Source organism: Komarekiella delphini-convector SJRDD-AB1 (genome assembly GCF_014831675.1).
Lineage (GTDB): Bacteria > Cyanobacteriota > Cyanobacteriia > Cyanobacteriales > Nostocaceae > Komarekiella.
The window spans coordinates 1-57,671 of sequence record NZ_VJXY01000039.1; the positions used below are offsets into that span (position 1 = coordinate 1).

The following is a 57,671-nucleotide window of genomic DNA, read 5'->3' on the forward strand; positions in this document are numbered from 1 at the left end:
TCCGGCTTTACCAACATGCTGTTGTCCCTTTTGTCTTTCGACTCCAGGTAAGTTGGTTGACTTAAAGACATTCTTCTTAGTCTTTTCCAACTTAGTTGGGGATACCGCGTTAACTGTCACGGCGCACACATTTTGCAATGTCGGCATCCAACACATATTTAGACCCTTGCTTAATTGCGTTGAATATTGCTCCTATTGCATCGTGACATGAGCGTCCTGGTCTAAAGCCGTAACTGTTTGGCTCAAAATGCGCTTCCCATTCTGGCTCTAGTGCAGATTTTACTAATGCTTGTACAGCACGGTCTGTGATTACAGGTATTCCCAAGGGTCGCTTTTCTTTCCCATGAGGTTTAGGAATCCATACCCTTCTGGTTGGTTTTGCTTTCTGGGATAGTTTCAGGTTTTGAACAAGTTTTGACCTTTGTTTTGGGTTTAATGATTTAACACCGTCTACTCCGGCTGTTTTCTTGCCTGAATTTTCCTGTGTCACTCGCCGAACTGCAATACATTTTGCACCCCAGGATTTCATCAATAGTCGTTGGAGTTTGTGGACTGTTTTGACATCACCACGACTTGAGGCTTGGTAAATCCGTTTTTGCAACTTAAACAATTTCCTTTCTAACTTTCGCCAGGGGATTTTGTTCCATTCATGCGTAGTCTTTAACTCGCTCATAGCTTTTGCATTGCTACTTATAGCTTTACCTTCCAAATCATCGTGCCTACGTTTGCTTATCCTTTGGCTTTCCCAAAGGCTTTTGCTTTTTAGGCAATCCTTCCCGTTCCGTAGCATCCACTTAGTAGTTGCTTGTAGCATCGACCATTTCTACAAGAGCATACGTTCGGGTTACTTCGTTCCTGGTTTTCCGTTTGATGCTGATTTTAGAGTCCCTCTTTCCACCGGGTTTATTATGGGTGCTTACTAGGTCAATCCCAAAGTTGCCTCGCCATTTTGACAAAAATTTGTCAATTATCCTTTCCCTTTTTGGGCAAGCCAATAATCCACGTAGGCTTGTTAACTATTACGATGGTTCTATCAAGGGTTCGTTTTCTACTCATTACCAGCTATGCTCGACGGGGTTCTCAATTGGATTTTAAGTTACCGCCTTTTATCCCTGCTTTACGGATTGATGACTAGTCGCTACCGTAAGGGATATGCTGTCACTACTGCACCTGTAGGATGGGAATTTCACCCATACAGAAATCCAAGTTGTCTAAGTTAATTCACCTAGCTAACCTTAAGAGAGTATTTCTACTCATTTGGGTTAAACGAATCGCACTAGAAATTTAATTATGCGACTAGAACCACTTTATCAACAAGACAAAGAACAAGCAAAACTTGAAGGACAACTAGAAGGAATCAAGCAAGGGGAACGCCTTGTTGTTGAAAACTTACTACAAGTTCGTTTTGGTTCATTAGACAACGAGCTTCAAGCAATTATTGAACCATTATTAGCTTTACCACCAGTAGAATTTACCCCATTACTCATGCAGTTATCACGGGAAGAATTAATTACTAGATTTGGCTGAATTTCTTAATACAGTAAACAGGGAACAGTAAACAGTAAACAGTGATTAGAAAAAAAGTGATAACTGTTAAATGATTTTCTGTCCTATTAGCTTTGCCGACTAGGTGAGAAATTGAGTAGATTTTGAGCTTTGAGAGCATTCAAGACTAATTCAGGTGCTTTAGATCCCTGCCGATAAAATACAGCAGGTTGTCCGAGTGGAGCGGGTACATTTTGCTGTGTACCTGTTGTCAAGCTGCCGTAGGTTTTACCACTCCACAAATGAACCCACTCGCCAGCTGGAAAATATACGTTTGTGCTGTTTTTATCTGGCTTCAGCACTGGTGCTACTAAAAAGTCACTACCCAGCAAAAACTGATCTTCTAGTTTGTAAACATTAGAATCATTAGGGTAATGAAGAACAAGATGCCGAACAAGAGGATATCCTTTCGTAGCTGCTTCTACCATCAACTGCTGGCGATACACAGCTAGTGCTGCATAGACTTTCGCCCAATAACTGAAAGTTACCAAGGTATCTTTGTCTGTATAAAATTGAACATTTTTATCTGGCTGATTACCTTCGTGTGTGCGGAATACTGGAGTAAAAGCATTCATTTCCATCCAACGATAGAGTAGTTCCCGCGATCGCCTAAATCCGATACCTAGAGCTTCCAGAATTGGGTTAGCAATACTTGTATACCCACCAATGTCACTATGGTTGATACTGAACCCAGAGATACCACCACTAATTGCCCCTTTGAGAGCACTCGCTATACCATCATTTAGACCCCAAGAAGTATTCTGATCTCCTAACCACATACCTGTGCTCTGAGATGGAGTTTGCAAAAATCCAGCTCGGTTGAAGAACCAGGCGTCACCTTCACGACCCGCTTCTTGAATAGCTTCCCGGTTAACTGTTACCCAATCAACAGGGTATTGGTTGTGATAGAGTAGCCCAGCTTCATGAGCATACACTCCATCAAAGGGCGCTGCTTCCCCAAAGTCAGTCATCCAGAATTTAGCGCCTTTGCCCATCACTTCGTCTTTAAGAATAGTTTTGAACCATTTACGAGCATCTGGGTTAGTCAAATCTAGCAAGGCCGCAGAGAAGTCAGTACTTTTAATGAGATATGGTTGCTCGGCTTGTTTGACTACAAAACCTTGTTGTATGGCTTCTCTATAGAGATTACGCTGTGCTTGATTTGGCAGGTGCGGGCGCTCAACTAGGAAGGGGTTGACATATACCCCAACTGAAATTTCTGCTTCTGCTAGGTCACTCACCAACTGCTGCCAATCTGGATAAGTGCTTTCATCAAGTTGCCAATTCCACCACAACTGTTTTCCCGCTATTGTGCGGCGTTGACCGACCCAATCCTGAAGCCAAAAACCAGCAATGGGAGTGTCGAGGTCGCGCAACTGCGACCACACTTGTCGGACTAACTTTGCACCTCCTTGCATACCCACGATCGCCCCACTATTTAGCCAATCGGGAAGTGCTGGCATCCGTCCCACATAGTTGGTATAAAGTTCAATAATATCTAGAGGTGTCTCGCCGCAAAGCATTCGCCCCTGCATACAACTCGATGAAACCCGTATAGTTGCAATATATGGATCGCGTAAATTGAAAATTGAGGGTTCAGTATTAGTCAGAAATATTGATCGCCCCTTGTTAGTTAAAAAGTAGGGCATGGGGGCATAACTTGAAAATCTATTACCAGATACACCTAGTAGGTTGAGAGTTTTCGGGCCGCGATCGCCACGCCCAATCCCTCCCTCCTCACAGACAATCGGTATCCATTGTCCTTTACAGTCGATGTGGGAAAATTGCTCTCCAAAACCATAAAAGTGTTCGTCTGGAGAAGTTGTAAATTGCAACTGTGTCTGATTGACATTCCCATCGACAATTTGCACTTGAAAATCAAGTTCTTTTGACCCTACAGTTTGCAATATCAAGACATATTTGGGTTCTTTACTGGCAGTTTTGCGACTTTGAAGACGACCAGAAATTACAAGAGTATCGTCCTCTTGCTTGATGCTGTCAACAGTTTGATGGGTAAAATCTGCATGTTTGTGTTCGTCAATTTCTATAGAACCTCGTTCTTCAATGATATTTAGGCGAACATCACCTCCACTGACAAAGCTAGAACCAGGAGATGTCTGCCATATTGTTTTTGCTTCATTACTTTGATGACTAATCCGCAGACTTGGCTGTTTTGTATTGCTACCTTGCCAATCAATTATAAATTCTCCCAATTTAAAGCTTTGACTGGGTACAGAAGTTGAAATATTACCAAGCGGAATCAACTTCCAACGGCTCAGCTTTTTAAGTGGTTCAGTTAGGAGTCTCAAAAACCGTTTCAGCACCCAACCGCTACAAGCAACGGTGTACTGCGGGTACGTCACCGAGTACGAAGATTGCCAAGGAGTTTTCATTAATTTTGGAAAATAAAACTAAATTTTATTTGATATTACCAACCTGTGCCAACAGTTGTAGGATTTACGCAATAACTCTCTAAAACTCTTATTCCTTCTCTACGAGACGCTCAGCGTAGCTTGCTGCTTTGCAGGAGTATGCGACCTCAGCGGTTAATTTTTTCATAATTTTGCGTAAGTTCTGAGTTGAATGCAGATTTAGCTGGGCTGTCAAAATTACTAAATAACTTTGAAAGACTCGAAGCAAAAAACAGCGATCGCTTCAGTAATTTATCCCCATGCCCCATACCCCAATAGCGACATGATTCCTGACAATCCTGAATGTGTCAAAAATGCTAAAACTTCTCTGTTTGCCATCTCTTTGGATGGATTTTGTCTGAAACAATCCTGAATATCATGAATGGAAGCTTTTAGATCCTTAAGATAATCTCATTTGGGAAGATGCATATCCAGAAACTTGAAAGCTAGAAACAAAAAGCATTTTGATAGCTAATGCGACTCATCGCATCTGCGCGATCGTGGCTCTAAAAATTCCTTAGCATACAAAAAACCTTTTTTGGCATGGTGAACCCTTTTATGCCTAAATATTGTCGCGACCAAGCCAGAGATGAACTTTGGTTAATGATGGGAGGTGGAGCAACAGCAGGATTTATTGGTGGGGTTCCTGCGATCGGCGTCTTAACCTTTCATACTAGTTTAGCTGGTGTACAGGCAGCTGTAGTAACTCGAATTGCTCAAGTCTATGATCTGAATTCAATACCTGCTGGTGGTGCAGGAGCAATAGCCGCAGCAATCACGGCAATGGGCGGAGGACAATTACTTTTCAGGATAGGTGGTACGATAGCAGGATTTTTTCCTGGCATTGGCCAAGTTGTTCAACCTGCAATTGGAGCTGTTGCAGTTAAGGCATTAGGCGAAGTTGCTATTGCTTACTTTGAAAATATGTATCCTAACAAAATTTACAATCAAGGCTAGAATTGACCATACTTCAGTGCTAAAGCCCTAGTAGTTCACCAACCCAATTTTGCCGTGTAGGCAAAGCAGGGGGAGAGGTGCAGCAGGGGGAGCAGGGGGAGAAAGAATTCTTTTTCAATAATGCTTTTTCTCCCCCAGCCTCTCCAGCTTCCTCAGCCTATCACCATGCAAAGTTTCCTTGGCAGACTACTAGTCACATAGGTTAGGGGAGTATTGAATGCAAAACAGCAATGAGTAACTAGCACAAGCGCGAGAAATTGGAGCAAAGCACAAAGTCCGAACTGTACCCATACGGAGAAGCAAGCTAGCAAGAGCGTCTCGTAGAGAAGAGAAGGCTTTACGCTGCGCTATCCTTTGGTGTTGGCCTTGGCGTAGCCTCTGTCTACGACACGTGGGCTAAACCATAGCTATCCGCGCTTCAGCATTCCTCACTCAACACTTATGTACTTGGTACATGCCCAGTCTTAAACTTCTCATAAAAGCTGAAAACAGAAGGGTCAAAAACGTCAACATATTTGTTGCAAAAGGATCTTAGCAGTCTTAAGTCTTATTATGAGTAAAGTCTAGCTTAACTGTAAAGAAGTTACAGTTAGTCATTATTATTTATTAACTGCTTTAAATATTTTAATTATTTGCTTAAGTGTCTTAACTGTCTTAACTATTTATCTAATTATTTGCTTAAGTGTCTTAAGTGTCTTAACTGTCCACTTGATTATTTACTTAAATGTCTTAAATGTCTTAAATGTCCACTTGATTATTTACTTATATTGTCTTACCTGCTATTGCATTTTCTTGATAAAGCTGAGATTATTTGAAAGCTTAGATTAATCATGTTACTTTAAAAAAGTAAGTTTATTTAATCGAAATAGTTCATTTTTTAGTTTGACGGAGCCATTTTTCATTATAATCTGCTATGAAGTTATCTTCAATAAATTCATGGAATAATAAGTGAGTATTTCTTATTTGATTAATATTGAACGTAAAAATTCAAATTAAATTTGAGATTGAGTTGATAATTGATTTTTTGCGATAAATTAAATAAATTTGTACATTTGAAAATTGTTAGGTACTTAATAAACTTAAGCTCTCAAATTAATATATTAACTAATGATAATTGTCATAACAAAAGTTTTATTATAACAAGAGTAAAGGGTTTGTCTGGCTGCTAAAATTTGATTTAAAATTATAATCAAAGATTTAATTTAATCAAGGGAAAATTACCATAGTGTTAAAATTACAGTAATTTATTATGATTTGCCAACCTTTCTTCTCAATAAATTAAAAGTAGGATAAATAAGTTAGTCTACTATAAAAATTTCTCAGAAATATTTAAAGTTGTTAATTATAAATTACAAATTATCTTAATTTGGAGAATAGAATGTTGTGACAAAGGTATATAGCCAATCAGTTTTGACATTTGATGGTCAGGATGATTACATAGATTTTGGCAAGAATGATTTTGGTGGTGTTTTTGCAGAGGGGAGTTCAGCTTTTACGATTTCAGGATGGATTAACCCTCATGAACTAACAAATAAAGCCAGTACTTATGGGACGCGCAATGTTTTTTTTGCCCGTTCTTCAGATAGATACAGTGATAATTTTGAGTTTGGCATCAGTGAAGAAGGGAACTTAGATATATACATTGATGAGAAAGTTAACAAGATTATCAAAACCTTTGGCAATAGAGAATTAACTGTCGGGCAATGGCACTTCTTTGCGATTGTTTTTAATCGAGGTCAACTGACTATATATCTTGACGAGCATGAGTATACTGGCTCTTTTACAGGTGACTCCTTAAACAAAGCAACTAGTCCTGTAACTCTTGGCGCAACTTTACACAACAACATATATTTCACAGGACAATTAGCCAATATTAGCGTCTGGAATTACCCTTGTCCCCAGGCGGAAATTCAAACGCATCGCGCTCAGCCTCTAGTCGGGAATGAACAAGGATTAATAGCTTACTGGACATTAAACGAAGGACAAGGAGCAATTATCCAAGACCAGACTATCCAAGCCCATAATGGAACCTTGCATGGCAATCCCAGTTGGGATTTAGCACAACTTCCATTTACTACGATACGCGAAGCGTCAAGCCTCCAGCTTATTGCCCAATCATCCAGTGAGGGCGACAAACAAGACCAGATAATAAGCAGTTCCGAAGAGGGAAACCCTCCACAAGAGACTGCGGTTCTGGCGGAGGATTCCCCAACCCAGGCGACCACTGTTTTAACGTTAGTGACAGAGGAGCGTCAGCCAAAAGGAAAAAAAGGCACAAGGATAAACAGCGAAAAATCTACTAACATCCAAACCTCTCAGCCAACCCAGGCAGGGAAAGCCAAAATAGCCCAAACTAAGCAACGCGAAGTTCCAGACAATAGCCAACAGCAACAACAATCAGAATTAATTCAGGAGCGATCAAAAAAAACTATGAATACCACAGCCAATCCCAAATATAAAATACTTTCCATTGATGGAGGCGGTATTCGGGGCATTATCCCGGCACTGATACTAGCAGAAATTGAAAAGCGCACACTAAAGCCGATTTCGAGTTTGTTCGATTTAATTGCTGGTACCTCAACCGGAGGAATTCTTGCACTTGGACTAACTAAACCCCATTTAGATTTAAATGTATCTGATGGCTCACCGATTGCTGAGTACACTGCTGAGGAACTCGCCCAGCTATATGTTGAGTATGGGGCTGAGATCTTTTACGAGCCATTCTTAGAACACATGCTTGGCCCTCTAGAAGATATGTTTGCTCAGCCAAAATATGCTTCTGACGGAAGAGAGGAAATTATCAGAAAATATTTTGGTAATGCCCCTCTTGAAAAGAATCTCAAAGAAGTTTTCGTGACTAGCTACGATATAGAGCAGAGAATTCCCATATTCTTTACAAACAAAATTGAAAAACAGCAGACAGAATCTAAAAAGTTTCGCAAGTTAAGCGTAGGCTTTACGCTCACAGATGCGGCAATGGCAACTAGTGCGACTCCGACTTATTTCCCTCCCTATCGCGTTGCTACTTCTCATAACCCCAACGGCTTCTATACTTTAGTCGATGGAGGGTTGATAGCTAATAATCCAGCTAATTTGGCGATTATGGAAGCGAAAATTAGTAAACAAGAAAAAAGACCAGTCCTACATACAGATGATATATTGGTCGTTTCCTTGGGTACGGGTTCCCTTACGAGTGTCTACACTTATAACGAAGTCAAAAATTGGGGACTGTTGCAATGGGGAAGACCGCTTTTAAATATTGTGATGGACGGCGGTAGTGAAGTCGTAGCCGGAGAGTTAGAACGATTATTTGAGCCTGGTGACAAAGAAATTAAAGGTTCTTATTATCGGTTTCAAACATTCTTAACGGGTGATTTGGAAGCAATAGATAATGTCAAGTCGGAAAATATCCGTCATTTAAAAGCTTTAGCTCATCGACTGATTACAGAAAGAAGTCAACAAATCGATGAGTTGTGTAGTATTTTGTCCAACTAAGTTTTACAACAGGACGCAGTGTTGATCGAACTGGCCAAAACTATTTGGCCTGTCCAAGAACAGTGATTATCTCAGCTGCAAAATGAAAAATTAGTCACCATCTCGATTAAGCACTAAGCTATCAAATAAGGGTGAATAGATACTAGTACCCTTAATAAAGATTTAACCAAGAATATGAGGATTGTAGGTAATTACCATGGATGAAGTCGTTAAAAAAATCGCTGCTCTGGGTCTTCCTGGCATACTTCTTGTGATTGCAATCTCTGTATCAGGGGTGGCGGGTGGTTACGGCGTTGTAGCTGCTCTGGCGGGGTTAGGAGGCCCCTTTGGCATCATCGGAGGTCTTGGCGTGCTTGGTCTAACAACGCTTGTAGGGGAAGCTTTAGCGGGATATGGAATTGAAGCTGTTCTCAAGAATATCTATACAGAACGCCGTAAAACCGAATCGGTGAGATATCTACTCAAAGAAATTAAAGATTTACCCATCACAGAGGATCTAAAACTCAAACTAAAAAATGAACTTAACCCAACAATCACTAATAATTTTGAAGAAGTTCAGCCCCCAAAAACAATTGAAATCACCGAAGAATAATTTCATTGTTAAATTCTTGAAAATTCCAATTTGAAGGGCATCAAGTTCAGCGATTCCTTATCCTGTGGAAAGCATGTAACTTGCTTCCTTGGAAGGATACGCTAGCGCTCCAAATTGCGATAAACAAGAAAATGGCCTCTGAGTCCGATTTTACGGATTAAACCCTCAAAGGCCATTATAAAAAGGCGTCGGTAAAACCCATTCCTTCTAAGGATGGTATGAAAGACGCTCCAACGCTGTTGACGGAACAGTTAACAGTTAACTGTCAACGTGAAATCCCATCACCTTTTAGGCGTGGGATGAGCTTATTCAAATATTATGTCTGCTTAAAACTGGCAGGATACTCTTCAGGTTGTGCTGTTGCTTTGAAAATGGTTTTCCAACTCGAATAGCAAGGTGAAATAGTGATACTGCTATCTTGAATGCAGCACTGGTTTCTGAGCCTGAGCATTTTATTGATGGAGCAGAACTTGAGCGGATTTGGCAATTGATTGAACAGGCTAAAGCTTTCAAAAGAGTTTCTCTAGTACTGGAATACGATCGCTTGGTTACTAAAAGCGATAATCAAGCTAATTAGAATACTTTAGTTAACAAAAATATTCAGTTTATTTCTAGAATATGCCAACCCAAGTTTCTTTCATTCAACCTTTAATGAATGCTTTTTCAGATTTTAATCAATTTTGGGAGAATGTCAAAGCGATCGCAGGGCCTTACTGGTATCCAACAGAGCCAGGAGAAAGAGCATTTTCAGATGTGATTCGCGCCTGGGGGATGCTTGTTCTCCTAATCTTATTAATAATCGCGCTTGTGGGCGTAACTGCTTTCAATACTTTCGTTAGTAACCATTTGGTCAATGTCATCATTGAAGAGAAAGATTATACTAAGTTTCTTGAAACTTTATCGCTTTATAGTGTTGGCTTAATCAGCGTAACGTTCTTAGTAGGATTTTCTAAATTTGTTAGAAAAAAAATCGCTCTTGATTGGTACAAATGGCTAAATAGTCGCATCTTATCAAAATACTTGAACAATCGTGCCTATTATAGAATCAACTTTAAATCCGATATTGATAATCCAGATCAACGTCTATCCCAAGAAATTGAACCCGTTACCAGTAATGCTCTTTCGTTTTCAGCTACTTTTTTAGAAAAAGTACTGGAAATGACGACCTTTTTAATAATTGTCTGGTCAATTTCCCAACAGATCGCTGTTGTTATGCTTGTTTATACAATTATAGGCAATTTGATTGCTGTTTACTTAACTCAAGAATTGAATAAAATTAATCAGGAGGAACTTGACCTTAAAGCCGAGTATAATTATTCTCTAACTCATGTTCGGAATCACGCTGAATCTATAGCTTTTTTTCAAGGAGAAGACCAAGAATCAAATATAATTCAGCGAAGATTTAGTAATGTCCTGAAAAGTGCTGAACGCAAGATTAATTGGGAGAGAGGTAAGGAAATTTTTAACAGAGGATATCAGGCTGTTATTCAAGTATTTCCATTTTTAGTACTTGGCCCTTTATATATTAAAGGTGAAATTGATTTTGGACAGGTTGGTCAAGCCAGTTTAGCTACCGGCTTTTTTGCTAATGCTATGGCTGATTTAATCAATGAATTTGGAACTTCAGGGCGATTTTCCAGTTACGTTGAGCGTTTAGCTGAGCTTTCAGATGCCTTAGAAGCTGTTACCAAATCCGAAAATGTTAGTACGATTAAAACTATAGAAGAAAACCGTCTCGCTTTTGAGGATGTCACCTTACAAACACCCAACTATGAGCAAGTAATCGTTGAAGATTTGTCAGTGTCAGTTAAACCGGGAGAAGGTTTATTAATTGTTGGGCCGAGTGGTCGAGGTAAAAGTTCTTTGTTGCGAGCGATCGCTGGTTTGTGGAATGCGGGTACTGGTCGTCTGGTGCGACCTCCTCTAGAAGAAGTCTTGTTTTTACCTCAACGTCCTTACATAATTTTAGGAACTTTACGCGAACAATTACTCTATCCTCAGACAAATCGTCAAATGAGCAATGCAGAACTTGAAGAAGTTTTGCGACAAGTTAACCTGCAAAATTTGCTGAGTCGAGTCGATGGCTTTGATACAGAAGTTCCTTGGGAAAATATATTATCGTTAGGAGAACAACAACGCCTTGCTTTTGCAAGACAGTTAGTGACTCGTCCAAGCTTTACTATCTTAGATGAAGCAACGAGTGCTTTAGATTTAAAAAATGAAGGCAATTTATATCAACAATTGCAAGAAACGAAAACAACCTTTCTCAGTGTTGGACATCGGGAGAGTCTATTTAATTATCATCAATGGGTTTTAGAACTTTCACAAGATTCTAGTTGGCAACTTGTAAGTGTCCAGGATTATCGTCTGCAAAAAGCAAAAGAAATTATTACTAATACTTCTGAAAATTCTCAAATCACAATCGATGTTTTACCCAATAATAAACTTCAAACTCAACCAGAAATAAACACAATTTCATGTCTTTCACATAAAGAAATGCAGACGTTAACAGACTCTCCTATTAATACTATTAGAAGTAAGGCAAGCCAAGGCAAGTTCATCACTGCTAACGATGGCTTTACTTACCGCTACGATAAAGACCCCAAGGTGTTGAAATGGGTGAGAGTTTAGCGGCTACTCATACTTTTGAGAACCAGTGTCATGCTAACTAAACAGCAAAGACAACTCATTACTTACAAAAAAATTAGGATTTATGAAAAAATCTATAAATTACCTATTTTAAAAAATAATCGATTAAAAAATGTTCAAAAGAAAATTAAAGAACGTAGAAAATTAATAAAAGAAGGTGTTCGATATTATCATCATTTTAGAGGAATAATTAAGCGTAAACAAGAAATTAGTCAAGGAGAAATTTTTAAAGAAATTCAATTATTAATCAAGGATTACATTCATCTTGTTAATTTCCTAGAAAATTATAAAGATAGTTATCAATCTTTCTTGTTGAAGCTTACGGATGACTTAAAAAAGCTGTTTATCCAAAAATACATTGAAATAAATACTTTGGATGAAGAGGGAAATAAACTAGAGATAAAAAATCAAAATAATCAGAAAGTTCTTGATGAGTTAAAACGTGAAAAACAAAAAAATCTTCAAGCAGTTTTGCTTTTGAGCAATGCCTCATTTTTGATGTTAGAAAAAATAAAATTGCTTAGTGAAGGGCTTAAATCACTTACAGAAGATACTAAAGCTCAAAAAGAAATTGTCCAACAAGTGGTCAAAGAGTTACAAATTCATCAGGAAATTTACGAATATCAAAGAAAAGCCTATAGAATTCGTCAGGAAATAGCAGAAATAGCCCAGACTGCAATCAATTTTGAAAATTATTTACAAGATTACTTTAGTCCCTTTCAATCTTTAATAGATGAAGTAGTAAAAGTAGATGAGGATTTTTACGCAACTGTTGGAGACATTAAAAATTTAGCAGATAATATTTTGAATTCTCAGTCGAATTTATTAATTCCTAAAGAAACTGAAGCAATTTCTAAAACTTTTCTCAATTTTATGGTAGCGACTTATGAGAAAAAAGAAAGATTAAAAGATGCTTTTATTAAATCTCAATTATTAGATTGGCAAATCGGAAATTTTGATTTGACAGATAATTATGTATCTTTAGACAAAGATATTATCTCAATATCCAATTATATATCCAAACAACTCACTGCTCAAAGAAAAGAATTAGAGATAGCAAAAGCAAATTTGGTATCTCTAAAGCCCACCTCTTCTGTTGAAGAGACTGGATTGATGAGTTTAACTAATGACAATGCTAAGTTCACAAAAGAATTTCAGACCAAGAAAAATATTAGTTATACCCAACTGCGAAATCTCCTCGCACAGTACAACTGGAAAGAGGCTGACATTGAAACCACAAAATTAATGCTAAAAATTATGGGTAAAAATTATTGGAATGAAGTTTATAAGGAAGATATTAATAACTTTTCATGTGAATGTTTCCACATTATTGATCAACTTTGGAGAGAATATAGTCATGGCTATTTCGGCTTTAGTGTACAACAAAGTATCTGGAATGAACTGGGTAATCAAGTAGACTATGAAACAGAAAAGAGACTTGGCGATCGCCTTGGTTGGCGAAAAGAGGGAAACTGGTTAGACTACGATCAACTAAATTTTGAATTATCCCCCACTACACCGATGGGACACCTACCGGTTCAATGGTTGCACTATGATCAAGATACCTATGACTTATGCCCATTATCTGCGGAACACCTTTCAATGGGAGCGTGGCGAGTAGGGTCTTGGTTAGTTTGGCAGATGCACTTATTCTTCTCTCGTACCAAAATTTGTAAAGAAACTTTCTCAGACCTTAATAGCACATTTGTTAATAATAGGGAAAATTAGAAATAAAGCTAATTTAAGGATAGACATGGATAATAGTAAGCATTCTGATATAGAAATAGAAATTTTACTTTTGGGAAAATGGCGTTTTGATAAGCCGGGAGAAAAAAGCACTATTCAATTTAAAGATGATATGACTTATGAACAAACCACTATTCAAACATTTATTTTCTCGAAACCTAAAGAACTTCTAATAGGTAATAAATTTATGGGAGTATGGTATGTAAATCAAAAAATATTGTATTTGAATGTAAAAAGGATTCCAAAATCAGTTTTTAATTTGGAGATTTCGCTAGTTTTTAAAGCTCCGATCGCAGATATGGTAGCTAGTTTAGGTTCTATGTTTATGCCAGAAAAATATGAAGTTATGAGAATTAATAATTCTAAATTTCTCCTAATGGATAAAGATGAATCAATTATTGGGACAAAAATAAAATAATCATAGGCAAGCATTGATTATGCAACGCCAAAGTTAAGATATTGAAGGAACTGTATCATTCTTGCTAGAAACTAGATCAGCAGCGATACCTGCGGTGGGCGTAGCCAAAGCAACTTCATCAATCACATCAGGCAATTCATCTTCCACAAGTCGTAAACGGGGAAAGAAGTAGGCAATACAGGTTGCAAAAATCGTAAAGATTCCCACGATCGCAAGTAGAAGCCCCATACCACGACCTGTACCAACACCAATAATTTGTCCGATATTACCTGCCAACAAACCATCAGTAGCCATTAAGGGTTCAAAAACCTTTTCTGCCAAGGGCCCGATCGCAATATAACCTAGGGGTAAACCTGCGGCTTCGATCGCTCCTTTTATCGAAAAGACTCTACCCTGCACTAATGGTTCTACTTTAGACTGAAAAATAGCTTGCGTTGAACTAGCAATTATTGGTCGGATCAAGAAGAATAAAAAGACGCCAACAATAAAGACAACAACAGAAGGTTGCAAACCGGCGAGAAGAAGAGACACACCCGTGAGGAGCATACAGCCGTATATCATGTTCATATTACGCTGTAGACCTCCCCAGATACCAATCAGCAAGCCCCCTGCCAAAACAGCAACGCCAAAGAGCGAAAGAATAGTCCCCAAAACTGTTACGGGAGCGAAAGATAATACTAAAGGTATGGTGATCACCTGAACACCTCCTACAAGGAAAATGCTAAAAGCTGAGATGATTAATACTCCTAGCAGTCCTGGTCGAGCAACTAAATAGGTCAATCCATAAGTTGTTTCTTTTAGAAAAGAACTTTCCTCTGCAACAACAGGAGTGCTGGATTTAGGGAAGCGAAGCAGGAAGAGGATAGCAATACCTAAAAATACGGTGGTTAAGTGAAGCACGATAATTCCTTGCAGAGAAATGAGGCCTAGCAGGACACCTCCTAAAGGTGGTGCTACGAGCCGCGCAGTGCCGTTCATGAAACTCAGCATTCCATTAGCCCGGCCAAGGTGCTGTTTTGGTACTAGTAGGCTTATGGAAGCGATAAAAGCGGGTATCTGAAAAGCCACGAAGATAGCGCTGAAAGTATTGGCTAAGTAAATGTGCCACACTTCCAACCGACCGGTGATAAATAAAGCGCCGATCGCCACTGTTGCTAAAGTTGCAAATAAATCACTGAGAATCATTGTCCATCTCCGATCCCACCGATCCACTAATAAACCAGCTATGGGTGCAAGTAAGATGAGCGGTAAAGTATTGGAAAGGGTAATAAAAGCAAATTGGGTAACAGAACCAGTGTGTTCGTAAACCCAAACATCTAAAGCAAATGCGGTGATGCTGCTACCAATAGATGCAATGAGCTGTCCCACCCAAACAATAATAAACAGTTTCATCTCACGGACAATAGTCAGTGGCGTTTTTTCTATACTTGTCAACATGATTAACTCCTATTAATTACGAATTACGAATTACGAATTATTTGGTCATCATTGCGTGATACTCATGCAACAGCTTTTGGGCCTGATAATCCCAAGCAAACTTTTCAACTGCGCGTTGCTGTCCAGCTTCTCCCATTGCAATTCTGAGATTGTCATCTTCAAGAAGCCGCAGAATTGCTTCGGCTAAAGCATCTACATCCCCGCGTTCAACTAATAGCCCTGTTTTCTCATCCTCCACCAGTTCTGGAAAAGCACCCCCACGCGTAGCAATAACAGGTAATCCCATTGACATTGCTTCGACAATCGGCATCCCAAATGCCTCATTCCACACAGATGGAAAAATAAATATATCTGCTTGCTGATAGTATTCAAATAGCTCGAAATGGGGAACTTTTCCTAGAAAAAAAACTGAACTGGCTGCGGTAGAAGTAAGTCGATTTTGTAATTGCGATCGATAGCTACCTTGATAATAAGGAAGAAGATTCTGAATTTGAGGGTCTTCTCTATCTAATGTGTACCACGGCACTAGGGCGTTTTCTGAACCGACAAGTTTCAGTTGTACTTGGGGGTAATGAGACACTACTTTGTTAAAAGCATCAATTAAAACGTGTACGCCCTTCTCTGGTGAAATTCTCCCTACAAAAAGGATTTGTTTAATGTCTGTTTTCTTAGCTTTTTTATTATGGTTATGAGCAGTAAAGTGATGAATATCTACGCCGTTGTAAATGGTTTGACTTTTAATGTGAGGCAAATATTTGCGAACCTGATTTGTTAAGTAATTGCTGCATCCAATTACCAAATCGACTGATTTAAGGCACTGTTCAACCATTACTGGATCGAACAACGGCAGAAAATCACTGTGGATATGTAAGACTATTTTGGCTTGAGGATTATAGGCACGCATCAGCGGAACGTATTGAAAAACAATGTTCATGTGGATCACATCACATTGCTGCGCTTGAATATCTTGGGCGACTTGGCGGTAAAATTCGCAGAAAAATAATTTGGATGCATAGAAAGGTCGTTGAGGATGAGAGAGGTTCCAGCTATCAAGAAAGTTTAAGGGTTCTAGTAATTTGTCGAACCATGAGTCGGGAATGCGGCGATAAATGATGCTTTCTTCGTAGTATTCCAATTCTTGATAATGGCCTTTTGAGCCATAGAATAAAACTTTGTGGCCAGCACGAGCTAAACGCAGCGCCAATGCATAAGATACTAAGCGTATTCCTCCAGTTTTGGGTGGTTCGGCTAGGGTAACGGGGTAATCGAAGAAGGCAATTTTCATAATTTGCGATTCAGACTGGTTCTTTGTGAAAAAAGCTATACATAATGCTGATAAGATAGTGTGGTTTTAATTTTTGAATTTGCATAATCAGCGCGGCAAGACGGCTCACTGACAAAGTTTTCTTGATAACTAAATATTAAAAATGAACCGCCAAGGACGCCGAGAGCGCCAAGTAAGAGAGGTAATGATTTAGTGCAAGTTTATAGAGAATTGGTATGGAAAACATTTGCTTACCATCTGGTCAATTGATGCCAGTGTTGGGAATGGGGACTGCGGGACTGGGTGAAGCGATCGCTCAACATGAAAATGAAATTGCTGCTTTGCGTCGCGGAATCGATTTGGGGATGACGTTGATTGATACGGCAGAAATTTACGGTGATGGTGGGGCTGAAAGGTTAATTGGCAAAGCGATCGCTAATTGTCGTTCTTCAGTTTTTCTTGTCAGTAAGGTTGCTCCTCGCAATGCAACTGGGCAAGGGGCGATCGCTGCTTGTGAGAATAGTTTGCGACGGTTGCAGACGGATTACCTCGACCTTTATTTACTGCATTGGCGGGGGCCTGTACCGTTATCGGAAACGTTAGCAGCATTTGAAACGCTGAAAAAATCTGGCAAAATTCGAGATTATGGCGTTGGCAATTTTGATGTCGAGGACATGGAGGAGGCTAGTGCTTTACCTGGAGGTGCAGCGATTGCGACAAATCAAGTCCCCTACAATTTGCAGCATCGTAACAGTGAATGGAAGTTATTATCCTGGTGTCGGCAAAGAGGAATACCCATAATGGCGCATTCGCCTTTGCTACAAGGTGAACTACTCAAACATCCCAAATTGGAGTCAATTGCCCAACAGCGCGGGCGAAGAGTTGCACAGGTGGCGATCGCTTGGTTGTTACATCAAGAGGTGATAGTCTTTCCCAAAGCTAGCAGTATCGCCCACGTTGAACAGAATCGAGCTGCTCTAGATTTTAAGTTCACTACAGACGAACTGAGTGCTTTGGATGTTGCTTTTCCCCCACCATCTGAACTGATTGCCCTGCTTGAGAATTGGTAACAGACTAATTCGTAATTCGTAATGACGCTCCTGCGTCGCTAACGCTGCGCTAACGTAATTCGTAATTAAGAGGTTTTTGGGAATAGCAGGCCACTTACTTTTCCCTGTTCTCTTTCATTTGTTAAATCTTTTTGCTAAATCTTCAGTTTTTTGCTTGTAAAATTCCTTTGTGAGGATGGGGGGGTATTTAGGAGATTCGCCAGCATCTAAGCAAGTCTCAATACAGGCAATTTCTGTATCATCGCCAGGAGAGAGAAAGAAAGCTAAGGAGTATCTTTCTGGAATACAGGTATTGTCTGGCATCAGTACCCGATGTTTGGTAGCAGGGAGTTTATCGTTTGTCCATCGCTGCATGACATCTGCGATAAAGACTATCGGTGTGTTAGGAAGTGGGGGCGCAGCAATCCATTCTCCGGTATTAGTGCAGACCTCTAATCCACCATTGTCATCCTGAAATAGTAAGGAGAGACTGCCCCAATCTGTATGTTCTTCAAAGCGTGCTTCTCCGGGTTGCGGAGGTTCAAATACTTCATAGTAGCGATGCAAAAGTCCATAGTCTGCTTGCTGAGGATGGCGATCGCAAAAGTAAGATTCTGGTAAATTTAAGGCAATGGCGATCGCTTTGAGGATGCGATTACCAGCGTCATGACAAGCTGTGAATAATTGCTGAACAGCATCACGAAAAACGGGATGGTCTGCGAGGTGCTGATGAACCTGCTGCGCCACAGAAGAATCTGTATCGATTTGTTCTGTTAAAACGGCTTCGCCGAATACGAAAGCTTCCCGAAAGTCACCGTTATATTTAGTGTAAAAGTATCCGAGAGCCGCGCCGTCTTTCCAGGCGAGCTGTCTTTTTTCTGCTTCTGGTAGTGCAAAGAAGCCATTGGCATTCTTAAAGGCTTGGTCAATTGCATTTTGGGGGACACAATTTTTTAGGTAAAAGCAGCCAACCTCTTGAATTGCCTGTAATAGTTGGTCAGCAGTAAACTGATGGAAATCAAGGATGGGAATCTGCGTGGAAATCGCAGGCTGTTGTTCAAGTTCTTGAATGGAGTTCATAAGTTAAAAGTCGGTGGAGTATAAACGCAAAGGGGCGCAGAGGGAAGCGCAAAGGTACGCAGAGTTAAACTCAACTGCGTCCATATTTTGTGGCTCGATCTTTGGTTCTATTTAGGAGATGATCACCAACAAAAGTTGGGGCATATTTGGGAGATTCACCCGCTTTTAAGCAACTTTCCAGACAAGTGACTTCCACATCGTAATCAGGAATCACAAAAAAGCTAAATGAGTACCTTTCTTTAACCGCCTGGAAATCAGTCGGTACTGAAACTCGATGAGGTGCGGCGCAAAATTTATCGTTTGTCCATCGTGACATCATATCTGCCGGCATTACCAAAACGGTATTAGGAACCGAAGAGGTAGTGATCCATTCTCCTGTTGGTGTATATACCTCTAGCCCTCCTCCTTGATCCTGAAACAGCAAGGTGATACTGCCTAAATCAGTGTGTTCATAAAAGCGAGTTTGTCCTGTTTTGGGAGCCTGGGAGATGTTGGGATAGTAATTGAAAACCCCGGCGTGATTTTGCTGAGAATGTAAATTGGTAAAATAGGAACTTGGTAGTTGTAAGGCGATCGCTAATGCTTCCAACACACTCAAAGCACATTCCTGGCTAGCCTGGAAAAATTGCTCCATGAGTTGACGAAATTCCGGCGGATTTTGCGGCCATTGATTAGGGACATCTAACGCTTCTGCATAACTGTCAACCTCGGCTTTATTTGGATCAAGTTCATTAGCAAAACTAAAGGACTCGTGTAACTGTCCTGGTTGATTACCAATGAACATCTTCTCAAAGGGTATGTACCCCCGACTACGCCCGGTTACTGCTGAAGCGACTTTCTGTTTTTCCTCTAATGAGAGTGCAAAAAATCTCTCGGCTTGAGCAAAGGCTTGGTCAATTGAATTTTGGCGAACACCATTTTTTAAGTAAAAACATCCCATCTCTTGAATAGCACGAGATATTTGGTTAGCAACTGCGGCTTTGGCATTGCTGTCACCCGTAAGAAATGGGTAAAAGTCAATGACAGGAATTTGCATTGAGACAGTTGTTTGCTTTGTCAGTTCATTGATTGAGGTCATAGTCAAAAAATTCCTAAAAAATTGATTATTTTTTCTTGGGCAATTGATAGCATCTCTGTATGTAAATAAAGACTTTGTTTGAAAAACTATTAATTTTCCTCACGCATCAAATCACAAGTATTACATAGGGAAAATGGCTGAAATTCATACTCATTGGTTCTGCCAAGATAATCCTTAACAGAGCCAACAATACCTGTGCCGTTCACATCTATACAACAAGTATTGATACTTCCATCCCACAAAATTGCAACTCGCTTTTTCGTTTCAAAAATACACGGCTTAAGCTGTTTTTCCCGAATTAAAGTTTGAGTTGATGTAGTTTTAGACGCAACTTGTCCAGCCCAGTCATGCTTTTCCTGCTTATGAGGATTATAGGTATAGACAATAGACAAAGGAATAGAATTTTCCTTAAACATTTCTTGAATACGCTCTTTTTGCCCTGCAAGATGTTCCGACAGATAAATATCACGCACACCTAATTCAGACAAGCGCCATGCCATCGGCTCATCAAGTAGTATACCGTTGGTTATAAAATTGCATTCAATCCCCTTCGTTTTAGCATAGGAAATAAACTCGAATAATTCTGGGTGAAGTAAGGGTTCTCCAAAATTATTAAGAAATAAAGTTTCTTGTCCACATTCAATTGCTAATTCAACAACATCTACAAATGTAGAAAATGACATATTTCCTTTTGCTCTACTTTGAGTAGGGTGAGGACAGTAAGAGCAAGTTAGATTACAAAAATTGGAAATTTCAACTTGATAAATATACATGGTTTTAAATCCCTAAAATATCAATAACTACTCAATACAATCTTTGATTCGTGTGTGGAGTGCATGAGTTAAGGCTATTTTGCAAAACTAGTAACACTTGTGGTATACGGCGCGATCGCCACCCGCAACAAAGGTATCAATCCGGTTCGCACTCCGAGAAACCGCAGTTGGTGCAGAAGTACAGTAACCTCCGAGATGCTGCCAATCACCCCAGGTTGAACCATTCCACCCTTTGCGGTACATTGCACCATCACAGCCAACAGTCAAGATATCTAGCTGATTTTCTGAGCCAGAAGTGGCGGCAACACCATACTGGCAATACCCTCCCAGGTTTTCCCAACCACTCCAAGTTGAGCCATTCCACCCCTTGTGGTAGATCGCGCCATCCCCCCCCAAGACAAAGGTATCAATACAGTCCATCCCGCGAGAAACCGCAGCTGGTGCAGAAAAACAGTAACCTCCGAGATTATCCCACTCACCCCACGCTGAACCATTCCAACGCTTGTGGTACATCGCGCCATCAATGCCAACAGTAAAAATATCTAGCCGATTTTCACCACCAGAAGCGGCGGCGACACCATAGTGAGAGTACCCGCCAAGGTTCTCCCAACGACTCCACTTTGAACCATTCCACCATGTACGGTATGTAGCGCGATCGCTACCCAAAACAAAGGCGTCAATGCGGTTCGTCCCCCAAGAAACCGCCGCTGGCGAAGAAATACAATAACCACCAAGTCTTTGCCAATCGCTCCAAGTTGAGCCATCCCACCACTTATGCCACAGAGGGCCAATACTAGCGGTGATCAAGATATCTAGCCGATTTTCTGACCAAGAAGTGGCTGTTACACCATACTGACAGTATCCGTCTAAATATTCCCCATCCGTAGAAAATGTGGGCATATCTGCTGTTGCGGCGGGACTCATTGCTGGGAATGGCATACCGACCGTAGATTGATCACGAAAAATTGCTGCGGTAGTTGGATAACTTGTTGTCATTTGCCTCTTTTTACAATTACAAGATTAAATAAATGGCGTTGCTAACTCTTCTCAACTCTTACTCTCTGCGCCTTTGCGTCTCTGCGTGAGACATTTTCTTAGGACTTACGCAAAAATTGCCCAAAAGCTTAATTTATCGAACCGCCAAGACGCCAAGAGCGCCAAGAGTTGAGTAAGTTCTATTTCTTAATCAGCTACCCTGTACCACTTGTAATAAACTGCGCGATCGCTCCCCAAAACAAAAGTATCAACGCGGCTAGCTTCCGAAGAAACCGCAGCCGGTGCAGCAATAGAGTAACCACCGAGATTGTCCCAACCAACCCAGTTTGAGCCATCCCAACACTTGTGATACACTGCACCATTACGAGCAATGATATAGATATCTAGCCGATTTTCTGCCCCAGAAGCAGCCGCAACACCATATTGAGAATAGCCACCAAGTTTTTCCCAACCCAGCCAATTTGAGCCATCCCAGCACTTATGGTAGACGGCGCGATCGCTACCCAAGGCAAAGGTGTCAATCCGGTTCAATCCCCAAGAAACCGCAGCTGGTGTAGAAATACAGTAGCCACCAAGCTTTTCCCAATCACTCCAGATTGAGCCATCCCAGTACTTGTGGTACATGGCTCCATCCCAGTTGACGATAAAAAGATCTAGCCGATTTTCTCCCCAAGAAGCAGCAGCCACACCAAACTGAGAGTAGCCCCCAAGATTTAGCCAATCACTCCAAGTTGAGCCATTCCAGTACTTGTAGTAGACCGAGCGATCGCCCCCAATCACAAAGATATCAATCCGGTTCTCTCCTCTCGAAACCGCAGCTGGTGCAGAAAGACAGTACCCCCCCAGCCTTTCCCAATCGCTCCAGATTGAGCCATCCCAATACTTGTGGTAAATAGCGCTATCCTTGCCAATGGTAAAGACATCTAGCCGATTTTCTGCACCCGAAGTTGCTGCGACACCGTACTGGGAGTAACCCCCAAGATTTTCGCCATCCATTGCAAAGGACGGCATATCGTCTATTGAAGCAGGCCCCATCATTGGATATGGGGTTGGTGGAGGATAGGGAATACGTCTAGTAGTCTGCCAAGACAACTTTGCGTTGTGGTCAGTAAGGGAGGCAGAGGATGCAGGGGAGGAAAGAGAGTTACCGTTCATTAATTCTTCTCCCCCTGCTCGACCTACACAGCAATTTTGGGTTGGTGAACTACTAGAAGCGTCTTGAGGTTCCATTGCGATCGGTGGCATCTCGTGAGATATTTCCTCTGTGGTTGTTTGGCTTGTTGTCATTTGCTTTTTAATTTCAAAACAATTAATTACGAATTACGAATTATTTAAAGTTTTTAAAATCGCCTTAGTGGCTAGTTGATGTCCCGCAGTGTTCCAATGACCATCAATATCAAAATAAAGCTTTTCTTGCTGACTATTTTTCCTAAAATCATCAGTTAAATTGATACAAGTTACCTCTTTTGATTTAGCGAGATCACATAATCGTTGATACCCAATCTCTTCATTTTTCAGCAAGGTTACATCGTCAGGAAATAACTGGACGTAATCGTTGACATATACTGATTCTTTTGAAGGTATGAGAAAAACAAACAGCTTAACCTGATTTTCTTTGGTCAAGTCAATAATTCGTGACAATGCTGCTTCTACTTTTACAACACCATCAGATATCAAATAATCGCCATCCACACCAACACCTGATTCTGGTGCTGCCAACGATAAATCAAATAAAGTTAAACCATTTTTTGCTTCTTTAGAAATAGGTCTTTGCAAGCTTTTTTTGTTATTTTTCAATACAAACTGGTACAAGAACGTTTTTTCATACCAAGGCGAAAAACTTCTTTCTTTCAGCGTATCGTATATCTTTTTACCAATATCTGCTGAATAATTAGTCAAATCATTAGCAACTATAGATAAGATTACTGTACTAGGTTTATGCTTGGCTATAAATTCATTAAATAATGTTTCATATTGGGCAAAAGAATAACCCGGAACACCTAAGTTAATTACTGGTTGCTTCAATTCTGATTCAATAAGCCGGGGAAATGTTTTTTCCTCACTGACCCATTGACCCCATGTAAATGAATCTCCAACAAAATACAAGTTAGATTTTGTATAATCTCTTCCCAAATTGCGAAATCCATAACTATCTGTATTAGCAATCTCTGCAACTTTTGCTTCTTGCCAAACAGTTTTAAAGTTCTTAAGGTTTGATTTTGGCTTGTAGCCTAATTGAGCATCAGGTTGAATAAATTGATAAAAAATTTGCGCCTTAGACTTCTGCGGGGCAGCAACTCCCGTACTAATGGCAAAAGTTTCAACAATCAACAGCCCAACTATAACTCCAGCCAACATGAGCAATAAATTTTGTAGCCAAGGCTTTATTTTTTGCATGAATCTTAACTCTTTTAATTACGAATTACGTTAGCGCAGCGTTAGCGACGCAGGAGCGTCATTACGAATTACGAATTAGTAATTATTTTGGCCAATCCCTGTTTACAAAGTGTTTTGGCAACAATTTTCCCTGCTAACTGATGTCCCAAAGCATTCCAATGCCCATCACAGGGAAAAGTATTATCAAACCCGTGTAAGCAAACGTTATTCTCTTCCGCATACGTCTGAAAAGATTGTGCTAGATTAATTGTGCTAAAACCTTCCCGTTCTCCTAACGCTGCGATCCGCTTTTCTGGGTAAAACCAATCTGTCACCCCTGATACTTCCTGAGCATGGCGCACAGTAGGATCGGGATTAACTTGCAAAGCAGTTGTCACTGTCACCACAGCAAAATTCGCTTTCTTAGCAATTGCCTCATGATGTATTAAGCTAATTAGTCCTTCTGTTAGTTGCCATGCTTCTTGCCATTCAGGATCAGTTGCGGTGTTGTAGACAAGCCATTCTGTTTGCTTCCAGACATTTTGCCATTCAGGATCAGTTAACGGAGACAGTTTTGCAGGTTGGGGGTCTTGTTTACCCTGCTGCATAGGTTCAAATAATTGTCTTTCGTTATCTTGATGAGGAAGTGCGAAAGCGTATTTTGCTTGTTTTAGAACCTGTAAAATTCGCAAGTTGTCTTGAAGTTTGAGATAAACCTGATGCCACCATGACTGTTGTGAGCGATAGGTATCCATATTCACAAACGAGGCATCAATTACCCAATCACCATCTTTATAGACAAAGTAGGGTTTTGTGAGAGCGCTATTATCCATAGCAGTCTTACTCACCATTTTTTGGGTGAGAGTGCGGGAGTTGTTGATGACATCATTGCCAGTATAGAAATTCAGGAGTATGAGATCTGGTGAATAGTTCCAGACCTTCTGCCGCAAGGTGAGCAATTCTTGATCAGTTCCATAAGCATTGACTCCGAAGTTCATCACTTCCACGTCACGACCTGCTAAGGTAGGACAATTTTTAAGTTCACGTTCGATGACTGCTGCAATTCCTTGTGCTTGTGGCACTTGTACTGCTTCTGTAAAAGAATCTCCTAGTAACGCAATGCGGAGGGTATTTTCTGGCTTAACCTGCGGATGCTCTTGATCGTGAAACCCCTCACTGTTGTGTTGGACATAAGCTTCCCCTTCGTCACGAACCCACCCAGCCGCATAAGGTCGTCCTGCCCAACCTCTGTGTTCATCTACCGTATAAAATGTGTTGGATTCAATCCCGGCAATGCGTAAGCCAATTTCAACGACAGCTAACCCCAAGACAATTCCGCTCAGTAATAAACCAAGGGTCAGCGTCACTTTTACCCAACGCTTTAATGACGATGTTATCACCTCACATTCCTCAAAATAATGTGTAAATAAAGGGCGCTAACACGGATGACTGTGCGAAGACAATCAGAATACCTAAAAGTAATAATGTGACGATGAGTGGAAGCAAAAAGAACTTTTGGCGCTCTTTGAGAAAGCCCCATAAATCTTTGAGGAGGTCTTGTGTTGTGTCAAACATTAGAAAGGTTTCTCCATTGTTTCTCTAGGTTTTACTTGACTGATAACGCGATAGGTTGCTAAATCAGCATCTAACTTTCTTTTCATCGGGTCTTGATGGAAGACACCCCGCATTACTAGACCCATTGGCATCAATAAAGCATAGAAAACAATGCCCAGAATAATGCGCGTATTAATCCAGCCTAAAACGAGGCCAATTCTCATCCAAATTTGGTAAACACTATTGAGGGTTGTGGGGGCAATAAGTGCCCAAACCCAAAGGATGGCGGCAATCAGCCAAGGTAAGATAGGTATAGACTCATGGTGTATCAGGGGCAGTAGACTACCGAATAAACCAGCTGCGATCGCACCGCCAATTAGTCCAAAATCTCGTAGTCCTTTGCGATCAAGTTGTTGTATTTCGTCCATCAGGGTTAATCCAATTCAAATTCTGTTTTCCAAGACTCATCTTTATGTATCTGGGGTTGGTCAGATTTGACCAGGATAAAGTTTTCCAGTACCAAATAATCCATCTCCGTTCTCATAAAACAGCGATAGGCATCTTCTGGGGTACACACAATTGGTTCACCCCGGACATTAAATGATGTGTTTACCAAAACTGCACAGCCCGTTTTTGCCTGAAAATGACGCAGCAACTCATAGTACCGAGGATTGGTTTGTTGATGAACGGTTTGAATCCGAGCGGAATAATCTACATGGGTGACGGCGGGAATGTGCGATCGCTTCACGTTTAACTTATCAATGCCAAACAACTCCTCCTGCTGTTGTGTCATGGAAATCCGTAGTTCATCTTTGATGGGTGCAACCAAAAGCATATAAGGGCTGGAACGGTCAATTTCAAAGTAATTAGAAACCTGTTCTGCTAAGACGGAAGGAGCAAAAGGACGGAAAGACTCGCGGTATTTAATTTTCAGGTTCATCACCGACTGCATCTTGGGACTACGAGGATCGCCGATGATCGAACGACCTCCCAAAGCTCGTGGGCCAAACTCCATCCTTCCAGAGAACCAACCGACGACATGCTCTTGCTCTAGAATTTCAGCAAGATGAGGCATGAGTTTGTCATCTTCCAGATGTTGATAGGGCGCATTCACAGACTGGAGATAGTCTCGAATTTCTACTTCTCCAAAACTGGGGCCTAAATAGCTCCCCCGCATCGCATCCCCATCCTGGGGAAAGCGAGGCTTACCATTATATTGATGCCAAATAGCTAATGCTGCCCCAACTGCTCCCCCTGCGTCTCCGGCGGCGGGTTGAACCCAAATATCCCGAAAACCCGTTTCTCGCAAAATTCGCCCATTGGCGACGCAATTTAGGGCGACTCCGCCGGCTAAACAAAGATAATCTGTATCCAATTCCTTCTTAACTGTTCTGGCCAAACGCAAAACGACTTCTTCGGTAACGTGTTGGATAGAACAAGCCAAATCCATCTCTCGTTGAGTCAGTTTACCTTCGCTTTCGCGAGGCGGACTGCCAAACAATTGATGAAATTTAGGGGTGGTCATGGTCAACCCCGTGGTGTAGTTGAAGTAGTCCATATTCAACCGAAATGTGCCATCTTCTTTAAGATCCAAGAGATGGTTAAGGATATGGTCTACATATTTGGGTTCACCGTAGGGCGCTAAACCCATGAGTTTGTATTCCCCAGAGTTGACCTTGAAACCCGTGTAGTAGGTGAAGGCAGAATAAAGCAGCCCTAAAGAGTGGGGAAAATCAATTTCCCATTGGGGAGTTAGTTGATGACCTTCTCCTAACCAAACTGAAGTAGTTGCCCATTCTCCTACCCCATCAAGGCACAGCACCGCCGCCCGCTCGAAGGGGCTGGGGAAAAAGGCAGAAGCAGCGTGCGCTTGGTGATGTTCAGTAAACAAAAGTTGGGGTAATTGCGCTCTTTTGCAATCTCCGAGGGTCGCCAATTCCTTTTTTAAAAGCGTTTTTAGGTAAAGCTTTTCCTTCAACCAAACTGGCATCGCGGCAATAAAGGAACCCAATCCCTTGGGCGCGTAGGCGAGATAGGTTTCTAGTAGGCGCTCAAATTTAACTAATGGCTTATCGTAAAAAACGATTTGGTCTACTTCTGGCAATCGAATTCCTGCCTGTTTGAGACAGTAGGCGATCGCACTTTTAGGAAATCTCGCATCATGTTTTTTGCGGGAAAAACGCTCCTCTTGAGCAGCAGCAACAATGTCACCATCTACAACTAAGGCGGCGGCGCTATCGTGATAATAAGCAGAAATTCCCAAAATACGCATTTTTTTAAATAGATATAAGGGCTGAATTTATAACTCTATATCACTCAATTTCCAAAGACCCAAACTTTTTTGAGGGTAATCTTTTCTTTCTGTCGTTTCTTCATCAATAATTTCGATCATGTCTGGAAATTTATATGGAGATAATTGTAAATCGATTGCTCGCCAATCGCCCGTAATAATATCTTTATTTTCCAGTATTCCCGGATAAGTTGTAGTTAACAGATATCTGGAATTGCTTTTTTTAAAGTTTTTAATCACCGCAATAGTATCTTTAAATGAGAGATGTACTAGACAATCTCTACAAAAAATCAAATCAACTTGAGGAAGTTCACCTGTTACTAAGTCAAGATTGATAAATTCTCTGGATTCGTTACTGTAACGACGTTGATTATTGGTAATTAATTCGGCAACAATATCACATCCAATGTATCTATCTAGATTTAATTCCGCTTCTTTTAGCCAATAAAAATCTCCACAAGGAGCATCAAGCATGGTTTTGACATTAAACTTTTCCAGCAAAGCTGGTATCTTTTTGATGATAACTAAAGTTTGCCGAAGATTAGATCCTCTGCCGGAGACAGATTCGCGATCGCCCCACCTATTACGATAATATATATCATTAAAAACTTCTTTTCTGGTTTTACCACGAAATGATAAAAGCATCAATTCATATTGCAAATTAAATGACAAATAGTCAAAGAAAGATTTGATAGGTTGCAAAATGGTATTCTTGCTCATAGCTTTTAATAAAAAAAAGTTTCTTACTAAAGGTCACTAAAACTGAAAGTAGACAAAAGGTTGAGGACTGATTGCTGCAAACCGAAGTATCGTTGAAACTAACACCCCATAAAAAACGGCAAAACTCCATTTAGGAATTTTCTGCCACCAGTCTGCGAACCAACCTTTATAGGCTGCCCAATGCATGATAATTAAAGGTATAAAAATCCATCCAATTTGAACGTTTAGGTTTTGAGAGCCAAGAGAATTCAAAAGTACAAAGGATTTCCCCACTTGGATTGCACTGCCCAAATCATTACTCCGAAAGAAGATTGCAGAGGCACAAAACCAATAAAACGTGAGAGGGATACCTAGCATATTTCTAAGCGGCAGAAGTCGCTTGTAGGGAGCAATCCAGGATGACCATTGCTTGTGAACAATTAAAGCAATGCCATTTAATCCCCCCCAAGCTACAAAATGCCAAGCAGCACCATGCCATAGTCCAGAGGTAAGCATCAGAATGAGAATATTTCTAGATCGAAATAGTTTTGTGCGTTGCTCTTTTGGTCGCATTTTCATTAAAGGGGTATAAATATAGTCTCGCAGCCAGGTGAAGAGGGTAATGTGCCAACGTTGCCACAACAGAGTAATATTGCTGGAAAGGTAGGGGAAATTAAAGTTGAGAGGTAGCTTGTATCCAAGTAAACCTGCACAAGCGATCGCCATATCTGAATAGCCAGAAAAGTCGCAATATATTTGTATGGCAAAACAAATAACAGCAATCCAACAACTTGAGACTGTATAAATTTCTGGATTCGTGAAATATTGATCTACTAAAGGAGAGAGATTATCCGAAATACAAGCTTTCTTAAAATATCCCACCAAAAAAAGCGTTAAACATCCTCGAAAATCAACTTCGCTTAAACTTTTTGGGGTTAGTAATTGAGGTAAAAAAGTAGATGCGCGGACAATAGGGCCTGCAACTAATTGAGGGAAAAAAGCTACAAAGAGAGAAAAATTCCAAAAATTTCTAACAGGTTTGAGTTTACGCAGATACGCATCAATGGAATAGCTCAGAGTTTGAAATGTGTAAAAACTAATGCCTGCTGGCAAAATAATTTGTAGGGTTGTAATACTAACAGGTAGCCCCAAAAAAGTTAATAAGTTTGAGGCAGAGTCAGCAAAGAAGTTATAGTACTTAAAAAATCCTAATAATCCTAGATTTACAACTAAACTAAGTGCTAACCATGCTTGTCGCTGCTGTTGATTAATTGGTTGAGTTAGCAGTGAATCCCAAGAAAACAGATTTATCCATTCCTTCTGTACTGCTTCGTTTGTTTGAATTTCTTGCCCTACTATTGAACTATCGACCTGTGGTCTAGATAGCATCAAACCGACAAAGTAATCAACGAGTGTCGAGAGCAAAAGTAAGGAAAGAAAGCGCCAATCCCAAGCACCGTAGAAAATATAACTACAGACTAGCAACCAGGTTTTACGATGATTGTGTTTCTGTAAACCCCAATATACACAGAAAACAAGAATAAAGAAAAAGAGAAAACTAAATTCCGTAAAAACCATATTTATTCTAATGGGTAAATCAACTTCAAGTTTCGTTAGGTTACAATTAATATTTACTAAATCAATTCTGACTTATAGATATAGGCGATTGAGTATATAGTTCCTGCTGAGATAACTTAAGATGTTCAGAAAACTTTCCTGCGAAAGCACGTGTGAATTCTTGAGCGCCTTGATGATTTAAATGCCTACCATCAGCTCGGCGATCAACTTCATATAAAGTAGTGAAAGTATTGGGTTTATTAAAAGCAAATAATGTTGAAATATATCCTTCTTTGTAAGCTTTTGTAATAGCAGAATTATCAAAGTCTGTATTTAGTACTGGAGGAACAAAAAAAATGGGTTCAACTTTGATTTTGCTGGTTTTTTCTTGAGCATCAATTCTATAAGCTATCTTTTTAAGTATTTTAATTGCAGAGGAATTTAGTGGATATGTAGACATATTTCCTCGCACAAAAATTCCTGACTTTGATTGCTTTAGTTGCTTTTGATAACTATCTAAGGAATTTGATAGAAAAATTTCTCTCCGTTTGGCACTATTTTCTAACCAATCCATTGAATAATATCCAGCTTCCTGTATTAATTTTTCAGCAGATATTCCTTTTGGTAATACTTCAGATTTTTGCTGCCAAAAATTAGAAAAATAACCAATCCCTAGCCATCGATAGAGAAAACTTATTGAATTTGCATAAAAACCGCTAATCTTCTCTTTTAAAGTAGAGGTTGATTCAATGATTAATTGAAAATTTTCTATTGTTTTCAGAGGAGTATGCCAGTAAACATTTTTAGTTGAAGTTGGTGCTTCCTCCATAAAAAAGTCAACTAAACAGTCTAAAAATACCCATTTTAAGTTTGCTGGTTTTAAAGCTAAGATTTTCTGCAAATAGAAATCAGTTTCAGCTACATTTGCCGCCATGATTCCAAAGTTAAAAGATTTGATACTCTTGCCATTTGCTGCCATTGTTTCATCAAAGACTTTGGGGATAACTCCTTGATATGTGGTACTTGGCCCTAAAAAAATTACATCATAATCATCTTTGTGTTTAGCAAAATGTTCAAATTTAGTACTGATATCACCAAGATTTCGAGGAATATTAGAAGAGGGTGAAACTATATTTATTAATCCAGCAGTTGAAATCAAAGCAAGCAGAAAAATTATGCTATAAAAAAACATAACTACTGGTCTTGGTATTGTTTTTTTCCAAATATATACATTCATTGTCAGTTGTCTTAAAAGTAAATTATTTATTTTGATCTCGCACAGGAGAAGAGATAAAATTAGAGCTTTTGCAAGAAGTCTAATTTTTAGGGGAAATTAAAATCGATGTATTATTATTATTTCTTTGGGTGTAAAATTCGCTTGTGATAATGGGTGGATACTTTGCAGTTTCATTTGCCCCTAAACAACTCTCAGGACAGGCAATTTCGGCATCATTATTAGGGGAGGCAAAAAATGCAAAGGAATATCTTGGCTGGATGTGTTGGGATGCAAAGGGGATAGCAACTTGGTGTTTTGTTGCATATACTTTATCGTTCGTCCATCGTTGCAAAATTTCTCCTGCCATCACGACAACCGTATCAGGAATTAGAGGAACTGGAATTCGCTCTCCAGTTTTGGTACAAATTTCTAAACCTTCTACTTCATGCTGAAACACATAAGTAATAGTATTTCCATCTGTATGTTCTCCCAGCTGGATGTCTTGGGTTTTGGGAGGTTCAGATGTACCAGGATAGTGATGTAAACCCATCGCATGATTTTGCTCTGAATGCAACTCGGCAAAATAGGACTCTGGCAGTTTCAAAGCAATTGCTAGGGCTTCAAGAACTTTTAGGGTACTTGTGTGACAAGCTGCGAAGAATTGCAGCATAACTTCACGAAATTCCGGTTGACTTTGCAGCCATTGGTTAGATTTGTGAAAAGGATGATCTAGCTTATCTAATTCTTCTGGGTTCATTTCTCTACCAAAGTAAAATTGTTCACTTAGTATGCTTGACATCCCCATAGGAATATATCCTCGGTGACACTTTTCTGTTAGAGCGATCTGTTTTTTCTCTTTTAACGACAGTGCAAAAAAATGCTTGGCTTGGGCAAATGTTTGAGCAATCAGAGTAGTGGGAATATCGTGATTCTTCAGGTAGAAACATCCCATCTCCTGTAAAGCACTGGCAATTTGAGCAGCAACGGCTTCCTTGGCATAGGTATCACCAGTAATAAATGAATGGAAGTCAATGACTGGAATTTGTGTTGAAACAATAGATTCTTTTGGAAGTTCGTTGATTGGGATCATCGTTAAAAATGAGTGGAGTTATAAGAGAAACTCTGCGTACCTTTGCGCTTACTTTGCGTTCCTCTGCGTTTCAAAACGCTACAATTTTACGCACAGCTGTACTTATTGTTTTTCAGATGTATAGCCTCCTGTGGCAATTTGATTGATATATTCATGGGTGAGAATAGGTTCATATTTGGCAGTTTCGTTTGCGTCTAAGCAATTGGCAAGGCTAGTAATCTCAGCATCGTAATCAGGAGACTCAAAATAGATAATCGAGTATCTGGGATTGGTGGGGAATTTGGAGGGTAGGGGAACTCGATGTTTAGTGGCGGGAAACTTGTCGTTTGTCCAGCGCTGCATTAAATCTGCGAGGATAACCAGAACTTTACCAGGAAGATAGGGCGCTGCAATCCACTCCCCTGCATTGGTGCAAACTTCTAGTCCAGCTGTCTCATCTTGAAATATTAAGGTAATACTCCCGTAGTCTGTATGTTCAGCAAACCGAGTCTCTGCGGGAGAAAGAGGTTGGCTCACTGATGGATAGTGATTTATGGAGGTGTTGAAATTACGCTCAATATGGAAATCTGTGAAATACGACTCTGGTAGTTTCAAGGCGATCGCCATCGCTTGTAAAATACTAAAAGACGCATCACGACAAGTTGTAAAAAACTCTAATAGTACTTGGCGAAACTCTGTTTGGTCTTCAGGCCATCGATTCGGTTCACCAAACCTCTGATAAGTTACACTCGCTTCATCGGTTGCAACATCTAAACCAAAATTGAACGCTTCCAGCAATACCCGCTCTTTACCACGAGCAACGTAGCCTCTACTAGTTCCTGGAGCAAGTTTTACTTGGTTTTTCTCTTCTTGTGGTAAAGCGAAAAAACTCTGCGCTTGAGCAAACACCTGATCAATTAAAGTTTGGTTTACACAATTTTCAAGGTAAAAACATCCAATTTCTTGAATAGCAGATGAAATGCGATCGGCAACTGCTTGCTTGGCAACAATATCACCGACCATAAACGTATGGAAATCGATGACAGGAATCGGCGTGGTAACAATTATCTGGGGTTCACGTTCTTTGATTGGGTTCATCAGTAAAAAATTCCTCTTCGTAATTCTGAGCGGTGTCTAGATCCCCGACTTCTTTAAGAAGTTGAGGATCTAGGATTAGTTTTCAATTCATAAACATTCCAAAATGTTCCTTGTAAAGCAGAGTGTTTCACCCCCTGAATACGATTTCGCACAGATACCATTGATAACGAGTTCACTAGATAAATAAACGGCAAATATTCTTGACTCAGCCTTTGAGTTTCTGCATAAATTTGTTGTCGCTGTGCTTCATTCGCTGCTGCACCTTGAATGTATAAATCGGCGATTTTTTGTTCCCAATCTGCTACCTGCTGTCCAGTAATTGGCTTTTGTCCGGCTTGGGGTTGGCGATTAAAAAAATGCCAGTTCCCGACCGTAGACCAAATATTCACTGCTTCATTGGGTTCTATCGTCATTGGGAAACCATCAAGAATTTGGCAATCCCAATCCAAACGATTTGTTAACTTGTCTACAACCAATCCCACTGCAATTAAATTCAAATCTACCTGAATTCCGATCTGGCTCAAATCTTCTTGAATCAGTGGAGCCATGTTCTGCAACACCTTATTACCGACATTGGCAGTCAGGGTAAACCGGACTCGATTACCATCGACATCGGATAATTGACCTTGATTGTTGTATCGAAAACCTGCTTTGAGAAGTAACGCTTTTGCCTTCTTGAGGTTATAGTCGTAGACTGGTAAACCTGCTTCTTGAGAGAGATAGTAAGGACTTTGCACTGCGATCGGTGAATTTTGTAGTGCCCCTACCCCAGCAAAAAGATTGTTGAGCATACGCGGACGATTGATGCTGTGAGCAACCGCTTGGCGAAATTCCACTGTATTGAACCAGCGAGACTTAATCGGATCAATTAAAGGCTGACCGTTTCTGCGTCCTGTATTCAAATTAAACATCATAGCTGTGGTTCCTGTTTGAGAACCGCCATTATAAATTGTGAATTCTCCTTGTTTTTCTTCTCGTTTCAATAATGAAAAATAGTTAGGATTCACATCAATAAAATCAAGACTTCCAGAACGAAATTGGATTAACGCTGTATCATTATTACTGACTGTACTTTGAACAATGCGATCAATATAGGGCTGAGTATGACTTTGACCATCTTTACGCCAGTAATAGGAATTTTTGCGAAAGGTAATCCGCTCACCTGGAACATAAGATTCTAATTTATACGCACCATTACTAACAATTTGATTGGGTGGAGTATCTGTACCCCAGATTGAGAGAAATAGCGGTCTACCTGCGGAGTCTTTTTTGATAATGGACGATCGCAGAATATGAGCGGGTAAAATTTCTAACTTTGTTGTGCGAAGAAAGGGAGCAAAAGGTTCTGGAAGGGTAAATTCAACACGCCAGTTATCCAGTTTTTTGATTGTAGGAAAACTGCGAGTTTTACCTATTTGCAAAAAATCTTTAGCATAAGAAGGAATGGCGGCATTAGTGTAAATATCTTTATAAGTAAATACTACATCATCGGCGGTCAACGGTTCACCATCTGACCATTTCAGCCCTTTTCTCAGTGTAAAAATAATTCGCTTTTGGTCTTCAGAAATGTCCCACGATCGCGCTAATGCTGGTTCAATTTTTCCTCGACCATTTTCACGAATCAGTCCTTCATAGAGTAAAGATAAAATCCCTACTCCCTGCTCCATCAACTGAGGATTAAAGGTGTTGGGTTCGATAGAACTACTAACGATGATTTGAGATCCGGCTACTGCTTTATGGAGTAAGTTAGTTTGGACACAACTAACTAGAACAAGCGCCAGAATAAATCCGATGATAGCTGGCGGTTGCCGACGGTGGATAGTAGTGAGTGTGGTCAATCTTCGCATAGTTGTGTTCTTTGGAAACCTCTTTTAACTGCCCTACATGGCGCTGTATCCGCCATCCACCATCAAAACTGCCCCCGTTACATAAGAAGCTGCTTCAGACGCGAGAAATATCACTGGGCCGACGAGTTCCTCTGGTTTCCCGCGTCGCTGCATGGGAATCACGGCGCTCAGATGTTGCTGATCTTCGTGTGGCGATCGCCGAAATGTTTCAGTACCTTCCATGATGTTGTCGATGTAGCCAGGAGCAAAAGCATTGACGCGAATCTGATGATCTGCCCATTCCAATGCAAGCGATCGCACTAGTAAATTTACCCCTCCTTTGGCTGCTGTGTAAGCCGCAGAGCCATTAATTCCTACTACACCCCCGATTGAAGAGTTCATGATAATTGAGCCGCTTGTGCCTTGTTTAATCATTTGTAGTGCCGCCAGTTGAGCGCAGTGGAAGTATCCTTTTAAATTGACGTTGATGATGTTATCCCACTCCAATTCTTCTAAGTCAGTCGCCGATTTGATGATGTCAATACCGGCATTGCACACCATAATGTCAAGCTTGTGATAGTGCGCTACGGTTTGCTCAATTAGACGTAAACAATCTTGGCGGTTTCTGACATCGGTGGGAATTGCGATCGCTTCGCCTCCAGCTGCTTGAATCATTTGTGCAGTTTTTTCTGATTCCGCTACTTTGATATCAGCAACTACAACTTTTGTGCCTACAGATGCTAATCCTTGAGCTATTGCTCTGCCGATGCCTCGTGCGGAGCCGGTGATGATGGCAACTTTATTTGTTAGGTTGAAAAGGGAGGATTCCACAATTGTTTAATTTGAGTGGGAGTGATTTTTAAATGAATTTGTATCACGCAGAGGCGCAGAGTCGCAGAGAGGAAGAGTTTGAGAGAGTTTTTGTGTAGGTGACTATTTAATATTGATATTTTGTGGGTTATAAACTAGACTCTTTATAAAAGTCTCAATTTTCTACTCCTTCTCTGTGTCTCTGCGCCTCTGCGTGAGATAAATACTTATGTAAGAAGTCTACTGTTTAGTAAATCGTGGATAGCTTCTGCTTGTTGAACTATAGTAGGTTTTTCAAATAGGGAAACTAAAGGTAACTCTACTTGCAAAGCTTTTTGTAGCTTATATATAACTTGTAGAACAAGAGCAGAATGTCCTCCAAGGTCGAAGAAGTTATCTTGAGTACTAATATGTTCTAATCTTAAAACTTCTTTCCAAGTAGCTAATATAACTTCCTCCATCGGGTTGGCAGGTTCAACAAAATTATTTTGAGGAGTTTTCATAGCTATTGGTAATTTGGAATTTTGAATTGGCAAGCTTTCCCCTTCAGATAAAAAAGGAAGTTCGCCAAGACGTTTGTCAGGATTAGTAACAATATATTCAAGTAAACTTTGAAATATTGTAACCATTCTGGCAATAGTAGGAGCTTCAAATAAATCGGTTTTGTAGACCAAAGCGCCTTCAATTCCCTCTGATGTTTCTTGGAGTGTAAGATTTAAATCAAACTCTGCTGTATCTTTGGTATCGGTTGCAATAAACTCCTCTTTTAAAGTCAAGTTGGCTAGTTTTAAATCATCTTCTGGAGTGTTTTGGAAAACAAACATCACTTGAGCTAGGAGTGTGTAACTATCTCTAACTGGTTGCAGTTTTTCTACTAGTTTGATGAAGGGCATTTCCTGATGTGCATACACTCCTAAAGCCACTTCCCGCACTCGCCGCAGTAGTTCCCGAAAGCTGGGATTGCCTTCTAAGTTGGTGCAAAATGGCAGTAAGTGGACAAAGAAACCAATCAGTCCTTCTGTTTCTGGGCGGGTACGATTGGCAACGGTGCTGCTGACAATGATGTCTGGTTGTCCTGTGTAGCAGAAAAGTAATGTCTTGAGTGCTGCTAACAAGGTCATAAATAGGGTTACGCCTTCCTGCTGACTCAATGCTTTGAGTGCTTTGGTTAAGTCTTGGGAAATTACCAAAGGTTGACGCGCACCTGTGAAGGTTCGCACTGATGGGCGTGGATGGTCAGTTGGTAGTTTTAAGACTGGAGGAGTAACACCTAGATGTTGTTTCCAGAATTGCATCTGTGATTCCAAAACTTCCCTCTGCAACCATTGCCGTTGCCAATTAGCAAAGTCTGCATATTGGATGGGTAACTCGGTTAGCGGGGAGGGTTTGCCTTGAGAAAAAGCTTCGTAAAGGGTTGCCAGTTCTTGAGTCAACACGCTAAAAGACCAACCGTCGGCGACAATATGGTGTGTTGTGACAACTAGCAAATGCTCTGTTTCAGTCAAACGCCAAAGCTTACTCCGCAATAACGGCCCTCGCGCCAAATCGAAAGGCTGTTTAATTTCCTTCTCAGCTTGTTGTTTCGCTTCAAAGATGTTTTGTACCTCTACTACGGCGAAGTCAAAGACAGGTTCGGGGGAAATTGCATAAACCACTTGTCCGCTTTCCACCTTAAAGGTAGTTCGCAAGGTTTCGTGTCGTCGTACAATTTCCCTTAAACTTTGTTCCAACGCTTTCACATCTAGCGAACCCGTGACGCGATAAACTAGCGGCAAGTTGTAAACAGGATTACCAGGATAGAATTGCTCGAAAAACCAAAACTCCAACTGAGTTAAGGAGATTGGCAATACTCCGTCTTGTGAGCGCCCGACTTTCAAAGATACAATTTCTGGTAAAATTTCTTGTTGATTAGCTGTCTCGACTGTTCTAGCTAAAGTTGCGATCGCCGGAGATTCAAATAAACTTCGCAGAGGCAATTCTATCTTAAATGCTTTGCGTGTCAAAGAAATCACCTGAGTGGCAAGTAATGAATGTCCTCCCAAATTAAAGAAGTTGTCGTAAATCCCAACTTGCTCCAACCCCAAAACATCCCTCCAGATACCTGCCAAAATTTCTTCAGTGGGAGTCCGGGGTGCAACAAAAGTTTGAGCTAATTCTGGTCGGCTGGTTGTCGGTTCGCTTAAAGCGCGACGGTTGACTTTACCATTGGGTGTCAGGGGGAATGACTCCATCTGTACAAAAGCCGATGGAATCATGTAGTCTGGCAACTGGTCTTGAAGAAAATTACGCAACTGTTCGACGGTGATTGTCTGTCCTTGAATTGGTACGAAGTAAGCGACTAAATATTTTTCCCTGGCACTTTTCCCAAACACCTTAGCGACTGCTTGGTTAATTTGGGGATGTTTGCTCAAGACTGCTTCAACTTCGCCAAGTTCAACCCGAAAACCCCGGACTTTTACTAAATCGTCTATCCGTCCCAAAAATTCAATGTTGCCATCACTTAGGTAGCGTGCCAAATCCCCAGTTTTATATAGTCGTGAGTCAGTATCCTGATTAAAAGGATTTGGGACAAATTTTTGCTCTGTCAAATCTGGGCGGTTGAGGTAGCCACGAGCCAAGCCATCACCGCTAACGTAGAGTTCCCCAGGAACACCGATTGGGACAGGTTGAAAATTGCGATCTAACAGGTAAACTTGCACGTTTACGGCAGGCTTACCAATTGGTGGATAAATTGGCCATTCTTCTGGTTTGTCGCTAAAAGTATAAGCCGTGACTAAATCTGCTTCCGTGGGGCCGTAGAAATTATAGAGTCTACAATTCTCCAAACGCTTAAATAGCCTAATCATTGGTTGCGTAATCTGGAGTTGTTCGCCACAGGCGATCACTTCTCTAATGTTCTTAAATAGCTGTTCTTCTTCTCCGTATATTTCTGCTAATTGTTGCCATAAAGTGACAGGAAGGAACACTTTAGCAATTGCTTCTTTAGCAAGTAACTCAATTAATTTATCTAAATCCTTGCGATCTTCCTCAGGAATCATATACAGCGTGCCACCCAAACCCCACGCCGCAAACATTTCGTGATAGCTAACATCAAAGCTTAGGGAGGCAAATTGAAGAACACCCACACCTGTTACCATCTTCGCCTGATGGTGTTCTATTAAATTAGTGAGCGATCGATGAGGAACAAGAGTACCTTTAGGAGTTCCTGTAGACCCAGAAGTGTAGATTATATACGCTAAATTATGCGCCTCTGCATATATCTGAGGATTTATATCAGATTCCTTGGCTATTTCATCCCATCCCTTATCTAACAAAATCACTTTGGGACTAGAATTTGATGGCGCGTCTGAATCCCTCATCAACTTCTCCCAGTCCCCAGTTCCTAATCCCCAATCCCCAGTCCCCTTTAAACGTGTTTGAGTTAAGATGACCGCTGCTTGAGAATCGCTGAGCATAAATGCTAAACGCTCTGGGGGATAGGTAGGGTCAAGGGGAACACAAGCGCCCCCAGCTTTGAGGATTCCTAATATGGCAACTGCCGCCTCTAGAGAGCGTTCCAGACAAAACCCCACAGGTACATCTGGTTTGACGCCCAAATGTTGCAGATGGTGCGCTAATTTATTGGCACGTTGGTTTAACTCTAAATAGGTCAATTGTTGGTTGTCATACACCACCGCTACAGATTCGGGTGTTTTTTCAACTTGCTGCTCAAATAATTGATGGATGCAATAATTTATGGGATGGACTGCTTGGGTAGCATTCCACTCTACTAGCAGTAAATCTTGCTCTGCTTGTGTGAGTAGTGGTAGTTCCCCCGCACTGCGATGAGGTAACTCAACAATTCCCTGCAACAACGTGAGTAAATGACCAATCATGCGGTCAATGGTATCTGCGTCAAAGCGTTGGCGTAGCCCGCCGCAGGCATCGCGATCGTAGTTGATTTTGATTACCAGTTCTTCACCGGGAATCGCAACTACCGTTAAGGGATAATTTGTTTCTCCGATGGCTTGGCGATCGCTTATTCTCAAATTCCCCGGAAGTGCTTGCAGCGTGGCGTTTACAGGATAGTTCTCAAACACAACAATGCTTTCAAACAAAGGTTTATTCCGAGGAATCTCACTCACGCTTTGAATATCTACCAGTGAGCTGTATGCATACTGTTCCCGTTCTATATGCTCTTGTTGCAATTGCACCAGCCAAGGCAATAAATCGGTTGTTTCAGGGATTTTTACCCGTACAGGTAGGGTATTAATAAACAACCCCACCATCGACTCTACACCAGATAAGTTATGAGGACGACCAGACACCGTAGCCCCAAATACCACATCAGACTCACCACTGTAGCGACTCAGTAACAATGCCCAAGCTGCCTGCACCAAGGTAGAAACGGTGAGATGATGTTGTTGGGCAAAAGATTTTAAGGTAGCAGTTGCCTCGGCTGATAGATGTTGATGTCGAATATAACTAGTTTGCTGCTGGTGAGAAATTTGCCCTAATGCTTGTTCTACAACCAAAGGGGTAGGAGCAGTAAAACCCTCAAGAGTTCGCCGCCAAAATTCCTCTGCACTAGATAAATCTTGCTGCTGTAACCAATTAATGTAGTCTCGGTAAGAGCGAGATGGAGCTAAATATAACTGTTGATTGTTATTTATAGAATCGTAAAAAGCAAAGATTTCTTTGAAGAGAATTGGCCAACTCCAACCATCAAGCAATATATGATGAAAGCTCCAGACAAAATGATAAGTTTCGTCTGCTAACCGAAATAAAACAAACCGCATCAAGGGAGCTTTATCAACTTCAAAACTTTGCTCTTTATCTGTGTTTAAGAAGGAATCAATTTGCGATCGCTGCTCATTGACCGAGAGCGATCGCAAGTCCTTGTTAATCCAAGGTAAATTAACCTGTTTACGCACTACTTGAACTGGCTGTTTGCGGTTTTTCCATACAAAAAGAGTCCGTAAAGCCGAATGTCTTTGCACTACTTGTTGCCAAGCTTGCTCAAACGCGCTCTGGTTTAGATTGCCATGAAGAGTAAAGCGAAACTGCTCGAAGTATATTCTTGATTCTGGCTGGTAGAGAGTATGAAATAGCATCCCCTGCTGCATTGGCGAAAGGGGATAGATGGCTTCAATATCTTTAGTTTTATTTTGATTTTGTATAACTACCATTGTTATGTTTTTTGTAATATATGTTTTTTAAATTAATCGCCAAGACGTAGAGAGAAGTTGCGTGCGCGGGTTCCTCGCATTGAGCAAACTTCGGGAGAGCGCAGAGGAAAAAATGTATAATACTGAAAAATTTTATTAAAAAGCTGCTGTAGACAATCCGCCATCTACTGGAATAGTTACACCAGTGATATAACTAGCGCATTCTGAACTGAGAAAAGCAACTAAATTTGCAACCTCATCAGAAAAACCCCGACGACCTATAGGAATAGTGTTATCTATCCCTGCTGCGATCGCATCAATATTTCGGTCTTCTTTTTGGGCAAATACTTCTAGATATTCTCTATGTCTTGGTGTATCAATAATCCCAGGATTGACACAGTTAACTAACACATTCCACTTTGCAACTTGCGTAGCTACAGATTTGGTAAAGTTGATTAATGCTGCATTTGCCACTCCTGATTTAATTAAACGAGGAGAAGGTTCTTTCCCGGATGTGCCAATAATATTGACAATTCGTCCCCATTGCTGATTTTTCATAGTAGGTAAAACCAGATTCGTCATGCGGATATAGCCCATTAGTTTACCTTCAAAGACAGTTTCCCAATCTCCATCAGATAGTTTTTCTACGGCAACGCTAGAAAATTTTGCCCCCTCAGAATTATTTACTAAAATATCAATTTTTCCAAATTGATTGAGAGCTTCTTGTACTAATTTTTCAGAGTCAGTTGCCTTTTGAACATCAGCCAAGCAGGTGATAATTTTTGCTGAGGAATTTACCAGACTTTGATAAGCTTGTTTTAATCGATCTGCATTTCTCCCACAAATTATTAAATTACAGCCTTCGGCTACCAGTTTCTCGGATATTGCATAACCAATGCCAGCAGTCGCTCCTGTCACTAAAGCTACTTTCCCTGTTAGTCCTAAATCCATATTGATAGTCCTCTAGGTTGCAGTTAGCGATCGCGCAGTTATTTCACTAAAAGAAGCATCTTGATAAGATAAATGAGAACAACGCGGAATCAAAATTTTCACCAAAGATACTACTTCATTAGAGGAATTATATCCTCCACAAAATACATCAGCCGGAGCATAATAAATACTACCATATTCTAGTTGCTGCTGTTCTTTTCCCACAGACATTATCAACTGACCATTTAGAATTATTCCCATTTGTTCGCTAGCAGATTGGTGCATTGGAATTATTCCTCCTGGCGGAATTTCAATAATCGCAATCTCAAACCAAGAAGCAACTATAGATTTGCATAAAGAGCCAGTAAGTTTATCTTTTATAGACGATACTTTGATAAATACTTCATCAGTTTTTTCCGATGTTAAGGAATTTACAATACGTTTTACATCAAACACTAGTGCTGTTTCCGAAAAAATATTAACAGAACCGTGAGGAACATAAGCATTAGCAATATAGGCTTGTTGCAGCGGTTCAATAATTTTTTTAGTTCCGTTGACGTTCATTTCTAAACGACCAGAAATTATCATCCCCATCTGACTTTCTAAATGCTCATGTAGTGCAAAATTAGCTCCAGGAGCAAGATATACTAATTGCACAAGCGTGTCTTGACATTCAAATGCGATTAACTCTACATCGGAATTAATTTTTGTGTTTTTGGGAACTGGAAAAAATTTAGACATGACTTTCTGCTATTTTTTTATAAAAAATTGACCAACTCATAGGAATTTTTCCATAAGTAGAAATAAATTCTAAATCATAAGCATCAACAGCATTTTTATTGGTAATAGCTAAATTAGCTAAACCCTGCTGTACTTGAATTGCTGCATCACTAGTAGAAAGAGACAGATCAACCTGAATTTCTGATTGGTCTTGGGAGTCTGGTAAGAGTCTCGACAACAAAGGTAAGGGTGCAGGATGGGTGACAAGTCTAGCTCCTTTGAAAACTACCTCTGTATTTTTCTTCTTCGCCAATCCATAAACTGGAGTTGGATAGATAAAAATGAAGCCTAAATCAAAACTTGGCTCCATATAAAACTCATTAATTAGCTGATAAGCATGAGGAACTAGAGCCAAATCTACCTTGTCTTGTAGCAAAGCTTCTTTGACATCTGGAAAGCTATCAAATAATTGAATTTTTCCAGTCAATTTTTCTGACTCTAATTGTTGAACTATATAACTCGAAGCATAGTCACTACTAGTGCCACTAGGCCCTAATGTGCCTATAGTCAAAGTGTTTGCAGGAGGAATAGGAGGTCGAAATTCAATCGAAAACTTCAGCATAGTTTTAACCAAGGTCGTATAGTAGAAAAAATCAAGTTAAAATTAGTAATTTTTAAATATTTTCTGCGCCAAATATTAATTTGCGATCTATATATTGAGACTTACTCTGACTCAAAATTAATGCAGTTAGCACCAGAACCGTGCCAATAAAACCGCGTACTCCAAACTTCTCGCCGAGTAGCCAGAAGGAAAAAACGGACGTGAGTACCGGATCGAGAGTACACAATAGTGCAGCTTCCGTTGCTGAAATCCATTGCTGACCTATTGTTTCTAGCCAGATGGTAGCAGCAGTCCCTATCAGACCGAGGTAAAGGATAATGCCATAGTTATTGCTTAGAGTCTCAAATTGTCCGACCATCTGTGGCGCTGCCCAGACGGCGCTTAACACTGCTACAATCCACAGTTGGATGGCAGTTAGGGATAGAGTTGAGTGGCGTTGTGCTGTTCCCTGAAGTACCAGCATATAAACCCCGTAAATGAAGGTTTCACCAAACAACAACAAGTCACCTATGCCTAGAGAGCCGTTTTCCCAACACATAATGCCGATACCTGTAAGAGCAACTCCGGCGGCGAGTACAGTCTTAATAAGCAAGGGCTGACCTAATAACGCTCCCAACAGGGGTACAATGATCACATTCAGGCTAAAAATGAATCCTCCCCGGTTGGCATTGGCGGTTTCTAGCCCGATCGCTTGGAAGGCGAAGCAAGCGAAAAGTAAAAGTCCTAAAATGGCCCCATCGCGTAATATTTGAGCGTTTAGAGAGCGTAAATACGGGGTAAATATCGCTGCTGCAACGCTGAAACGGCTAGCGGTAAGTACAGCTGGCGAAAAGCTAGTGACTGCATCTTTAGTAAGTGGGAAGGTCGTCGCCCATATTAAACTGACGATCGCGATCGCAATTATGCCCTGAATGTGGAGGGCGTTTTGCGTGGGTTGATTGCAGTCATCTAGTTTCATGTTATGAGTACCTAAACAGAATTAATTACACACCTTTGCCTGTTCCTTTTGACAAGAGTAGTCATAATGGTTTCCTCTGGAGACTGGTTATTGGTAGCTTGGCGCGGATAGCTTCCTGAAACTTGGCAACATCAAACTCGGCAATACTAAATACTCCGATTTTCTCGAACAGCCGCGATGAAACACTGTCTTGACAGATATAGTTAACGCGAATGTCTTCATGTAACGATTCCAAAAGAAGTTGGATGTTCGCTATGCGTGCCTCTTCAATAGCTTTAGTATTGGTGTCGTGGGGGTTGAGGATATGCCCGTAACTGCGAACATGAAAACGGCACTCTCTTGGCCCAGCGGGAACTAACGAAAAAGTTTGGACGTGTTCAGGAAATACGCTCAAAGAAAAAGGCATGGGGATTTCTTCTTGCGCCGACATTGAGCAGAAGGCTGAGTAACACAGCGTTTCTGGCAGAGAATCGTTTTCAACAGCAAAATCTTGTAATTCCTGCTCACGTTCCCAAGAATGTCGAGCGATCGCTTTGGCGCAATCATAATATTGTCGCTCGATTGGAGTTAAGCTGGGTGAAGCCGGATCACGCATGGGAATAATCATGCCGTTGATGCCTTCACAATCACTCGACACTCCAAACCGACGGGTTAACCCTTTGTGCATCATAGGAAAGTGGTAATCTTCTAAGAAGTTTTCCCACAGCAGTTTGTAATCCACCTCCACATTAATGTCATACTGACCGACTCCACCAATGGGTTGCATATTTTCCAGTTGGTAGGGTTCTAATAAACCGGGTAGATACCAACTTTGGGCTAATCTTGAGCCTTCCCAAGTAAAGCGAATGAAAATAAATCCATAGAAAATGTCAATGTCAATGGGTTCTAAACCGTAGTTGGGTAAACCAAATTTCGGATAGCTCCCCCGTTCTTTGGTATTCTGAAGTTTGCCAGCAAAAAATTCACCGCTTGCAGTCCGAATAACGTAGGCTCGTTCGCCGACAATATCCAGCCAAGTGAAGTTACCCGGTTGCGGAACTTCGTTGATATGGCAAACAAATTGCCAGGTTGGTTTGATTAAATGCTCAACTTCAAGAGCAAACAATGCTGCATCGCCATAAATCCAGATTGGCAATGCTTGTCTTCTTTCATTCGATGCAGAATCTTCTATAGTGTTAGGCTCGTTGGGATACTCTATAGACTTACCAATAAACTGCTTTTGCTCGTCGTCACAGCTATAAACTCGTTGAAGCACTTCATCCAATTCTGAAATTGACCCATCACTATCGACGGTCAGGATAGCTTGTTTGAGTTCCCCAATCAGAGACTTCAACATCAATTGACGACTATGGCTTGTTCGTTCTTGGGTAATGTCTGCAATTAGCTGTTTTACTTCTGCTTCTAAATAACCAATTCTCAACCAAAGGCGGATTTGTTCTGGAAGTGTAGCGGTTTCCCCGTCTGCATAACCTGGACTCACAGAATTGAGCAGATTGGTAATTTCTACTCCGATATTTTGATGATTTTGATTGCTTTCAAGTTGTAATTCTTGCTTAAAATAACTACTTTCTGAAAGCCTCCTTTCTCCGTGTCCTTCTCTACGAGACGCTACGCGAATGCGTCCTCGGCGGTTCGTTTTTCCGTTACTGCTGCATAAGTCTTGTTCTAAAAGCTTGGCAAAAACCCCTTGATTTTCATCAATCTTGACCTCAAACTCCTGCAAACTGTAATTTTTCAGGTCAAAGTCAGCACCAAACTCTCCTCTATTTGCCCCTGGTGCATTCTTGCAATGACCATCTATACCAAAAGCCCATCCATGATAAGGACAAAGAGCCGTTTTATCTACACCTACACAACCGTGACCTTCAAAAACTGGTGCTTGGCGATGAGTGCAGACATTAAGGAAAACGCGAATCGTTCCGTCTGCTTGGCGTACAGCTACCAAAGGTTCCTGAAAAATTTGAACAGTAACAAAATCTCCAGGCTTAGAAATTTCTGCCGCGTGACAAATAAAATACCAATTTTTCTCTAATTCCGATGGTTCAACAAAAATTGAACGAATAATTTTAGCAGTAAAGTAGTTATAAACAATTTTGATATCGACTTCTGTATTATTGTGCTTGTTATATTCAACAATTGCATCTACTAGATATTTATATACTATTTCAATAGCAGAGTTGCCCTTTGCTGATAATAAAGTAGTGACAAAACTATTCCATGCTAGTTCATCATTATTTGCAAAATTAGTACCCGCAGTAGCAAGGGAATATTGGTGGTGTCCAACTTCTAAAAAAAGTTTACATAGTTCCTTTTCTTTTACTAAAGCCATTTTATTTTTTTCCTAATTTTAATCATATTCGTGAATGATTGTTGTGAAATTGTGGCAACAATAGGGAATTTATATACCCTAATTTTTCTAACTTATTTAAAATTTTATTTGCACTTTGGGCAACACTTTCTTGATTAGTTTTGCATTCAATATCAGGTTCAAGAGGTATTTCGTATAAATCATCAATTCCAGTGAAATTCTTGATTTCACCAGATCTAGCTTTTTTATACAAACCTTTAACATCTCGCTGTTCACAAACTTCTAATGGTGCATTGACGTACACTTCAATAAAATCTCCAATCCGTTCTTTAACTTCTTCTCGGATTGCTCGATATGGCGAGATCACTGAAACCAGTACAATGACATTATTTCTAGTTAGCAGTTGAGCTACAAAGCCAATTCGCCGAATATTTTCGTCTCGATCCTCCTTGCTGAAAGTTAATCCCTTACTTAAGTTTTGGCGAACTACATCGCCGTCAAGTACTTCAATTTTATATCCCGTGCGTCGCAGTTCTGTCTCCAAAAATCGGCAGATTGTGGTTTTTCCAGCACCGCTCAAACCAGTTAACCATATTGTTACACCACGTTGTTTTTCCAGCATGCTACCCCTACGCTTTTACTAAATTGCTGGTCTACAAAAGTTGATTTTGATTTTTAATTTTCCTTTTTTTTACAGAGTATACATCAATTTACTAATAACCAATAGCTTCAATAAATAAACAATTAGCAATTGGTTATTAGTTCTTGTCAATACTTACATATTAATCTTCAAGTATCGGTTCAGGGATAACTGGTACTGGATGATCGAGACGATAGGCATTCCAAGGTTTGATGAAAGATTCTCTTTTTATTCCTGAAAATCTTCCTATTTGTTTATGAAATAGACTTTCATAAAAATCTAACTCTTTCTTTAAGAAATAAGGAGCTTTTTCTCCATAAACTTTCACAAACATTCTGTAAGTATTATAATGTTTAGCTTCTACATCTTCAGAATAAAACATCAAATCATCTTCAATGTCATTTAAAACTTCTAGAGGCCACATCAATCTTAACTCTTCATTTAACTCCTCTTCTGAGTAATTTAGACCTAACATTTTGAGCAAAGTACAGTGTAACACTCGATAGTCTGAAGAACGTAACTCAGCAGCTTTTTTAATCATTCCATGAGTAACATGAGATGTGGCTAATATCTGAGTTTCTAATTCAAAATACTCTCCCAGCTTTTGCATGTAAAATTCAACTTGGCAATGCTTGAGATTATACTCTTCTAAAACAGCCAATATCATTTCTTGCTTAGAATGCCAAGGAGAAGTGTGCAGTTTTTCATAACCCTCACTTTGAATTTTTTCAACTTCATCATCAGTTTGATAAACCAGAGCTTCAATAAAACCTAAGATGGGATAAAACCGAAAGAAGTCATTAATTGAGAGGTTATAAATTGGAAAATAATAAAGTACAAATTCTCTCAATACTCTGCTAGACCGACGCATACTCTGATAGGAAATGCAAGAAATTTTGGAAGCCAGTTTATTAACCAAAACCCCTGTATCACGTGCGGTTGTGAGTGTAGCTTTCGAGATTGTCATAAATAATGAATAAGGTTGGTGTGGAATAATTAAAACAATGGATATGAGAACAAATCTTCTATTGATAGAGATGAATTGCGAGCGACTTCATTCAATTTCTGCTAGCAGTTCGTCCAACGCTTCTTGGCTTAAACCAACTTCAGGGAAATCTGAAGGGGTATAGCCTCCTGCTTTTGGAGATAAGCAGTGGTCAATAATAGCTTCTAAGACTTTCACATAGTTGTTAGCTAAGTTTTCTACAGTAGCTTGATGATGGAAAGCTTTGCTATATTTCCACTCCAGTTGCAATCTGCCTTCAATGATTAATACATTCACATTCAACAAATGGCGGCGCTGTCCTCTGGGACTGTGAATAGAACCGCTGGACTCTTGAGCATATTTCCAACCAAGGGGTGCTAGGTGCGTTTGGTCGAATTGACCCAAGTAATTAAAGCTGACTTGAGCTTGAGGGAGCAACCCAAGTTGCTTGTGTATAGTTGCATCCATGCTCAGATACCGCAGGATGCCATAGCCAATACCTCGGTTGGGGATGCGTCGCAGTTGCTCCTTGACCGACTTGAGAGCTTCCCCAAGATGGTGAAGACCTCCAAGTTTTAAGTGAACGGGAAATAAACTGGTAAACCAGCCTATTGTGCGGGACAAGTCTACATCTTCAAACAAGTCCTCTCGTCCGTGACCTTCTAATTCAATCAGTAGGGAATCATAGCCTGTCCATCCAGCAAAACTTTGTACTAATGCGGTCAATAGCACATCATTAATTTGGGTGTTGTAGGCAACCGGGACATCCTGTAACAGGGCGCGAGTCTGTTCTACACTCAGGGATACAGAAACAATGCAACTTGAGCCGACAGTGTTTTGTGACGCCGCAGCAGGAAAATCCAACGGTAAAGGAGCAACTGCAAACTTCTTTGAGTGCAGCCAGTAGTCTAGCTCTGAGTGGAGTTCTTGAGTAACTGCATAATCCTGCAATCGGATTGCCCAATCCTTAAAGGAAGTCGTTTTTGCAGGGAGTTGAATGTTATTCCCACTATCTAATTGTTTGTATGCCGCAGATAAATCTTCTAGCAAAATCCGCCAGGAAATCCCATCGACAGCCAAATGATGGATGATAATGAGCAAACGTCCAGGGGAAGATTTGCCTAAGTTAAATAGAACGACCCCCAGTAGCGGCCCATCTGCTAAATTTAGCGATCGCTGTATTTCATCTGCCTTTAACTCAATTGCTTTTGATTGTTCTGCTTGAGTCAGGTTGGATAAATCAGCGATAGCTAACGATACTTGATCGCACACATCACTGTTGTACTGTTGCCATTGCGCTGCTTGCTGTACAAACCGTAGCCGTAAAGCATCGTGATGGGACAGTAATTTTTGTAATGCCTGCTCTAGTAATTCCGGTCTTATATTTGGCGGAACTTCTAGCAGGACAGATTGATTAAAGTGATGGGGTTCGGGTAAATTTCGCTCAAAGAACCAATGCTGAATAGGTGTTAGGGGAACAATGCCCTTAACTAAGCCTTGTTCCGCCTCCTTGGAGGTAGCGATCGCAGCTACAGCAGCTAACTCAGCAATGGTTTGATGCTGAAATAGCTGTTTTGGAGTTAGTTTTAATCCAGCTTGATTGGCTCTGGCGATGATTTGGATTCCAATAATGGAATCGCCACCCAATTCAAAAAAGTTGTCGTGAATACAAACTTGTTTTAATCGTAAAACATCCTGCCAAATTTTTACCAAAAACTTTTCAGCATGGGTGCGGGGAGAGACAAAGCTAGTTGACTCATTGAACTCTAACTCTGGTACTGGTAAGGCACGGCGATCTACTTTGCCATTGGGCGTAATCGGAAAAGCTTCTAGAACCGTGAAGGATGTAGGAACCATATAGTCAGGAAGCTTTTCTTTGAGGAGCGATCGCAACTCGTTACTGCTAGGCTGTTTTTCTTCTGGAACAACGTAAGCTGCCAAACTTTTAATACCAGGCTTATCTTCCCTAGCAATGACAATCGCATCTCCTACCTGGGGATGTTGAGTCAGAACAACCTCAATTTCTGCAAGTTCAATGCGGAAGCCACGGATTTTAACTTGGTTGTCAATGCGACCAAGAAACTCAATATTTCCATCAGTTAAGTAACGCGCTAAGTCGCCTGTTTTGTATAGCTTTCGTTGAAAGTACTGAGAGACGCGATTAATCGCATCTGTACAAGAGAGTGAGGAGTGCTGAGTAAGAAGTTCTTCCCCTGCTCGCTGCCCCCTTCCTCTTCCGAAGGGATTAGAGATGAATTTCTCTTGTGTCAACTCTGGGCGGTTAAGATAACCTCTGGCTAAACCATCACCACCAATACATAATTCACCAGGAACGCCAATTGGTACAGGTTGGAGATGACGATCCAGAATATAAATTTGGGTATTAGCAATTGGTTGCCCAATTGGCAAATTTGTTGCGCCTTCTGGTACTTCCTCGACTAAATACCAGGAAGAGAAAGTAGTATTTTCTGTTGGGCCATAAACGTGCAGCAGTCGCTTGGGAGGCTGATTTTGCAATAATGTTCTTACGCAGTTTGGTTCAACCGCCTCTCCACCAAATAGAACGGTTTCTAGAGTTTTAAAGATTCCTGGTACTTGACTTACCAACTGGTTGAATAAAGCTGTTGTGACAAACAAAAAGTCAATCTGCTGGTGTTGCAGTTGTATAGCGAGTTGTGGCGGCGATAGCAGGACTTCTTTACTAATACCTACTAGCCTCGCTCCATTAAGCAAAGCTCCCCAAATTTCAAAGGTAGCAGCATCAAAAGCTGCATTCGAGGCTTGAGCAACTCGGTGATTAGCTGTTAACTTCACGTAGTTAGTATTACAAACTAACCGATTCACAGCTTGATGAGTAACGGTTATACCTTTCGGCTTTCCTGTAGAACCAGAGGTATAAATTACATAAGCTAGGTGATGATTGAATGCCTCACTGGTGGGGTTTTGCTGGCTATATTTACTAATTATCTCCTGCCAGTCAGTATCTAAAAATACGACTGGAGCGTTGGTTTTCGGTATTTGCGCTCCTAACTGTTCTTGAGTTAGCAATATTGATACCTGAGAATCATTCAGCATATAAGCCAAGCGTTCTTCAGGATAGCTGGAGTCTAGAGGAACGTAAGCACCACCAGCTTTGAGAATTGCCAGCATTCCGATAATCATCTGTGGCGATCGCTCGACGCAAATCCCCACTAATACTTCTGTCCCAACTCCCAAGCTTTGCAGATAATGCGCTAATTGATTGGCGCGATCGTTCAACTCTCGATATGTCAGAGACTCGTCTTCATACACCACAGCGATCGCATCAGGTGTCTGTTCTACCTGTTCCTCAAAAACTTGATGGATACACTTCGTATCGGGATATGGTATGTGAGTATCATTCCATTCCACTAACAATTGATGGCGATCGCGCTCAGTTAGTAATGGCAATGTACCTACTGATTCTTGAGGATTCGCCACAATTCCCGCTAATAATGTCTGGAAATGACCGCTCATGCGAGCGATTCTGTCTTCATCAAAAAGGTCGGTGTTATATTGCCAAAACCCTTGCAGTGAGTTTCCTTGGTCTGTATTTGTTTCCCACATTTGTAATGTGAGGTCAAACTTGGCGTTGACGTTATCTAGATGTAGAGGTGCAATAGCTAATTCCGGCGTTTCTAATTGCTCTATTGGAGCATTCTGCAATGCAAACATCACCTGAAATAGAGGACTGTGGCTGAGACTGCGCTCTATTTGCAAAGCTTCGACAATCTGCTCAAAAGGTACGTCTTGGTTCGCATAGGCATCCATGCAAGCAGAACGAACTTGCATTAGTAGCTTCGAGAAACTAGGATTACCTTCTAGTCGAGTTCGCATCACCAAGGTATTGACAAAAAAGCCAATTAACCCTTCTAAATCTTGATGATTGCGGCTAGCGATCGGTGTTCCTAGCAGAATATCTGACCGATCGCTGTAACGGAACAGTAGAGTTGCATAAGCCGCCATCAAGGTCATAAATAGCGTGGTTCCTGACTTGTGGCTGAGTTCTTTCAGCGATGCTGTCAGTTTTGCATCTAGCTGGAAGGAAAAACACCAACCTCGGAAAGTTTGCACAGAAGGACGAGGCCTATCTGTAGGTAGTTCTAAAAGAGGTGGTGCGTTTGCTAATTGTTGCTTCCAGTAATTGATTGAGGTTTCTAGTGCTTTTCCTTGCAACCATTGGCGTTGCCAAATCGTAAAATCTGCGTATTGAATCGGCAACTCTGGAAGGGGAGAAGGTTCGCCAATCAAAAAGCCTCGATACAAACTCGACAATTCTTTGATGAATACCCCCATTGACCAACCATCACCAATGATGTGGTGCATAGTCAATAACAAAGCATAAGACTCTGACTTGAGTTGCACTAAAGTGACTCGCAGCAACAGTCCTTTAGTGAGGTCAAAGGGTTGTAATTGATCCTGGGTTGCTAAAAGTTGCAATTGTTCTGACTGTTGCTGTCCTGACAATCCTTGCAAGTCTACAACCGAGAGTTTCATCGTTGCGTGAGGAGCAATTACTTGTACAGGCGTTCCCTCCACTGCACTAAAAGTGGTGCGTAAAACTTCGTGACGGCGGATAATCTCATTGAGACTGCGTTCTAAAACTTCTATATCCAAACGCCCGTTAAGACGAACAGCCTTAAACATGTTGTAAAAAGGACTGTCCGGCTCCAATTGCGCCAAAACCCATAACCTTTGCTGGGCGAAAGAAACAGGAAAAGTCTGAGATTCTGTTTGATGTCCCCGCCTAATTTTCGGAATAACACCGTTATTTCTTTGATTATCTGTTCCCTGTTCCCTTTTATTTCTTTGATATCCTAACGACTCTGCTAACCGCCAAGTTACATCGCCTAAAAAGTCGCTGTTATAATACTGCTTCCAACTATCTGCGGTGCTAGCATTGATGCTCTGATGTTCGTGAAATTTCACATCCCCTACCATTCTCGACTGGGCATAGATCCCATCAGTCATACGCTGCTTTTTCTCTTTGTAAGGTTGCAGCATATCAGGATGGAATTCTAGCCCTAAAAATTGGCATAAGCCCTCAATACTATTTTGCGGCTGGCTAACTATGTCTTCAAATTTGAGTTGATATTGGCGGTGTTGAGGAACTTGTTGCAAGAATTCTAGAATATTTTGATGGCTAATCAACCAAACGAGTTCAGCAAGTTCTCGCCTATTGAAAGGATGTTGATAGGGAAATGTTTGCTCTACTCTGGCTTCTTCATAAGAGCGCATCGTTGCATAAGGATGACGCACAAGGTGGATGTAGAGCGGGTTTTGAAAGTTTGTTTCCGCTCGTTTGAGGGTTTCTAAATCTATGGAGTAGGAGGGGGTTTTGTCTACCAAGATTCTATTGCCCAGCCATTGCTGTATGAGTTGATAGAATTGTTTGGTGGTGAGATTTTTCGCCTCCAATTCTTCCATTAGTGCGATCGCTTCTTCTGGACTGCACCCTTTAATTTGCATAATTGTGCGAATCGTCCCTTCCATCCAAAAGCTGTAACGTCCAGAAAATGCTGCTTTGCGTTCCCCAAGAGTATTAAACGTCAGCAGTTCCAATTCTGGAGGCGCGAACAACTGCGGATTTCCTCCTAGAATGACGCGGAGTAAGGTAGAACCGCTACGATGAGGCGAGAGGATAAAGATAGCTGGCGGATTTTTGATTGCGTCGTCATCTATTGGGGGAGCAATGGAGGGAATAAGCGATCGCATTTGCAAAACTTTAGCTTCATCGATTCGCTCTTGTGGTGTATCAATAATTGAAGTTATTTCTTTACCAAACAGTTTTGCTGCTGCTTGTGGATAGTTTTCTTCTATGTAAGCTGCTAGTCGTGCAACTGTCTTAGTATCGAATAAAACAACAAAGTGAACAATCTCGTTTAATTGCGCTTGCAGTTTATTAATCAGAATCGCACCCCGAATCGAATCGCCACCTAGTTCAAAGAAGTTATCATTAATACCTACTCTGTCAAGTTTGAGGACTTCTACAAATAGATGTGCGATCGCCTTCTCTAGAGGAGTGCGAGGAGCAACAAATTCTATATTTAACTGAGGACGTTGGCGCTGTTGTCGGGATGTAATCTCTTTGAGAATGAGTTCGGGACTATATATCTGAGCGATGCGTTCAAAGAAGTCTGCGGGAGAGGTTATTTTTGGATTTATCTCACGCAGAGGCGCAGAGACGCGGAGAGGATGAGGAGATTTCGCTTCTTGATCGGGTTTATTAACTACTGTATTTGCATCGGATACAAGTACTAAAATAATTTCAGATGCGGTTTGAGATGGGAACTGGAATAACCAACTACCATCTTTGTCCTGCTGAAATTGTCTATCAATACTAGTCAGGAAATCCCTAGCTGGTTGATTCTTGTTTGTAGGTACATAAGAAACTTGGACTTGTCCTAATCCTCTTTCTTGAGCGAGGGTTCCCAAATAAGCAAGCATTTTATGCTCGACACCACGACCAAGTACCCGACAACTAAGCAAAAATGTGTCTACAAATAGGGCATTTTCTTGAGCTGCAAACAAGAGTAGACCTACTAAGCCATAATCTCCAAAGCGGTCTTTTACCTTGACCACTCGACACTCTAATTTTCCTGAATTACAAAGTTGTTGAATTTCAGCCTCAGAGCGGCGGATTGTTGTGAAGTTAAACTGATTGGTGCGTTGGGTAAGTTGAGCAACCCGCGAAAGTTGCTCGTTTTGCATGGGGGAAATCTCAATTTCTAAGTTCAGTTGAGCGAGGAAATCAGTAAAGGATAGAGAATCCTGTTGCAAACGCTGGCGCTGGACATTTTGTTGATAGAGATTAGTTCTTTGTTGGTCTTCTTGAGTAGTTTGGAGTTGGTCGAAAGCCCAAATATGCTCTAAAAATTGAGGGATACGAGCGCATTCTTGCGGAAGTTGCAGGGTCAGGACTTCTGGACAGTTTGCTCTAACTTCAGCACACTCAACGGGATTGTCATCAATGAAAATGAAACTATCTAAACTCAGTTGCAGTTCGGTAGCTAAAGACTTCAGATTCTCGGATTTCGATTGCCAGTTTATGCGCCAATTGACGAGATGATGCCGACCCATCAACATATCTGGATGTTGATCAAGGACTGCAAATACATCCTCTTCTTGATTCTTACTACACAAACAAATCAACTTTCCTGCTGCTTGCTGCCTGATGACAAATTCTTGTAGCGATCGATAAGCTGGCTCAATTTTTACTCCAGCAACTCCATCCTCACCACAAATACCACTCCATAAGGTATGGTCGCAGTCAAGGGCAATTACCTTGTAGGGATAGCTCTTTAAAGCAAAGATTTTCCGCGCCAGCATCGTCCCAAGGGCACAGAAAAAGGTTGGTGTGTAGGGAATATGTCCTACTTCGTCTCCATAAGGGTCGTAGTACTCTTCTACTGGATAGGTACTGGTCAATTCTTGATTTTTTATCAGGTACACACCGCTGAGATTATTGAGATCAGCTGCTAACAGTTCTTGCATTCTTGCATGTAAGAGGTTAGACGCTGTATCAGTAGTTGGAGATGGAGGACAAATACAGACCAAGTAGGGAATTTGCGATCGCGTTGTTGCAGTTTTCAAAGCACTGCCAAAATCTCTGATGCTTTGCTCTATTTGATCTGCGTTTTTTCCTAATTGCTGTGCTCCTGGGTTGTAGTTGTGGTTGAGGCGATTAGCGTAGATATTATAGAGTCCTGAACCGTGCAGCAAAGACTCTTCATCGACAATAAATTTAAAGCCTTTTTCTTCAAGTAAGCGCATGACTTGTTTAATCGTACTGCCTTCTTGGTCATGCACCTCCATGACTATTTGTTTAATTAGTGACCAATGATTATCTTTAATTCCTTGAAGAATTGCTAACTCGCTTTTTTCAGCATCTAGTTTTAGTAAATCAATCTTTTCAATCTTATATTCTTCGATAATTTCGGAAAGAGTCCGCAGTTGAGCTTGATACGTTTCTCGCTCTAGTCTATCCTTGAGAAATTCATCAGCTAGGCGCTCTAACGACTCTTCATCTAGAGAATTATCGCGTTGCAGTATGTTAATAATGACTGAGCGAATAGCTTTTTCATCTTGCTCTGTATCAGCGGCAAAACTTGAGAAAACTGAGGAACGAGGATAAAAAGTGAAGGTTTCTTCTCTGGATTCACCACCTAATCCGCAATTAAAAAGATGGGTATTTTGACAGTAGAGCTTGGCGTTAGTTTGTAGTTTGTCAAACGCGTGGGGTGCAGGTTCAAATGCGTAGATAGTGCCTTTTGGGGATTTTTGCTGGGCAAATAAGGTAAATAGACCAATATTTGCTCCGACATCGATTATACAGTCTTCTTCATTAAAGATAATTCCATGCTTTAAATAGACGCGATCGCCAAAAATTTCTTGGTATAGATACTCGGTTTCGTACTGGTTTAGGTGAGCGATTTCCAAGTGATTTGGTAAGGTATGGCGTAAGCGATCGCCAAAAATTTGTGTTTTTAGATCATCGTCAACTGTCAATTGGAGACGATTCTTAGTTCCTTCCCAATCTTCAAACCTAACCAGAACTACATTAACTCCATTTTGATTGTTAGCCAAAAGGCTGGCTGGATTGAGCAGTTCTTGAAATACCTGATTGTAAGGAGCAAACTCTATTGAATAAGGGACTCCTATTTCTTCAAGCCAATACGATAGGGAATCCTCAATTGGTTCGCTTGTAAATGTAGCTGTAATAGTAATATTTTGCTTAGAGATATGTTTAAAAAAATTTTGTGTAGGCATAAAAATTATTTTCAATAATTCCTTTTTTTAGCAGTCTTTTCTGCCAGATAAAATAATCTCAATCAGGTTTGATATAAGGAATCGTACATATATCAATTAAACAACAACTGGGATGTTTACTATGACTGAAATTGGTGTGGCTCCTGATAAAAAAAACTATCGTAACTTTAAACTCTAGTAAGTATTCCTTTATTACTCCAAGTTTTATATTAATCCTCAATCAAATCTTGATATTTCTATAAACTTTTTACTCTTGTTACTATCAATAAATTTTTGCTTAAACATTTTTTGTATCTAAAGTTAATATTTTAAGTCTATATGAATACTAAATCATTTTGAGGAAATAACTTTATTTAATCTAAAATATAAAGTTTTTCCCATCATAATATGAAACTTAATTTTGCTTTTTATACTGAATATATTTTGATCTAAAAATACTATTTTTTTATCTTAATCTATTTAAGCTAGTTTTTAGAAAAGCAAGGTTTTATAAAGCAAAAGTTTAATTATTTGATTAAATCAATTTACTTTATAGCGTTTCTTGGCTAAAGTACAAATTTATCGGTGTTTATCTGTGGTCAATTATTTC

The 57,671-nt window shown here is 40.6% G+C and carries 40 protein-coding genes and 1 pseudogene; 11 read left to right on the plus strand and 30 right to left on the minus strand.

The window, feature by feature from the left end:
• Nucleotides 1-109 precede the first annotated feature (109 nt).
• Nucleotides 110-814, minus strand: coding sequence for a reverse transcriptase N-terminal domain-containing protein (locus FNW02_RS26640; protein WP_225225916.1), 705 nt, complete (start codon nt 812-814; stop codon nt 110-112).
• A gap of 464 nt (nt 815-1,278) precedes the next feature.
• On the opposite strand from FNW02_RS26640, the pseudogene FNW02_RS26645 reads away from it, so the two are divergent.
• Nucleotides 1,279-1,527 (plus strand): annotated as a pseudogene (locus FNW02_RS26645) (hypothetical protein); the annotation flags it as partial.
• 86 nt (nt 1,528-1,613) lie between these two features.
• On the opposite strand, the gene FNW02_RS26650 reads toward FNW02_RS26645, so the two are convergent.
• Nucleotides 1,614-3,938: an alpha-glucosidase gene (locus tag FNW02_RS26650; RefSeq protein WP_191760496.1), complete on the minus strand. Its 2,325-nt coding sequence runs from the start codon at nt 3,936-3,938 to the stop codon at nt 1,614-1,616.
• A gap of 229 nt (nt 3,939-4,167) precedes the next feature.
• Here FNW02_RS26650 and FNW02_RS26655 point away from each other — a divergent pair, with 229 nt between their 5' ends.
• The 9 genes from FNW02_RS26655 (at nt 4,168) to FNW02_RS26695 (ending at nt 13,813) form a co-directional block, all read left to right on the plus strand.
• Nucleotides 4,168-4,329 (plus strand): hypothetical protein, encoded by a 162-nt coding sequence (locus tag FNW02_RS26655; protein ID WP_191760497.1) that lies wholly within the window; start codon nt 4,168-4,170, stop codon nt 4,327-4,329.
• Nucleotides 4,330-4,514: 185 nt separating this feature from the next.
• Entirely contained in the window at nt 4,515-4,913 is a 399-nt protein-coding gene (locus tag FNW02_RS26660; RefSeq protein ID WP_191760498.1) for a hypothetical protein, read from the plus strand.
• A 1,383-nt stretch (nt 4,914-6,296) separates the two neighbouring features.
• Nucleotides 6,297-8,408, plus strand: a complete 2,112-nt coding sequence (locus tag FNW02_RS26665; RefSeq protein ID WP_191760499.1) for a patatin-like phospholipase family protein — start codon at nt 6,297-6,299, stop codon at nt 8,406-8,408.
• A 196-nt stretch (nt 8,409-8,604) separates the two neighbouring features.
• Nucleotides 8,605-9,000, plus strand: a complete 396-nt coding sequence (locus FNW02_RS26670; RefSeq protein ID WP_191760500.1) for a hypothetical protein — start codon at nt 8,605-8,607, stop codon at nt 8,998-9,000.
• A 218-nt stretch (nt 9,001-9,218) separates the two neighbouring features.
• Nucleotides 9,219-9,392 carry a hypothetical protein gene (locus tag FNW02_RS26675; protein WP_191760501.1) on the plus strand — a complete coding sequence of 58 codons (174 nt, stop codon included), beginning with the start codon at nt 9,219-9,221 and terminating at the stop codon, nt 9,390-9,392.
• 26 nt (nt 9,393-9,418) lie between these two features.
• Complete coding sequence (locus FNW02_RS26680; RefSeq protein ID WP_191760502.1) at nt 9,419-9,577, plus strand: hypothetical protein; 159 nt, start codon at nt 9,419-9,421, stop codon at nt 9,575-9,577.
• Between the two features lie 41 nt (nt 9,578-9,618).
• Complete coding sequence (locus tag FNW02_RS26685) at nt 9,619-11,631, plus strand: ABC transporter ATP-binding protein/permease (protein WP_191760503.1); 2,013 nt, start codon at nt 9,619-9,621, stop codon at nt 11,629-11,631.
• Between the two features lie 30 nt (nt 11,632-11,661).
• Nucleotides 11,662-13,377: a GUN4 domain-containing protein gene (locus FNW02_RS26690; RefSeq protein WP_191760504.1), complete on the plus strand. Its 1,716-nt coding sequence runs from the start codon at nt 11,662-11,664 to the stop codon at nt 13,375-13,377.
• Nucleotides 13,378-13,402: 25 nt separating this feature from the next.
• Nucleotides 13,403-13,813 carry a hypothetical protein gene (locus FNW02_RS26695; RefSeq protein WP_191760505.1) on the plus strand — a complete coding sequence of 137 codons (411 nt, stop codon included), beginning with the start codon at nt 13,403-13,405 and terminating at the stop codon, nt 13,811-13,813.
• Nucleotides 13,814-13,846: 33 nt separating this feature from the next.
• On the opposite strand, the gene FNW02_RS26700 is transcribed toward FNW02_RS26695, so the two are convergent.
• Complete coding sequence (locus FNW02_RS26700; RefSeq protein ID WP_191760506.1) at nt 13,847-15,250, minus strand: MFS transporter; 1,404 nt, start codon at nt 15,248-15,250, stop codon at nt 13,847-13,849.
• 37 nt (nt 15,251-15,287) lie between these two features.
• On the minus strand, nt 15,288-16,535 hold the full coding sequence (locus tag FNW02_RS26705; RefSeq protein WP_191760507.1) for a glycosyltransferase family 4 protein: 1,248 nt from the start codon (nt 16,533-16,535) through the stop codon (nt 15,288-15,290).
• A gap of 215 nt (nt 16,536-16,750) precedes the next feature.
• Here FNW02_RS26705 and FNW02_RS26710 point away from each other — a divergent pair, with 215 nt between their 5' ends.
• A complete protein-coding gene (locus tag FNW02_RS26710; protein ID WP_191760508.1) occupies nt 16,751-17,584 on the plus strand; it encodes an aldo/keto reductase in 834 nt (277 codons plus the stop codon).
• A 114-nt stretch (nt 17,585-17,698) separates the two neighbouring features.
• Here FNW02_RS26710 and FNW02_RS26715 read toward each other — a convergent pair whose 3' ends face one another.
• From FNW02_RS26715 to FNW02_RS38945, 26 genes are all read right to left on the minus strand, one after another.
• Nucleotides 17,699-18,643 (minus strand): isopenicillin N synthase family dioxygenase, encoded by a 945-nt coding sequence (locus FNW02_RS26715; protein ID WP_191760509.1) that lies wholly within the window; start codon nt 18,641-18,643, stop codon nt 17,699-17,701.
• Nucleotides 18,644-18,713: 70 nt separating this feature from the next.
• Entirely contained in the window at nt 18,714-19,721 is a 1,008-nt protein-coding gene (locus tag FNW02_RS26720) for an isopenicillin N synthase family dioxygenase (RefSeq protein WP_191760510.1), read from the minus strand.
• An 89-nt stretch (nt 19,722-19,810) separates the two neighbouring features.
• Entirely contained in the window at nt 19,811-20,494 is a 684-nt protein-coding gene (locus FNW02_RS26725) for a radical SAM protein (protein WP_191760511.1), read from the minus strand.
• Nucleotides 20,495-20,581: 87 nt separating this feature from the next.
• Nucleotides 20,582-21,490, minus strand: a complete 909-nt coding sequence (locus FNW02_RS26730) for a PLL family lectin (RefSeq protein ID WP_191760512.1) — start codon at nt 21,488-21,490, stop codon at nt 20,582-20,584.
• Between the two features lie 186 nt (nt 21,491-21,676).
• Nucleotides 21,677-22,777, minus strand: a complete 1,101-nt coding sequence (locus FNW02_RS26735; protein WP_191760513.1) for a PLL family lectin — start codon at nt 22,775-22,777, stop codon at nt 21,677-21,679.
• Between the two features lie 33 nt (nt 22,778-22,810).
• Nucleotides 22,811-23,887: an SGNH/GDSL hydrolase family protein gene (locus FNW02_RS26740; RefSeq protein ID WP_191760514.1), complete on the minus strand. Its 1,077-nt coding sequence runs from the start codon at nt 23,885-23,887 to the stop codon at nt 22,811-22,813.
• Nucleotides 23,888-23,955: 68 nt separating this feature from the next.
• Nucleotides 23,956-25,266 (minus strand): SGNH/GDSL hydrolase family protein, encoded by a 1,311-nt coding sequence (locus tag FNW02_RS26745; RefSeq protein WP_225225917.1) that lies wholly within the window; start codon nt 25,264-25,266, stop codon nt 23,956-23,958.
• 10 nt (nt 25,267-25,276) lie between these two features.
• On the minus strand, nt 25,277-25,441 hold the full coding sequence (locus FNW02_RS26750; RefSeq protein WP_191760515.1) for a DUF5989 family protein: 165 nt from the start codon (nt 25,439-25,441) through the stop codon (nt 25,277-25,279).
• Entirely contained in the window at nt 25,441-25,848 is a 408-nt protein-coding gene (locus FNW02_RS26755) for an SxtJ family membrane protein (RefSeq protein ID WP_191760516.1), read from the minus strand. The genes FNW02_RS26750 and FNW02_RS26755 overlap by 1 nt, the downstream gene beginning before the upstream one ends.
• A gap of 5 nt (nt 25,849-25,853) precedes the next feature.
• A complete protein-coding gene (locus FNW02_RS26760; protein ID WP_191760517.1) occupies nt 25,854-27,692 on the minus strand; it encodes a carbamoyltransferase family protein in 1,839 nt (612 codons plus the stop codon).
• A 27-nt stretch (nt 27,693-27,719) separates the two neighbouring features.
• Nucleotides 27,720-28,412: a class I SAM-dependent methyltransferase gene (locus FNW02_RS26765; protein ID WP_225225918.1), complete on the minus strand. Its 693-nt coding sequence runs from the start codon at nt 28,410-28,412 to the stop codon at nt 27,720-27,722.
• A gap of 54 nt (nt 28,413-28,466) precedes the next feature.
• Nucleotides 28,467-29,987 (minus strand): MBOAT family O-acyltransferase, encoded by a 1,521-nt coding sequence (locus tag FNW02_RS26770; protein WP_191760519.1) that lies wholly within the window; start codon nt 29,985-29,987, stop codon nt 28,467-28,469.
• Nucleotides 29,988-30,048: 61 nt separating this feature from the next.
• Nucleotides 30,049-31,203, minus strand: a complete 1,155-nt coding sequence (locus FNW02_RS26775; protein WP_191760520.1) for a hypothetical protein — start codon at nt 31,201-31,203, stop codon at nt 30,049-30,051.
• A gap of 79 nt (nt 31,204-31,282) precedes the next feature.
• The gene (locus tag FNW02_RS26780) at nt 31,283-32,272 is read right to left on the minus strand and encodes an isopenicillin N synthase family dioxygenase (RefSeq protein WP_191760521.1); all 990 of its coding nucleotides are present in this window, start codon (nt 32,270-32,272) and stop codon (nt 31,283-31,285) included.
• A gap of 102 nt (nt 32,273-32,374) precedes the next feature.
• Nucleotides 32,375-33,349 (minus strand): isopenicillin N synthase family dioxygenase, encoded by a 975-nt coding sequence (locus tag FNW02_RS26785; protein ID WP_191760522.1) that lies wholly within the window; start codon nt 33,347-33,349, stop codon nt 32,375-32,377.
• 53 nt (nt 33,350-33,402) lie between these two features.
• Nucleotides 33,403-35,196 (minus strand): ABC transporter substrate-binding protein, encoded by a 1,794-nt coding sequence (locus FNW02_RS26790; protein WP_191760523.1) that lies wholly within the window; start codon nt 35,194-35,196, stop codon nt 33,403-33,405.
• A gap of 33 nt (nt 35,197-35,229) precedes the next feature.
• Nucleotides 35,230-36,006 carry a glucose 1-dehydrogenase gene (locus tag FNW02_RS26795; protein WP_191760524.1) on the minus strand — a complete coding sequence of 259 codons (777 nt, stop codon included), beginning with the start codon at nt 36,004-36,006 and terminating at the stop codon, nt 35,230-35,232.
• A 206-nt stretch (nt 36,007-36,212) separates the two neighbouring features.
• On the minus strand, nt 36,213-41,153 hold the full coding sequence (locus FNW02_RS26800) for a non-ribosomal peptide synthetase (protein WP_191760525.1): 4,941 nt from the start codon (nt 41,151-41,153) through the stop codon (nt 36,213-36,215).
• A gap of 135 nt (nt 41,154-41,288) precedes the next feature.
• Nucleotides 41,289-42,083, minus strand: a complete 795-nt coding sequence (locus FNW02_RS26805; RefSeq protein WP_191760526.1) for an SDR family oxidoreductase — start codon at nt 42,081-42,083, stop codon at nt 41,289-41,291.
• Between the two features lie 12 nt (nt 42,084-42,095).
• On the minus strand, nt 42,096-42,803 hold the full coding sequence (locus FNW02_RS26810; protein ID WP_191760527.1) for a cupin domain-containing protein: 708 nt from the start codon (nt 42,801-42,803) through the stop codon (nt 42,096-42,098).
• A complete protein-coding gene (locus FNW02_RS26815) occupies nt 42,796-43,404 on the minus strand; it encodes a type 2 periplasmic-binding domain-containing protein (protein WP_191760528.1) in 609 nt (202 codons plus the stop codon). The genes FNW02_RS26810 and FNW02_RS26815 overlap by 8 nt, the downstream gene beginning before the upstream one ends.
• A gap of 52 nt (nt 43,405-43,456) precedes the next feature.
• Nucleotides 43,457-44,362 (minus strand): DMT family transporter, encoded by a 906-nt coding sequence (locus FNW02_RS26820; RefSeq protein WP_191760529.1) that lies wholly within the window; start codon nt 44,360-44,362, stop codon nt 43,457-43,459.
• Between the two features lie 61 nt (nt 44,363-44,423).
• Nucleotides 44,424-46,691 (minus strand): Rieske 2Fe-2S domain-containing protein, encoded by a 2,268-nt coding sequence (locus FNW02_RS26825; protein ID WP_191760530.1) that lies wholly within the window; start codon nt 46,689-46,691, stop codon nt 44,424-44,426.
• Between the two features lie 22 nt (nt 46,692-46,713).
• Complete coding sequence (gene cysC / locus FNW02_RS26830) at nt 46,714-47,292, minus strand: adenylyl-sulfate kinase (protein ID WP_191760531.1); 579 nt, start codon at nt 47,290-47,292, stop codon at nt 46,714-46,716.
• A gap of 160 nt (nt 47,293-47,452) precedes the next feature.
• The gene (locus FNW02_RS26835) at nt 47,453-48,160 is read right to left on the minus strand and encodes a hypothetical protein (RefSeq protein ID WP_225225919.1); all 708 of its coding nucleotides are present in this window, start codon (nt 48,158-48,160) and stop codon (nt 47,453-47,455) included.
• A 204-nt stretch (nt 48,161-48,364) separates the two neighbouring features.
• Entirely contained in the window at nt 48,365-57,082 is an 8,718-nt protein-coding gene (locus FNW02_RS38945; RefSeq protein WP_225225920.1) for a non-ribosomal peptide synthetase, read from the minus strand.
• Between the last annotated feature and the right edge of the window lie 589 nt (nt 57,083-57,671).

Bases quoted from the DNA above. Each gene is read 5' to 3' on its own strand.
- FNW02_RS26670 (WP_191760500.1), top strand. From the start codon at position 8,605: ATGGATGAAGTCGTTAAAAAAATCGCTGCTCTGGGTCTTCCTGGCATA.
- FNW02_RS26740 (WP_191760514.1), bottom strand. From the start codon at position 23,887: ATGCAAAAAATAAAGCCTTGGCTACAAAATTTATTGCTCATGTTGGCT.
- FNW02_RS26780 (WP_191760521.1), bottom strand. From the start codon at position 32,272: ATGATCCCAATCAACGAACTTCCAAAAGAATCTATTGTTTCAACACAA.
- FNW02_RS26675 (WP_191760501.1), top strand. From the start codon at position 9,219: ATGAAAGACGCTCCAACGCTGTTGACGGAACAGTTAACAGTTAACTGT.
- FNW02_RS26820 (WP_191760529.1), bottom strand. From the start codon at position 44,362: ATGAAACTAGATGACTGCAATCAACCCACGCAAAACGCCCTCCACATT.
- FNW02_RS26755 (WP_191760516.1), bottom strand. From the start codon at position 25,848: ATGGACGAAATACAACAACTTGATCGCAAAGGACTACGAGATTTTGGA.
- FNW02_RS26805 (WP_191760526.1), bottom strand. From the start codon at position 42,083: ATGGATTTAGGACTAACAGGGAAAGTAGCTTTAGTGACAGGAGCGACT.
- FNW02_RS26690 (WP_191760504.1), top strand. From the start codon at position 11,662: ATGCTAACTAAACAGCAAAGACAACTCATTACTTACAAAAAAATTAGG.
- FNW02_RS26810 (WP_191760527.1), bottom strand. From the start codon at position 42,803: ATGTCTAAATTTTTTCCAGTTCCCAAAAACACAAAAATTAATTCCGAT.
- FNW02_RS26785 (WP_191760522.1), bottom strand. From the start codon at position 33,349: ATGAACCCAATCAAAGAACGTGAACCCCAGATAATTGTTACCACGCCG.
- FNW02_RS26710 (WP_191760508.1), top strand. From the start codon at position 16,751: ATGGAAAACATTTGCTTACCATCTGGTCAATTGATGCCAGTGTTGGGA.
- FNW02_RS26685 (WP_191760503.1), top strand. From the start codon at position 9,619: ATGCCAACCCAAGTTTCTTTCATTCAACCTTTAATGAATGCTTTTTCA.
- cysC (WP_191760531.1), bottom strand. From the start codon at position 47,292: ATGCTGGAAAAACAACGTGGTGTAACAATATGGTTAACTGGTTTGAGC.
- FNW02_RS26775 (WP_191760520.1), bottom strand. From the start codon at position 31,203: ATGAATGTATATATTTGGAAAAAAACAATACCAAGACCAGTAGTTATG.
- FNW02_RS26800 (WP_191760525.1), bottom strand. From the start codon at position 41,153: ATGGTAGTTATACAAAATCAAAATAAAACTAAAGATATTGAAGCCATC.
- FNW02_RS38945 (WP_225225920.1), bottom strand. From the start codon at position 57,082: ATGCCTACACAAAATTTTTTTAAACATATCTCTAAGCAAAATATTACT.
- FNW02_RS26705 (WP_191760507.1), bottom strand. From the start codon at position 16,535: ATGAAAATTGCCTTCTTCGATTACCCCGTTACCCTAGCCGAACCACCC.
- FNW02_RS26750 (WP_191760515.1), bottom strand. From the start codon at position 25,441: ATGTTTGACACAACACAAGACCTCCTCAAAGATTTATGGGGCTTTCTC.
- FNW02_RS26700 (WP_191760506.1), bottom strand. From the start codon at position 15,250: ATGTTGACAAGTATAGAAAAAACGCCACTGACTATTGTCCGTGAGATG.
- FNW02_RS26730 (WP_191760512.1), bottom strand. From the start codon at position 21,490: ATGACAACAAGTTATCCAACTACCGCAGCAATTTTTCGTGATCAATCT.
- FNW02_RS26695 (WP_191760505.1), top strand. From the start codon at position 13,403: ATGGATAATAGTAAGCATTCTGATATAGAAATAGAAATTTTACTTTTG.
- FNW02_RS26770 (WP_191760519.1), bottom strand. From the start codon at position 29,987: ATGGTTTTTACGGAATTTAGTTTTCTCTTTTTCTTTATTCTTGTTTTC.
- FNW02_RS26760 (WP_191760517.1), bottom strand. From the start codon at position 27,692: ATGCGTATTTTGGGAATTTCTGCTTATTATCACGATAGCGCCGCCGCC.
- FNW02_RS26725 (WP_191760511.1), bottom strand. From the start codon at position 20,494: ATGTATATTTATCAAGTTGAAATTTCCAATTTTTGTAATCTAACTTGC.
- FNW02_RS26720 (WP_191760510.1), bottom strand. From the start codon at position 19,721: ATGACCTCAATCAATGAACTGACAAAGCAAACAACTGTCTCAATGCAA.
- FNW02_RS26815 (WP_191760528.1), bottom strand. From the start codon at position 43,404: ATGCTGAAGTTTTCGATTGAATTTCGACCTCCTATTCCTCCTGCAAAC.
- FNW02_RS26660 (WP_191760498.1), top strand. From the start codon at position 4,515: ATGCCTAAATATTGTCGCGACCAAGCCAGAGATGAACTTTGGTTAATG.
- FNW02_RS26715 (WP_191760509.1), bottom strand. From the start codon at position 18,643: ATGAACTCCATTCAAGAACTTGAACAACAGCCTGCGATTTCCACGCAG.
- FNW02_RS26825 (WP_191760530.1), bottom strand. From the start codon at position 46,691: ATGGCTTTAGTAAAAGAAAAGGAACTATGTAAACTTTTTTTAGAAGTT.
- FNW02_RS26650 (WP_191760496.1), bottom strand. From the start codon at position 3,938: ATGAAAACTCCTTGGCAATCTTCGTACTCGGTGACGTACCCGCAGTAC.
- FNW02_RS26640 (WP_225225916.1), bottom strand. From the start codon at position 814: ATGCTACAAGCAACTACTAAGTGGATGCTACGGAACGGGAAGGATTGC.
- FNW02_RS26790 (WP_191760523.1), bottom strand. From the start codon at position 35,196: ATGCGAAGATTGACCACACTCACTACTATCCACCGTCGGCAACCGCCA.
- FNW02_RS26735 (WP_191760513.1), bottom strand. From the start codon at position 22,777: ATGACAACAAGCCAAACAACCACAGAGGAAATATCTCACGAGATGCCA.